At 66.1% G+C, this 55,861-nt stretch carries 57 protein-coding genes, 3 tRNA genes and 1 other RNA gene (1 of these 61 cut by a window edge); 35 read left to right on the top strand and 26 right to left on the bottom strand.

The features are described 5' to 3' along the window. Both ABIR17_RS03095 and ABIR17_RS03090 read left to right on the top strand, forming a co-directional pair. On the top strand, window positions 1-709 hold the 3' portion of the coding sequence (locus ABIR17_RS03095; protein ID WP_348002892.1) for a LacI family DNA-binding transcriptional regulator. It extends 341 nt beyond the left edge of the window; only the last 709 of its 1,050 coding nucleotides appear in the window; the start codon falls outside the window, past its left edge; its stop codon occupies window positions 707-709. A 74-nt stretch (window positions 710-783) separates the two neighbouring features. After that, window positions 784-2,223: a helicase HerA-like domain-containing protein gene (locus ABIR17_RS03090; protein ID WP_348002915.1), complete on the top strand. Its 1,440-nt coding sequence runs from the start codon at window positions 784-786 to the stop codon at window positions 2,221-2,223. Window positions 2,224-2,228: 5 nt separating this feature from the next. On the opposite strand, the gene ABIR17_RS03085 is transcribed toward ABIR17_RS03090, so the two are convergent. The 3 genes from ABIR17_RS03085 to ffs all read right to left on the bottom strand — a co-directional run bounded on the left by ABIR17_RS03085 (window position 2,229) and on the right by ffs (window position 3,130). Beyond that, window positions 2,229-2,855: a hypothetical protein gene (locus ABIR17_RS03085; RefSeq protein WP_348002891.1), complete on the bottom strand. Its 627-nt coding sequence runs from the start codon at window positions 2,853-2,855 to the stop codon at window positions 2,229-2,231. A gap of 90 nt (window positions 2,856-2,945) precedes the next feature. Continuing rightward, a tRNA-Ser gene (locus ABIR17_RS03080) sits at window positions 2,946-3,033 on the bottom strand. Then, window positions 3,034-3,130: signal recognition particle sRNA small type (ffs, locus tag ABIR17_RS03075), an RNA gene on the bottom strand. 51 nt (window positions 3,131-3,181) lie between these two features. Here ffs and ABIR17_RS03070 point away from each other — a divergent pair. The 3 genes from ABIR17_RS03070 to ABIR17_RS03060 are packed head-to-tail and all read left to right on the top strand — an operon-like array spanning window position 3,182 to window position 6,756. After that, window positions 3,182-5,302: a DNA polymerase III subunit gamma and tau gene (locus ABIR17_RS03070; protein ID WP_348002890.1), complete on the top strand. Its 2,121-nt coding sequence runs from the start codon at window positions 3,182-3,184 to the stop codon at window positions 5,300-5,302. 49 nt (window positions 5,303-5,351) lie between these two features. Continuing rightward, window positions 5,352-5,951 carry a recombination mediator RecR gene (gene recR / locus ABIR17_RS03065; RefSeq protein WP_348002889.1) on the top strand — a complete coding sequence of 200 codons (600 nt, stop codon included), beginning with the start codon at window positions 5,352-5,354 and terminating at the stop codon, window positions 5,949-5,951. Between the two features lie 37 nt (window positions 5,952-5,988). Then, entirely contained in the window at window positions 5,989-6,756 is a 768-nt protein-coding gene (locus ABIR17_RS03060) for an HAD-IIB family hydrolase (RefSeq protein WP_348002888.1), read from the top strand. Window positions 6,757-6,879: 123 nt separating this feature from the next. On the opposite strand, the gene ABIR17_RS03055 is transcribed toward ABIR17_RS03060, so the two are convergent. Both ABIR17_RS03055 and ABIR17_RS03050 read right to left on the bottom strand, forming a co-directional pair. Then, window positions 6,880-7,695 carry an endo alpha-1,4 polygalactosaminidase gene (locus tag ABIR17_RS03055; protein WP_348002887.1) on the bottom strand — a complete coding sequence of 272 codons (816 nt, stop codon included), beginning with the start codon at window positions 7,693-7,695 and terminating at the stop codon, window positions 6,880-6,882. Between the two features lie 68 nt (window positions 7,696-7,763). Next, window positions 7,764-8,060, bottom strand: a complete 297-nt coding sequence (locus ABIR17_RS03050) for an antibiotic biosynthesis monooxygenase (protein WP_348002886.1) — start codon at window positions 8,058-8,060, stop codon at window positions 7,764-7,766. A gap of 66 nt (window positions 8,061-8,126) precedes the next feature. On the opposite strand from ABIR17_RS03050, the gene ABIR17_RS03045 reads away from it, so the two are divergent. The 8 genes from ABIR17_RS03045 (at window position 8,127) to ABIR17_RS03010 (ending at window position 15,992) form a co-directional block, all read left to right on the top strand. Further along, window positions 8,127-8,768, top strand: coding sequence for a TetR/AcrR family transcriptional regulator C-terminal domain-containing protein (locus tag ABIR17_RS03045; protein WP_348002885.1), 642 nt, complete (start codon window positions 8,127-8,129; stop codon window positions 8,766-8,768). Window positions 8,769-8,838: 70 nt separating this feature from the next. Next, window positions 8,839-10,107, top strand: coding sequence for an aspartate kinase (locus ABIR17_RS03040; protein WP_348002884.1), 1,269 nt, complete (start codon window positions 8,839-8,841; stop codon window positions 10,105-10,107). A gap of 96 nt (window positions 10,108-10,203) precedes the next feature. After that, window positions 10,204-11,256 carry an aspartate-semialdehyde dehydrogenase gene (locus ABIR17_RS03035; RefSeq protein ID WP_348002883.1) on the top strand — a complete coding sequence of 351 codons (1,053 nt, stop codon included), beginning with the start codon at window positions 10,204-10,206 and terminating at the stop codon, window positions 11,254-11,256. Window positions 11,257-11,288: 32 nt separating this feature from the next. After that, window positions 11,289-11,993 carry an SGNH/GDSL hydrolase family protein gene (locus ABIR17_RS03030; RefSeq protein WP_348002882.1) on the top strand — a complete coding sequence of 235 codons (705 nt, stop codon included), beginning with the start codon at window positions 11,289-11,291 and terminating at the stop codon, window positions 11,991-11,993. Window positions 11,994-12,002: 9 nt separating this feature from the next. Beyond that, on the top strand, window positions 12,003-13,478 hold the full coding sequence (gene mqo, locus ABIR17_RS03025; RefSeq protein WP_348002881.1) for a malate dehydrogenase (quinone): 1,476 nt from the start codon (window positions 12,003-12,005) through the stop codon (window positions 13,476-13,478). A gap of 38 nt (window positions 13,479-13,516) precedes the next feature. After that, window positions 13,517-14,551: an Rv2578c family radical SAM protein gene (locus ABIR17_RS03020; protein WP_348002914.1), complete on the top strand. Its 1,035-nt coding sequence runs from the start codon at window positions 13,517-13,519 to the stop codon at window positions 14,549-14,551. A 46-nt stretch (window positions 14,552-14,597) separates the two neighbouring features. Next, window positions 14,598-15,296 carry a LuxR C-terminal-related transcriptional regulator gene (locus ABIR17_RS03015; RefSeq protein WP_348002913.1) on the top strand — a complete coding sequence of 233 codons (699 nt, stop codon included), beginning with the start codon at window positions 14,598-14,600 and terminating at the stop codon, window positions 15,294-15,296. 15 nt (window positions 15,297-15,311) lie between these two features. Then, window positions 15,312-15,992 (top strand): thymidine kinase, encoded by a 681-nt coding sequence (locus ABIR17_RS03010; RefSeq protein WP_348002880.1) that lies wholly within the window; start codon window positions 15,312-15,314, stop codon window positions 15,990-15,992. Between the two features lie 52 nt (window positions 15,993-16,044). On the opposite strand, the gene ABIR17_RS03005 is transcribed toward ABIR17_RS03010, so the two are convergent. The 4 genes from ABIR17_RS03005 to ABIR17_RS02990 form a co-directional block, all read right to left on the bottom strand. Then, on the bottom strand, window positions 16,045-16,377 hold the full coding sequence (locus ABIR17_RS03005; RefSeq protein WP_348002879.1) for an Lsr2 family protein: 333 nt from the start codon (window positions 16,375-16,377) through the stop codon (window positions 16,045-16,047). Between the two features lie 251 nt (window positions 16,378-16,628). Further along, window positions 16,629-16,702 (bottom strand) — tRNA-Pro (locus ABIR17_RS03000). 38 nt (window positions 16,703-16,740) lie between these two features. Beyond that, the gene (locus ABIR17_RS02995; protein WP_348002878.1) at window positions 16,741-17,685 is read right to left on the bottom strand and encodes a metallophosphoesterase; all 945 of its coding nucleotides are present in this window, start codon (window positions 17,683-17,685) and stop codon (window positions 16,741-16,743) included. Beyond that, window positions 17,682-20,315, bottom strand: a complete 2,634-nt coding sequence (locus ABIR17_RS02990) for a transglycosylase domain-containing protein (protein WP_348002877.1) — start codon at window positions 20,313-20,315, stop codon at window positions 17,682-17,684. Before ABIR17_RS02990 ends, ABIR17_RS02995 begins: the two co-directional genes overlap by 4 nt. Before the next feature lie 42 nt (window positions 20,316-20,357). Here ABIR17_RS02990 and ABIR17_RS02985 point away from each other — a divergent pair, with 42 nt between their 5' ends. Together ABIR17_RS02985 and ABIR17_RS02980 are read left to right on the top strand one after the other, a co-directional pair. Beyond that, window positions 20,358-20,528 carry a hypothetical protein gene (locus tag ABIR17_RS02985; protein ID WP_348002917.1) on the top strand — a complete coding sequence of 57 codons (171 nt, stop codon included), beginning with the start codon at window positions 20,358-20,360 and terminating at the stop codon, window positions 20,526-20,528. After that, window positions 20,525-20,986 carry a RidA family protein gene (locus ABIR17_RS02980; RefSeq protein ID WP_348002876.1) on the top strand — a complete coding sequence of 154 codons (462 nt, stop codon included), beginning with the start codon at window positions 20,525-20,527 and terminating at the stop codon, window positions 20,984-20,986. Before ABIR17_RS02985 ends, ABIR17_RS02980 begins: the two co-directional genes overlap by 4 nt. Before the next feature lie 25 nt (window positions 20,987-21,011). Here the strand turns inward: ABIR17_RS02980 and acs are convergent, their stop codons facing one another. Next, on the bottom strand, window positions 21,012-22,970 hold the full coding sequence (gene acs, locus ABIR17_RS02975) for an acetate--CoA ligase (RefSeq protein ID WP_348002875.1): 1,959 nt from the start codon (window positions 22,968-22,970) through the stop codon (window positions 21,012-21,014). A gap of 496 nt (window positions 22,971-23,466) precedes the next feature. On the opposite strand from acs, the gene ABIR17_RS02970 reads away from it, so the two are divergent. From ABIR17_RS02970 to ABIR17_RS02925, 10 genes are all read left to right on the top strand, one after another. Further along, window positions 23,467-24,456: a TadA family conjugal transfer-associated ATPase gene (locus tag ABIR17_RS02970; RefSeq protein ID WP_348002874.1), complete on the top strand. Its 990-nt coding sequence runs from the start codon at window positions 23,467-23,469 to the stop codon at window positions 24,454-24,456. Next, complete coding sequence (locus ABIR17_RS02965; RefSeq protein ID WP_348002873.1) at window positions 24,453-25,325, top strand: type II secretion system F family protein; 873 nt, start codon at window positions 24,453-24,455, stop codon at window positions 25,323-25,325. Before ABIR17_RS02970 ends, ABIR17_RS02965 begins: the two co-directional genes overlap by 4 nt. A gap of 134 nt (window positions 25,326-25,459) precedes the next feature. Continuing rightward, entirely contained in the window at window positions 25,460-25,660 is a 201-nt protein-coding gene (locus ABIR17_RS02960; protein ID WP_348002872.1) for a DUF4244 domain-containing protein, read from the top strand. Continuing rightward, window positions 25,657-25,998, top strand: a complete 342-nt coding sequence (locus tag ABIR17_RS02955; protein WP_348002871.1) for a TadE family type IV pilus minor pilin — start codon at window positions 25,657-25,659, stop codon at window positions 25,996-25,998. Before ABIR17_RS02960 ends, ABIR17_RS02955 begins: the two co-directional genes overlap by 4 nt. A gap of 9 nt (window positions 25,999-26,007) precedes the next feature. Beyond that, window positions 26,008-26,361, top strand: a complete 354-nt coding sequence (locus ABIR17_RS02950; protein WP_348002870.1) for an Rv3654c family TadE-like protein — start codon at window positions 26,008-26,010, stop codon at window positions 26,359-26,361. Between the two features lie 72 nt (window positions 26,362-26,433). Beyond that, entirely contained in the window at window positions 26,434-29,124 is a 2,691-nt protein-coding gene (gene topA / locus ABIR17_RS02945) for a type I DNA topoisomerase (RefSeq protein WP_348002869.1), read from the top strand. Window positions 29,125-29,149: 25 nt separating this feature from the next. Beyond that, the gene (locus ABIR17_RS02940; RefSeq protein ID WP_348002868.1) at window positions 29,150-30,286 is read left to right on the top strand and encodes a DNA polymerase III subunit delta'; all 1,137 of its coding nucleotides are present in this window, start codon (window positions 29,150-29,152) and stop codon (window positions 30,284-30,286) included. Window positions 30,287-30,308: 22 nt separating this feature from the next. After that, on the top strand, window positions 30,309-31,844 hold the full coding sequence (locus tag ABIR17_RS02935; RefSeq protein WP_348002867.1) for an alpha/beta hydrolase: 1,536 nt from the start codon (window positions 30,309-30,311) through the stop codon (window positions 31,842-31,844). Between the two features lie 56 nt (window positions 31,845-31,900). After that, window positions 31,901-32,560 carry a TetR family transcriptional regulator gene (locus ABIR17_RS02930; RefSeq protein WP_348002866.1) on the top strand — a complete coding sequence of 220 codons (660 nt, stop codon included), beginning with the start codon at window positions 31,901-31,903 and terminating at the stop codon, window positions 32,558-32,560. Between the two features lie 31 nt (window positions 32,561-32,591). Then, a tRNA-Thr gene (locus ABIR17_RS02925) sits at window positions 32,592-32,664 on the top strand. 4 nt (window positions 32,665-32,668) lie between these two features. Here the strand turns inward: ABIR17_RS02925 and ABIR17_RS02920 are convergent. Then, window positions 32,669-33,292: a TetR/AcrR family transcriptional regulator gene (locus tag ABIR17_RS02920; protein ID WP_348002865.1), complete on the bottom strand. Its 624-nt coding sequence runs from the start codon at window positions 33,290-33,292 to the stop codon at window positions 32,669-32,671. A gap of 67 nt (window positions 33,293-33,359) precedes the next feature. On the opposite strand from ABIR17_RS02920, the gene ABIR17_RS02915 reads away from it, so the two are divergent. The 5 genes from ABIR17_RS02915 to ABIR17_RS02895 all read left to right on the top strand — a co-directional run bounded on the left by ABIR17_RS02915 (window position 33,360) and on the right by ABIR17_RS02895 (window position 40,381). Continuing rightward, window positions 33,360-34,817, top strand: coding sequence for an MDR family MFS transporter (locus tag ABIR17_RS02915; protein ID WP_348002864.1), 1,458 nt, complete (start codon window positions 33,360-33,362; stop codon window positions 34,815-34,817). A 197-nt stretch (window positions 34,818-35,014) separates the two neighbouring features. After that, window positions 35,015-35,851 (top strand): hypothetical protein, encoded by an 837-nt coding sequence (locus ABIR17_RS02910; RefSeq protein WP_348002863.1) that lies wholly within the window; start codon window positions 35,015-35,017, stop codon window positions 35,849-35,851. Between the two features lie 205 nt (window positions 35,852-36,056). After that, the gene (locus tag ABIR17_RS02905; RefSeq protein ID WP_348002862.1) at window positions 36,057-37,634 is read left to right on the top strand and encodes a D-alanyl-D-alanine carboxypeptidase; all 1,578 of its coding nucleotides are present in this window, start codon (window positions 36,057-36,059) and stop codon (window positions 37,632-37,634) included. Between the two features lie 15 nt (window positions 37,635-37,649). Further along, the gene (locus ABIR17_RS02900) at window positions 37,650-38,234 is read left to right on the top strand and encodes an isochorismatase family protein (protein ID WP_348002861.1); all 585 of its coding nucleotides are present in this window, start codon (window positions 37,650-37,652) and stop codon (window positions 38,232-38,234) included. Between the two features lie 35 nt (window positions 38,235-38,269). Beyond that, window positions 38,270-40,381: an MMPL family transporter gene (locus ABIR17_RS02895; protein WP_348002912.1), complete on the top strand. Its 2,112-nt coding sequence runs from the start codon at window positions 38,270-38,272 to the stop codon at window positions 40,379-40,381. A 104-nt stretch (window positions 40,382-40,485) separates the two neighbouring features. Here ABIR17_RS02895 and ABIR17_RS02890 read toward each other — a convergent pair whose 3' ends face one another. Beyond that, window positions 40,486-41,028 carry a dihydrofolate reductase family protein gene (locus tag ABIR17_RS02890; RefSeq protein ID WP_348002860.1) on the bottom strand — a complete coding sequence of 181 codons (543 nt, stop codon included), beginning with the start codon at window positions 41,026-41,028 and terminating at the stop codon, window positions 40,486-40,488. 76 nt (window positions 41,029-41,104) lie between these two features. Continuing rightward, window positions 41,105-41,419 (bottom strand): hypothetical protein, encoded by a 315-nt coding sequence (locus tag ABIR17_RS02885; protein WP_348002859.1) that lies wholly within the window; start codon window positions 41,417-41,419, stop codon window positions 41,105-41,107. Between the two features lie 194 nt (window positions 41,420-41,613). On the opposite strand from ABIR17_RS02885, the gene ABIR17_RS02880 reads away from it, so the two are divergent. Continuing rightward, on the top strand, window positions 41,614-42,036 hold the full coding sequence (locus tag ABIR17_RS02880; protein WP_348002858.1) for a hypothetical protein: 423 nt from the start codon (window positions 41,614-41,616) through the stop codon (window positions 42,034-42,036). Here ABIR17_RS02880 and ABIR17_RS02875 read toward each other — a convergent pair. Genes ABIR17_RS02875 through ABIR17_RS02860 form a run of 4 tightly spaced genes read right to left on the bottom strand, consistent with a single transcriptional unit; the run spans window position 42,033 to window position 45,272 of the window. Continuing rightward, window positions 42,033-42,803, bottom strand: a complete 771-nt coding sequence (locus tag ABIR17_RS02875; protein ID WP_348002857.1) for an IclR family transcriptional regulator C-terminal domain-containing protein — start codon at window positions 42,801-42,803, stop codon at window positions 42,033-42,035. The two genes, ABIR17_RS02880 and ABIR17_RS02875, sit on opposite strands and share 4 nt — an antisense overlap. Further along, complete coding sequence (locus tag ABIR17_RS02870) at window positions 42,803-43,972, bottom strand: thiolase family protein (RefSeq protein ID WP_348002856.1); 1,170 nt, start codon at window positions 43,970-43,972, stop codon at window positions 42,803-42,805. Before ABIR17_RS02870 ends, ABIR17_RS02875 begins: the two co-directional genes overlap by 1 nt. After that, window positions 43,969-44,604, bottom strand: coding sequence for a 3-oxoacid CoA-transferase subunit B (locus ABIR17_RS02865; RefSeq protein WP_348002855.1), 636 nt, complete (start codon window positions 44,602-44,604; stop codon window positions 43,969-43,971). The genes ABIR17_RS02870 and ABIR17_RS02865 overlap by 4 nt, the downstream gene beginning before the upstream one ends. Next, window positions 44,592-45,272, bottom strand: a complete 681-nt coding sequence (locus ABIR17_RS02860; protein ID WP_348002854.1) for a 3-oxoacid CoA-transferase subunit A — start codon at window positions 45,270-45,272, stop codon at window positions 44,592-44,594. Before ABIR17_RS02860 ends, ABIR17_RS02865 begins: the two co-directional genes overlap by 13 nt. 133 nt (window positions 45,273-45,405) lie before the next feature. Here ABIR17_RS02860 and ABIR17_RS02855 point away from each other — a divergent pair, with 133 nt between their 5' ends. Then, entirely contained in the window at window positions 45,406-47,370 is a 1,965-nt protein-coding gene (locus ABIR17_RS02855; RefSeq protein WP_348002853.1) for an AAA family ATPase, read from the top strand. A 202-nt stretch (window positions 47,371-47,572) separates the two neighbouring features. Here the strand turns inward: ABIR17_RS02855 and ABIR17_RS02850 are convergent, their stop codons facing one another. Continuing rightward, entirely contained in the window at window positions 47,573-48,412 is an 840-nt protein-coding gene (locus ABIR17_RS02850) for an NAD(P)-dependent oxidoreductase (protein WP_348002852.1), read from the bottom strand. A gap of 96 nt (window positions 48,413-48,508) precedes the next feature. On the opposite strand from ABIR17_RS02850, the gene ABIR17_RS02845 reads away from it, so the two are divergent. The 3 genes from ABIR17_RS02845 (at window position 48,509) to ABIR17_RS02835 (ending at window position 50,042) form a co-directional block, all read left to right on the top strand. Next, window positions 48,509-48,859, top strand: a complete 351-nt coding sequence (locus ABIR17_RS02845; RefSeq protein ID WP_348002851.1) for a cytoplasmic protein — start codon at window positions 48,509-48,511, stop codon at window positions 48,857-48,859. A 26-nt stretch (window positions 48,860-48,885) separates the two neighbouring features. Beyond that, window positions 48,886-49,191, top strand: coding sequence for a HigA family addiction module antitoxin (locus tag ABIR17_RS02840; protein WP_348002850.1), 306 nt, complete (start codon window positions 48,886-48,888; stop codon window positions 49,189-49,191). Window positions 49,192-49,631: 440 nt separating this feature from the next. After that, window positions 49,632-50,042, top strand: a complete 411-nt coding sequence (locus ABIR17_RS02835; RefSeq protein ID WP_348002849.1) for a hypothetical protein — start codon at window positions 49,632-49,634, stop codon at window positions 50,040-50,042. Here the strand turns inward: ABIR17_RS02835 and ABIR17_RS02830 are convergent. The 8 genes from ABIR17_RS02830 to ABIR17_RS02795 form a co-directional block, all read right to left on the bottom strand. Beyond that, a complete protein-coding gene (locus tag ABIR17_RS02830; protein WP_348002848.1) occupies window positions 50,039-50,422 on the bottom strand; it encodes a carboxymuconolactone decarboxylase family protein in 384 nt (127 codons plus the stop codon). The two genes, ABIR17_RS02835 and ABIR17_RS02830, sit on opposite strands and share 4 nt — an antisense overlap. Then, window positions 50,422-51,192, bottom strand: a complete 771-nt coding sequence (locus ABIR17_RS02825) for an alpha/beta fold hydrolase (RefSeq protein ID WP_348002847.1) — start codon at window positions 51,190-51,192, stop codon at window positions 50,422-50,424. Before ABIR17_RS02825 ends, ABIR17_RS02830 begins: the two co-directional genes overlap by 1 nt. After that, entirely contained in the window at window positions 51,189-52,397 is a 1,209-nt protein-coding gene (locus ABIR17_RS02820; protein WP_348002846.1) for a lyase family protein, read from the bottom strand. The genes ABIR17_RS02825 and ABIR17_RS02820 overlap by 4 nt, the downstream gene beginning before the upstream one ends. Beyond that, on the bottom strand, window positions 52,384-52,938 hold the full coding sequence (pcaG, locus tag ABIR17_RS02815; RefSeq protein ID WP_348002845.1) for a protocatechuate 3,4-dioxygenase subunit alpha: 555 nt from the start codon (window positions 52,936-52,938) through the stop codon (window positions 52,384-52,386). Before pcaG ends, ABIR17_RS02820 begins: the two co-directional genes overlap by 14 nt. Next, window positions 52,935-53,753, bottom strand: coding sequence for a protocatechuate 3,4-dioxygenase subunit beta (gene pcaH / locus ABIR17_RS02810; protein WP_348002844.1), 819 nt, complete (start codon window positions 53,751-53,753; stop codon window positions 52,935-52,937). Before pcaH ends, pcaG begins: the two co-directional genes overlap by 4 nt. A 112-nt stretch (window positions 53,754-53,865) precedes the next feature. Continuing rightward, window positions 53,866-54,603, bottom strand: a complete 738-nt coding sequence (locus ABIR17_RS02805; RefSeq protein WP_348002843.1) for an IclR family transcriptional regulator — start codon at window positions 54,601-54,603, stop codon at window positions 53,866-53,868. A 26-nt stretch (window positions 54,604-54,629) separates the two neighbouring features. Further along, window positions 54,630-55,073 carry a hypothetical protein gene (locus ABIR17_RS02800; RefSeq protein ID WP_348002842.1) on the bottom strand — a complete coding sequence of 148 codons (444 nt, stop codon included), beginning with the start codon at window positions 55,071-55,073 and terminating at the stop codon, window positions 54,630-54,632. Between the two features lie 17 nt (window positions 55,074-55,090). Continuing rightward, window positions 55,091-55,861: ABC transporter ATP-binding protein (locus tag ABIR17_RS02795; RefSeq protein ID WP_348002841.1), on the bottom strand; the 771-nt coding region annotated here is incomplete at its 5' end.

Raw genomic sequence — 55,861 nt, 5'->3', positions numbered from 1 at the left:
TGACTGGATCGACGGTGTGCTCCAGCGCCGACCGGCCGGCGTCGTGCTGGTGTTCTCCGACATCCCCGAGCAATACCGCGAAGTGCTGCGCGCTCGGTCGATCCCGTTCGTGATCATCGACCCGGCCGGCGACCCGACCCCTGACGTGCCATCGGTCGGTTCCGCGAACTGGTCGGGCGGGCTGATGGCGACCCGGCACCTGATCGAACTCGGCCACACCCGGATCGCGGCGATCACCGGGCCCGACGACATGATGTGCTCGCACGCGCGCATCGATGGATTCCGGTCGGCGATGACGGCGGCGGGGCTGACGATCGATCCCGACTGGATCCGTTTCGGTGACTTCCACACTGCGGGTGGTCGGTTGCACGGGCAGCAGCTTCTTGACCGCCCCGTGCGCCCGACGGCGATCTTCGCGGGGAGCGATCTGCAGGCTCTCGGGGTGCTTGAGGCCATGCGGCAACTGGGCTTGCACGCACCCGACGACGTCTCGATCGTCGGGTACGACGACATCCCGCTCGCCACCTGGGTGAGTCCGCGTCTGACGACGGTGCACCAGCCGCTGCGCCGGATGGCGGAGGAGGCGACGCGTCTCGTGTTGCGCATCCGCGACGGCCGTGTCGACAGCGTCTCGCGCCTCGACCTCGCGACCAACCTCGTCGTGCGCGAGAGTACGGCGCCGCCGAAGCCCGACCGGAGTGACGAGTGAAGGCCGCACCGCTCAGCGCCGCGGAAGTCGCCGCGATCAAGGCCGGGTATGGCTTCGCCGCCCCCGCGCTCGAGATGGGAGCGCTCGTCAACGGGTCGGCCCTGCCCGACGTGCCCATCCGCATCCCGATCTCGATGGTGAATCGCCACGGCCTCGTCGCGGGAGCCACCGGCACCGGCAAGACCAAGACGCTGCAGGTGCTGGCCGAGCAATTGTCGGCGGCCGGGGTTCCGGTATTCGCCGCCGACATTAAGGGTGACCTCTCGGGGATCGCGTCAGCGGGTATCTCGAGCGACAAGCTGCTCGCTCGCACCCAGGGGATCGGCCAGCAGTGGACGGGGGTCGCGTCACCGACCGAGTACTTCAGCCTCGGCGGGCTGGGCGTCGGCATCCCGATTCGAGCCAGCGTCGAACGCTTCGGTCCGCTGCTGCTCGCGAAGGTGCTCGGCCTCAACCCGACTCAGGAATCGAGCCTGGGACTGGTGTTCCACTACGCCAAGAACGCTCAACTGCCCCTGATCGACCTGGCCGATCTGCGTTCGGTTCTGATGTACCTCGTGTCGGACGCCGGCAAGGGCGAGCTCGCTGACCTCGGCGGGTTGTCGAAGGCGACGACCGGCGTCATTTTGCGGGAACTGGTCATCTTCTCTGACCAGGGCGCTGACGTCTTCTTCGGCGATCCGGCGATTGACGTTGCCGAGTTCCTGCAGTCGACGGCAGAGGGCAAGGGTGTCGTGAGCCTGCTCGAAGTGCCGAGCGTCGTCGACAAGCCCGCCCTGTTCTCGACCTTCCTGATGTGGCTGCTGCACGAGCTGTACGCCGTGCTGCCCGAAGCCGGTGACCTTCCGCGGCCGAAGTTGGTGTTCTTCTTCGACGAAGCACATCTGCTGTTCAAGGGTGCTTCGCAGGACTTTCTGGATGTCGTCACCCAGACCGTGCGACTGATCAGGTCGAAGGGGGTCGGCATCTTCTTTGTCACGCAGACCCCGAAAGATGTCCCGGGCGACGTGCTCGCGCAACTCGGCAGCCGGGTGCAGCACCAGCTTCGAGCTCACACGCCGGATGACGCCCGCGCGCTGAAGGCGACAGTCTCGACCTATCCGACCTCGGGTTACGACCTCGGTGAGGTGTTGACGTCGCTCGCGACCGGCGAGGCGATCGTCACCGTGATGAACGAGGATGGCGCGCCGTCACCGGTGGCCTGGACGCGGCTGCGCGCACCGCAGGGGTCGATGTCGCCCACCCCGCCCGAGCAGATGATGGCGACAGTTGCCGCTTCGCCCCTGATGGCCCGTTACGGAACGCCGGCCGACACGGTGTCGGCCCACGAGCTACTCGGCCAGCGCGCGAAGGCGGCAGTCGCCCCAGCGGCGCAGCCGAAAGACCCCGCCGCGCAGCCGAAAGACCCGTCCGCGCAGTCGACCACGCCCACCAAGCGGGTCAGCCGCACCGGCACCCCGCGCGTTCGGCTGGTTCGCCTGATCGTCGACAAGCTCTTCGGCCGCGCTCGGTAGCGGGCTCAGCCCATGATGGGGATCTGCATCAGGTACATCGTCGCGACGGCGATGCTGATGCAGATGGCCACGACTCCGGCGAAGATCAGTGCGATCAGCGCGGGACGGTCTTCGAACCAGTACGACGCACCCGGGTAGGCCCGAAAGAACTCCTTGAGCGAGAGCGGCTCATTGATGATCGTCGGGGCAACGGGGAGCGCCGCTGCGATCGTTCGCAGGGCACCGGTGGGCCAGAAGTTTCCCCGCAGCCGGAACAACCGCTTGCCGTGGGCGTCGCGCACCAGCAGTTGGGTGACCGGATCGTGGGACTGGCCGAGGTAGGTCGGCACCAGATCGACCGAGGCGATGAGAGTCAGCGGCACGCGCACCATCGGGCTGAAAATGCCGTTGCCGCGCAACTCGGTGTCATCCACGACGGTTGTGACGGAGAGATCGCGCCACATAAACGCGAGAGAGAGGAGGACCACCACGCCCTGGACGATCGCGACCCACAGGCCCTGACCCCGCGGGATGGTGAACCAGTAGGCGAGGCCGAAGGTCGGGATCATCGCGAGCCCGATGGAAAGGAGCCCCGAAACGATCAGGGATCGCCGGGGAACGATGCGCACGACGTGTTCTTCGAGCACGGTCACGCGTAACTCCCCCAAGGATCTGCGTCCGCACGCTGGAACGGGTCGTGCGTAAATCGGGTACTTCAGATGCTGCGGTACTTCTTGAACTATTGGCGGAGGATGGGGGATTCGAACCCCCGAGGGCTTTCACCCAACACGCTTTCCAAGCGTGCGCCATAGGCCACTAGGCGAATCCTCCTGAAAGGACCCTCCGCGCACCCGACAGAGCCCGGTTACCCTTGCTACGTTTCCGTCCTGGGGGAGTTGGCCTGGATGGCGCCACGCGGAGAGCCGGGCTCAATTGTAGGGCCTCAGCCAGCGTCGGGTGCGGCGACTACTCTGGCACCGTGGTCACCGCTCTCTATCGGCGCTATCGGCCGGAGACATTCGCCGAGTTGATCGGCCAGTCTCAGGTGACCGATCCGCTCCGAACGGCACTGCGTTCCGATCGGGTTAATCACGCCTATCTGTTCTCGGGCCCGCGCGGCTGTGGCAAGACGACGAGTGCCCGCATCCTGGCCCGCTGCCTCAACTGTGCCGAGGGTCCGACCGACACCCCCTGTGGCGTGTGTGACTCGTGTATCGAGCTCGCTCGAGACGGCGGTGGATCACTGGATGTCGTCGAGATCGACGCGGCCAGCCACAACGGCGTTGACGACGCCCGCGATCTGCGCGAGCGGGCGGCCTTCGCCCCGGCCCGCGACCGGTACAAGATCTTCATCCTCGACGAGGCTCACATGGTGACGACGCAGGGCTTCAACGCCCTGCTCAAGCTGGTCGAAGAGCCGCCTGACCACGTGAAATTCATCTTCGCGACGACCGAACCTGAGAAGGTCATCGGCACGATCCGCAGCCGCACCCACCACTACCCGTTCCGTCTGGTGCCGCCCGCGCAGATGCTCGAGTACGTGCAGCAGATGTGCGTCTCCGAGAAGGTCGAGGTCGAGGGTGGGGTCCTCCCGCTGGTCGTGCGTGCCGGCGGCGGTTCGGTGCGCGACACCCTGTCGTTGCTCGACCAACTGATTGCCGGCTCCGAGGATGCAGCCGACGGCGTCGTGACAATCAAGTACGAACGAGCCGTTTCGCTGCTCGGCTACACCCACGGTGCCCTGCTCGACGAGGTCGTCGACGCCATCGGCGCTCGGGATGCCGGCGCCGTCTTTGGCGCTGTCGACCGGGTCATTCAGACCGGGCAAGACCCGCGCCGGTTTGTTGAAGACCTCCTCGAGCGTCTGCGCGACCTCATCGTCGTCGCAGCGACCCGGGACGGCGCGGCCGCCGTACTCCGCGGCGTGCCGCTTGATGAGATCGGTCGGATGTCGTCCCAAGCCAACGCGTTCGGGGCAGCCGAGCTGTCGCGCGCCGCCGACGTTGCAAACACGGCTCTCACCGAAATGACCGGCGCCACCTCGCCGCGACTGCACCTCGAACTGATGGTTGCGCGTCTGCTGGTGCCGGCCGCCGATGAGTCGGAGCGAGGAGCGCTCGCCCGTGTCGAGCGACTGGAGCGTCGCATCGGAATCGACGACCACCCGTCGATGCGTGCGGTGCCCGATCGTCCGGTCGTTGAGCCGGTCGACATCCGCAGCGTGCGTCGGGCGAAAGAGGATGCCGCGCCGATCGTTGCGGACGCGACTCCGGTCGTCGAGGCGCCCGCGTCTGACCAGCCCGCTCCGGAAGCTGTGGTTCCGGAAGCTGTGGCCACAGACGAGTTGGTGCCTGACGAGCTGGCACCTGACGAGCTGGCCGCTGACGAGCTGAGCACTGACGAGCCCGAGCCGGAAGAGCCAGCCGTCGAAGAGGCAGTCACCTCCGTGACGTTGCAGCAGGTTCGGGATGCCTGGCCCGAGGTTCTCGAAATCGTGAAGACGGCCAAGCGCGGCGCCTGGATGGCGATCGCTGCCTCGACGCCCCGCGCTTTCAACGGCGACGTATTGACGGTCGCGTTCGCCACCGAGGCTGACGTCGCGTCGTTCAAGCAGCCCCAAGGCCCCGGCGAGAGCGTGAGCGACCTGCTGCGCGGAGCGATTCACGGGGTGCTCGGAGTGCGCGTCAAGTTCCTCACCCGTCACGAGACCGGCTCAGCGGCACCCCCGGTTGAATCGCCACCCGCGGCCGTCGCCGAGAGCCCCGTCGCCGAGAACCCGCTGCCACCCGCCGCGGAGTGGAACGTCGTGGCGATCCCCTCGAGCCCGGAGAAGGCTGGCGCCGAAAAGCCCGGCCCCAAGAAATCTCCCACGCCGGCCCCCGCGACCGAAGCCCAGCCCGCGCCTGAGGCGGTTTCCGCCGCTGAGGTGACCCCGGCATCCACTCCCCAGCCTCAGCCCCAACCGCGCACGCCCGTATCGACGACCGCCGACGGCAAAGCGCGGTATGGCGAAGCGGTGGTTCGAGAAATCCTGGGCGCCGCGTTCATCGAAGAGCAGTCGTTGAGGCCGGTCGATCCGCCTGCGGCGTTGGACGACTGAGACTTTGGACGACTGAGACTTTGGACGACTGAGAAATTGGACCACTGAGGTGTACGAGGGAATCGTTCAAGAACTGATCGACGAGTTGGGCCGCCTGCCCGGCATCGGCCCGAAGTCCGCTCAGCGCATCGCGTTCCACATTTTGCAGACCGAGTCATTCGACACGAAGCGGCTCGCGCAGATTCTGATGGATGTGCGCGACAAGGTGCGGTTCTGCTCGATCTGCGGCAACGTCGCCGAACAAGACACCTGCTCGATCTGTCGCGACCCGCGCCGCAGCCCGGCGACCATCTGCGTCGTCGAGGAGGCAAAGGATGTCGTCGCGGTCGAGCGCACGCGGGAGTTCCGCGGTCTGTACCACGTGCTCGGCGGGGCGATCAGTCCGATCGACGGCATCGGTCCTGACGACCTGCGCATCGCATCCCTCGTGAAGCGGCTTGCGGACTCGACGGTGACCGAGGTCATCATCGCGACCGATCCGAACCTCGAGGGCGAAGCGACAGCGACCTACCTGACACGCCTGCTCGTGCAGCCCAACCTGCGCGTGTCGCGACTCGCGTCGGGGCTGCCGGTGGGTGGCGACCTGGAGTACGCCGACGAGGTCACCCTCGGACGAGCCTTCGAGGGCCGTCGCACGGTCGAGGCGTGACGACTGCCCGGGTCGCTTCTTCTGAGAAGCTGATGCGGTGACAGACCCGCATTCCGACGTCCGTCTCGTCGCGTTCGATCTCGACGACACGCTCGCGCCGTCGAAGTCTCCGGTCGACCCACGGATGGCGAATCTGCTCGTGCGCCTGCTCGAGGTCGTCGAGGTCTGCGTCATCTCGGGGGGGCAGTTCGGTCAGTTCCAGAGCCAGCTCATCGACAACCTCCCGGTCGATCATCCCGAGGCGCTGGGGCGCCTGCATCTGATGCCGACCTGCGGCACGCAGTACTTCTTGTTCCGGGACGGTGGCTGGCAGCAGCAGTACGCCGAGAACCTCACCGACGAACAGAAGGATGCCGCGCTCGCCGCCGTCGAGTCGGAGGCAAAGCGTCTCGGCTACTGGGAGGCCGACACCTGGGGACCGATTCTCGAGGATCGCGGCTCTCAGATCACTTTCTCTGCCCTCGGGCAGGCCGCACCGGTTGACGCGAAGAAGGCCTGGGACCCCACCGGCGAAAAGAAGAACGCGCTCCGCGCCGCGGTGCAGCGCCACCTTTCCGACCTCGAGGTGCGCTCCGGGGGCTCGACGAGCATCGACATCACGCGTCGCGGCATCGACAAGGCGTACGGGATGACGAGGCTGGCCGAGCTGACCGGCATCCCGTTGAACGAGATGCTGTTCGTCGGCGACCGCCTCGACCCTGACGGCAACGACTACCCGGTCAAGGTGCTCGGGGTGCCGTGCATCGCCGTCGAGGGTTGGCACGACACCGCGGTCGTCGTCGAGAGGTTCCTGGCCGCCCGCTGACGTTCCACTCCGCGTTTTCCATCGCACCGCGCACACTGCGGCGGCGCAATCCGCGGAACGAGACGGAAGACGTGGAATTCGGGGACAACCGGCACCCAGGGGCGCTCGGAAGCTCTCGAACGCTCAGCAGCTCTTGAACACGTAGTCCGCGTGATCGGGCGTTGTGAGGTCGAGGTCACGCAGGATGGCGCTGCCGACCGCTGTGCAGGCAGCCGCGAGGTGCGACGCCGAGTATTCGATGTCGAACACCAGAGCGCCGTAAGTATCCGTGTAGTCAGCGCACTCGTCGTAGCGCGCGCACTCTTCGGTCACCGCGAAGTCGAAGCCGACGGCATCCCGGAATTGCTGCGACGAGCCAGCCCCGTTCTTCTGGGCGATCGCCAGGTTGAGGTCGTGCGCCGCTGTGGCGTATGCGGTCGCGAGCGCGATGTTGTTCTCGAGCGTCAGGGCACCGTTTGACCGCGAGTAGGAGTCGAGGTTGTCGATTTCGACGGCGTCGTAGTCGGCGGAGGCACACGCGGCGATGCGCGCGGTCAGCAGGTCGGCGATCTGGCTGCGCTTCTGCGGCGACGAGGTGTCGAGCAGGTACTCGTCGGGCCAGTCGGGGTCGACGATCGGTTCGCCCGCCTCGTCGTGCAGCAGAAGGTCGGGATGCGGGGAGAGCCACAGCGCGGCCTCGCCCGGCTGGGTCTGGAACCCGTTGATGTAACAGATGTTGTAGGAGCCCGACGCGGGCTCGACGGTGCTGTCTCGCGCGACGACGACGACCCCGGCTGGCGGGTCGTAGGGGCCGCCGAGCTGGTAGTCGAACCCGACGCCGGCGGGCGGCAGCCGGATGCCGTTCTGGGGGTCGGCTGTCGGTGCAGATGTCGTCGCGCAGCCACCCAGGGCGAGCGCCAGGATCGCAGCGATCGTCAGAGGTCGAATCAGTGGTGTCACTCGTCCATTGTGACGTCGGTGATCTGGGCATCCGGCCTGTTCGCCCGCATCCGATTACCCACGAGCGGTCAAGGCTGACCGAACGCCGGAGCGGCGTGGTCGATGACGTACTTCTGGATGTCGCCACCCCGGAACTCGACGTTGACTTCCGGGGCATCGGAGACCGCGCGCCACGCGTCGAGCGCCTCCTCGCTTGCCCACCGTTCGAACAGATTCACCCGGTCGGGCCGGAGCGCATCGGCGGAGATGGCCAGGTCCAAGCAGCCGTCGGCCTGCCGTCCTCTAGCGATCAGGTCATTGTGGGCCGCGAGGTAGTCGGCACGCTGGCTCGGATCCAGCTCGAGGTGCCCGGCGATGATCAGCATTGGTGTCCATCCTTATCGATGCTAAGTGCTTCGTAACCTATCCTTAGCAGCGCTAAGGTGTCAACCGTGTCGCCCATCCCGAATCCGCCCCTCACCCGGGCGAGCATCGAGTCCGCAGCGCTCGACCTTCTTGACGAGGTCGGACTTGACGCCCTCAGCACCCGTCGCCTCGCCGACGCTCTCGGGGTGCAGTCGCCCGCGATCTATTGGCACTTCCGAAACAAGGCCGAGCTGCTCGAAGGCATGGCGGAACGCATCTATCTCGCCGGTGGCACGGGCGCCCCGCTCCCCGACGAACCCTGGCGCGCGTGGATCACCCGCCGTGCCCGGGAGTACCGGAAGGCGCTCACTTCGCGACGCGACGGCGCGCGCGTCGCGGCCGAGGTCAACGCAGGCAGTCCCGCCTTGTTCCGATTGTTTGACGACGAAATCACGGCCATGGTCGGCTTCGGGTTCACCCCCGGGCTCGCGATGCACACGATTTCGGTGATCACGCACTTCATCTCGGGTTTCGTGCTCAAGGAGCAGTCGGCCTCAGGTCAGACACCGCCGGCCGCCGCGCTCGAACCGTCGGCCATCCTTGAGGCCGCGTTCGAGCAGGGCGGCGGACCTGTCGACCCCGAGGTCTTCGAACACGGCATCCGGATGATCATCGCGGGTGTCGCGGTGGAATTGGCCGAGCTCCGACTGCGCCCATCCGTGGCATGAGCCGATTCGCCCGCGCCGCTAAACTTCGAGTCGGGCTGTTCGCCCTCATCCGATTCTCGGGAGCACCACCGTGAGCCTCATCGTGCAGAAGTACGGTGGCTCGAGCGTCGCCGACGCCGAGAGCATCAAACGCGTGGCGAAGCGCATCGTCGAGACCCGCAAGGCGGGCAACGACGTCGTCGTCGCGGTAAGCGCCATGGGAGACACGACCGACGAACTGCTCGACCTCGCCCACGAGGTGACGCCGCAACCGGATCCCCGCGAACTCGACATGTTGCTCACCACGGGCGAGCGCATCTCGATGGCGTTGCTCGCGATGGCGATCAAAAGCATGGGCTACGACGCCCGGTCGTACACGGGCAGCCAGGCGGGCATGATCACGGATGATCGCCACGGGTCGGCTCGGATCGTCGACGTCACGCCCGGGCGGGTTCGCGAGGCGCTGGATGCCGGAGCGATCGCGATCGTCGCCGGCTTCCAGGGCTTCAACCGCGACAGCAAAGACATCACCACCCTCGGGCGCGGCGGCTCAGACACCACAGCGGTGGCGCTCGCCGCAGCCCTCGGCGCCGACGTGTGCGAGATCTATACCGACGTGGATGGCGTGTTCACGGCCGATCCACGGATGGTGCCGATGGCACACAAGATCGACACGATTACCAGCGAAGAGATGCTCGAACTCGCGGCGGCCGGAGCGAAGGTGCTCTACATCCGCGCGGTGGAATATGCCCGCCGGCACGGAGTCACGCTGCACGTGCGATCCTCGTTCAACAACAACGAAGGCACCTGGGTTACCCCGGGGCCGCAGGAAGGGGAGTCGGTGGAAGAGCCGATCATCACCGGTGTCGCCGGCGACCTCAATGAGGCGAAGGTCACCGTCGTCGGTGTTCCCGACGTTCCCGGCAAGGCCGCCGAGATCTTCACGATCGTCGCCAAGACGGGCGCGAACATCGACATGATCGTGCAGAACGTCTCTGCCGCATCCACCGGGTTGACGGATATCTCGTTTACCCTCCCCAAGTCAGACGGCGAGAAGGTCGTCACGATTCTCACCAACGAGAAGGATGCGGTCGGCTTCCAGTCGCTTCAGTACGACGACCAGATCGGCAAGCTCGCGGTCGTCGGTGCCGGCATGCGTACCAGCGCCGGAGTTTCTGCCCAGTTGTTCACCGCGCTGTCCGAAGCCGGCATCAACATCGAGATGATTTCGACGTCCGAGATTCGCATCTCGGTCGTCACCCGCGCCGACATGTTGCAGCACGCGATGCAGGTCGTTCACGCCGCCTTCGGTCTGGATGCCGACGAGGTCGCCGTCGTCCACGGAGGAACTGGGCGTTAAGCAGCCCGGTCCCGGACGCCGTCTCGGCGTTCGGGGGCGTTAGCAGCCGAGTCGCCGGCGGCGGCGCACGACGCTGTCGCCGTAAGCTTCTCTGTCATGAGTAGCAATGGCATCCGCTTGGGCGTCGTCGGCGCCACCGGTCAGGTCGGCGCCGTCGTGCGTCGCCTTCTCGAAGAGCGCGACTTCCCCATCGCAGAGATTCGCTTTTTCGCGTCGAGCCGCAGTGCGGGCACGACCCTGCCGTTCCGCGGTCAGCAGATCACCGTCGAGGATGCCGAGACGGCCGACCCGAGCGGACTCGATGTCGCGATCTTCTCAGCCGGCGCGACCATGTCGAAGGTGCAGGCGCCGCGCTTCGCGGAAGCCGGAGTCCTGGTCATCGACAACTCCAGCGCCTGGCGGATGGACCCCGAGGTTCCGCTCGTCGTGAGCGAGGTCAACCCTCACGCGATCGACGAGGCACGCAAGGGAATCATCGCCAACCCGAACTGCACCACGATGGCCGCGATGCCGGTGCTCAAGGTTCTCGACGCCGAGGCGGGGCTGACGCGCCTCATCGTCAGCACCTACCAGGCCGTGTCGGGAGCTGGTCTCGCGGGCGGCGAAGAGCTGCTCGAACAGGCGAGCGCGGCGGTCGGTCAGGATGCCATCGGCCTGGTGCAAGACGGTCGCGCCGTGACGATGCCGGCACCACACAAGTTCAGCAAGAACATCGCCTTCAACGTGCTGCCGCTCGCCGGTTCGATCGTCGAGGATGGCCTGAACGAAACCGACGAAGAGAAGAAGCTGCGCAACGAGAGCCGCAAGATTCTTGAGTTGCCCGGCCTTTTGGTCAGCGGAACCTGCGTGCGCGTGCCGGTATTTACCGGGCACTCGCTGAGCATCAACGCCGAGTTTGCGCGCCCCATCACGCCGGAGCGCGCGTATGAGCTGCTCGCCGACGCCCCCGGAGTGCAGCTCATGGAGGTACCCACCCCCCTCGATGCAGCCGGAGTCGATCCGAGTCTGGTCGGGCGAATCCGGCAGGACGAAGGCGCCCCCGAGGGCCGCGGACTCGCGCTGTTCATCTCGAACGACAACCTGCGTAAGGGTGCGGCACTGAACGCCGTGCAGATCGCCGAGCTCGTGGCGGCCCGCATCCCGGCGTAGTCGCCCCAATCCGATCCGGCCGACCGCTCCGAATGCCCTCCATGTGGGTCGCGCGCGTTGCCATCTTTGCGCTCGTGGGTGCGCTCGCGACCGGATGTTCTGCTCACAACGCAGGGCACGGCGTGCCCGATCCCGATGCGCCGGTGGTCGCCTTCTATGGCGATTCCTACACGCTCGGGACGGGTGCGTCTGATCCGTCGAAGCGCTGGTCGACCGTCATCTGCGCTGAGCGCGGCTGGACCGAGGTCAACCCGAGCGTCAACGGCCTCGGCTTCGTGAATCACCGCAATTCCGATGGGCCTCTGCCCGGGCAGATCGTGGCAGGAGACCCCGATCTGCCGGGGCAGGTGATCGCGGCTGAGCCCGACATCGTCTTCGTAACGATGGGACTCAACGACAACTTCTCGTATGACGCGTTCGGCACTGCCATCCGCGACCAAATCGTCACCGACTTGACGCGGCTGAAGGATGCGCTGCCCCACGCGCGGTTCATCGTCGTCGAGCCGTTCTGGTACACCGACGAGCGCCCCGACTCTGTTGCAGTCATCATCGGCTGGGTTCACGATGCGGCCGACGCGATCGGTGCCGACTGGATTCCGGATGCTTCGCACTGGATCGAAGGACATCCCGAATGGATGGCCTCCGACGGGCTGCACCCGAACGACGCGGGCTACGCCGCGATGGCGACCCGGATGGACGACGCCCTGACCCAGGTCGGCCTCCCGGCAAATCACTAGACTGAACGGGTGACTGAACCCATCGACGTCGCCCTTATTGGCGGCGGGGTCATGAGCGCAACCCTCGGAACACTGCTCTCGCAACTCGAACCCACCTGGAAGATCGCGATCTTCGAACGCCTCGGCGGCGTTGCGCGCGAGAGTTCTTCTCCGTGGAATAACGCCGGCACCGGCCACTCGGCCCTGTGCGAGCTCAACTACACGCCCGAACGTGCGGACGGCACGATCGACATCACGAATGCGGTGAAGGTCAACGAGCAGTTCCAGGTCTCTCGGCAGTTCTGGTCGTACCTCGTCAACCGTGGCGTGCTGCCCGAACCCGACAACTTCATCAACCCCGTTCCGCACATGAGTTTCGTCTGGGGTGACGACAACGTCGCCTACCTGAAGAAGCGGTACGAGGCGCTCAAAGACCATCCGTTGTTCGAGGGCCTCGAGTTCTCCCAAGATGCGGCGGTGATCCGCTCCTGGGCGCCTCTGCTGATTCCCGGGCGTCGCAAGGACCAGCGCATCGCGGCCACGCGCATCGCGGCTGGGACGGATGTCGACTTCGGCTCACTCACCACTGTCTTGACCGACGGACTGGTCGCCGGGGGAGCCGACCTGAACCTCAATCATCGGGTGACCGCTCTCAAGCGTTCGCGCAAGACCGGGCTGTGGACCATCCGCGGCCGCAACGATGTCGGCTCGACTCCGTTCGAAGCCACCGCCCGCTTCGTGTTTGTCGGCGCCGGCGGCTACGCGCTCAACCTGCTGCAGAAGTCGGGTATCCCTGAGATCCGCGGCTACGGCGGCTTCCCGATCAGCGGAGAATTCCTGCGCACCGATGACCCGGCAATTGTCGCGAAGCATCAGGCGAAGGTTTACGGCAAAGCCGCCGTCGGGTCACCGCCGATGTCGGTACCGCACCTCGACACCCGCGTCGTTGACGGGCAGAAGAGTCTGCTCTTTGGCCCCTATGCCGGCTTCTCGCCGAAGTTTCTCAAGACCGGCTCGTGGTGGGACATCTTCGCCTCGATCCGCCCGCACAACATCGTCACGATCATTGGGGCCGGTCTCACCAACCTCTCGCTGGTCTGGTACCTCGTGACCGAGCTGCTGGCGAGCCGCACCAAGCGGTTCAGGCTGCTGCAAGAGTTCGCCCCGAGCGCGGAGATTCAGGACTGGTACCTGATCACGGCTGGCCAGCGCGTGCAGATCATGAAGCGTGACGATCACGGCAAGCCGATCATCCAGTTCGGCACCGAGGCTGTTGTGGGTGCCGACGGGACGATCGCCGGACTGCTCGGCGCCTCGCCCGGAGCATCGACGGCCGTGCCGATCATGCTCGAACTGATCGCGAAATGCTTTCCGCAGAAGATGGATGACTGGCGCCCGGCTCTCGACGAGATGATCCCGTCGTACGGTGCCAACCTTGCGGGCGACTCGGCAACCGCGAAGTCAACGATTTCTCGCACGGCGAAGGCGCTCGGCATCTCGGCTTAGCAGTTGACTGACATTCGAACATGTGTTCGAATGTCGACATGCGGTGGAGTGGGCAAGAGGTGCAGGCGGAGGCGTCGAATGCGCTGCCCGGTCTCGGCACCCTGAGCGGTCTCATTCGGTCGGTCACGACTCCCGAGTTCGCCGGCATGACCTTTCACGAGGTGATCGCGAAGTCGGCTCTCAACAGGGTTCCCGGCCCCGCGTCTGCCCTGCCGTTCGCGTGGACGATCAACCCCTACCGAGGCTGCAGTCACGCCTGCCTGTTTTGTTTCGCGCGGCAGACTCACACCTATCTCGACCTCGACGCGGGCAAAGACTTCGACTCCGAGATCGTGGTAAAGGTGAACGTTGCCGAGGTTCTCGCTCGGGAGCTGGCGCGCCCGAGCTGGAATCGGGATGCCGTGGCCCTCGGCACGAACACCGACCCGTACCAGCGGGCCGAGGGTCGCTACCGCTTGATGCCCGGCATCATCGCTGCGCTGGCCGCCGCTGACACGCCGTTCAGCATCCTCACCAAAGGCACTCTGCTGCGGCGCGACCTCACGCTGCTTCAGGTCGCCTCGAAGCGAGTGTCGGTGCACGTCGCGATGACGATCGACGTTTTCGATCCCGAGCTCCGTCACCAGGTCGAGCCGGGCGCACCGACGACCGAGGCCCGGCTGGCGACGGTGCGGGCGGTCCGTGACGCAGGCCTGCCGTGCTCGGTCTTTGTGATGCCGGTGTTGCCGCACCTGACCGACACGATTGCCCACCTCGACCGGGCCTTCGCGGCGATCGCCGCGGCCGGAGCGACGGACGTCGCCTACTCCGCGCTGCATCTGAAGCCCGGGTCGCGTGAGTGGTTCCTCGCCTGGTTGGGGCGCGCGCATCCCGAACTGGTTGAGAAGTATCGGGTGCTGTACCCCGGCGGTCGGGTGTACGCGCCAGCCGAGTACCGCAGCTGGCTGGCCGCCCGAGTGCGTCCCCTGTTGCGCGCGTACGGGCTCGACCGTAAGCCCGCACTGACCGATGCCGCGCATCCGCACGAGATTCCCGCGGTCGCCGCCGCCGGGCTGCAACCGACACTTTTCTGAACTCCGTGCCGTGACCGGGGTACAGACGTAGGGTTAGCTGGTGAGCATGCTGGGGGGTCCCGTCTCGACAATCCCGGGCGCATCGGGTGCTCTTGCAGCCCCCCGCACGAGCCCCGTGCGGCTCGCCATCTTGGACGACCACGAGGTGTTGCTCGACAGCATGAATAGCTGGGTGGCCGCGAACGCGCCCGATTTCACCGTCGTCGTGATGGCGCCAACCTGGCTACAACTCGTGCACAGCCCCGCGTTTCCGACCGAGCTGGTGTTCATCGACTTTCAGTTGAAAGAACCAGTCTCGATCGAGGCTCGAGTTCGCACGTGCCGTGCGGCCGGAGCGAAGGTCATCGTGCTCTCGAGTGTCGACACCTCAGAAGCACGGGAACGTGCCCTGGCCGCGGGAGCCGCAGCCTTTCTCGCAAAGTCCCTCTCCATGGAGAGCGTCATGGATGCGGCGCGGCGCGTGATGGGCATGCCGGCGGGATCAGCCGACCGCCCTCTGCGGCCCGTTTCTGTTGCCGAGGCTGCGGTATCCCGACCCAAACTCAGCCCCGGCGAAGCCGACGCGTTGCGCCTGTACACCGCCGGAATGAGTACGGTCGAAGTCGCCGAGAAGATGAACGTGCAATACGAGACCGCCAAAACCTACCTGCGACGGGTGCGCGAGAAGTACGCCCGAGTCAACCGTCCCGCGAGCAAGAAAGCGGATCTGATCCGCCGCGCCGCCGAAGACGGGTATCTCGAATAATGTGCTCCTAACGACATGGCAAAACTATATTTCCGCTACGGCGCGATGAACTCCGGCAAGAGCACGGCGCTCCTGCAAGCCGCCTACAACTACGAGGAGCGCGGCCAGCACGTGCTGCTCGCCAAGCCCGCCGTCGACTCGAAAGGCGAGGCGTCGATTGTCTCGCGGCTGGGCGTGCAACGTTCGGTGGATTTCACTGTCGCCCCGGATGAAGACGTGCTCGCGGCATTCATGGCACGTCGCGAGTCGGTGATTCGCGATACGGGACGCGACGTCGCGTGCCTCCTGATCGACGAAGCGCAGTTCTTCAGTGAGACCCAGGTCGACGACCTGTTCCGAATCGCCATCGACGAGGACGTGCCGGTGCTGGCTTACGGCATCCGCACCGACTTCCAGACCGTGGCCTTCCCGGGCAGTAGGCGACTGCTCGAGGTCGCCCATTCGCTCGAAGAACTCAAGACGATTTGTCGGTGCGGGCGCAAAGCGATTTTCAACGCCCGCACGATCGACGGTGTCTTCGTTTTCGACGGCGACCAGGTCGCGATCGATGCCAGCTCGGGCCGGCAGGGGCACGTCGGCTACGAGTCGCTGTGTGGTTCCTGCTACCTGGAGGAAAGCGGCGGAGTGCTCAACCGGGGACGCCGACCCAAGTATGACTTCAGCGCCAAGTCCGCGCCGGACGCCGACTTCACCTAACGGGCTGCACTACCTGAGGACCAGTACCTGAAGATCAGTGCGTACCTGAAGATCAGTGCGCGCGTTCGTAAGCGTCGCGGACCTCGGCCGAAATGCGACCACGGTCGCCGACGGTAAAGCCGTGCGACTGCGCCCAACTGCGGATCGCGGCGAGTTCGCCGCTCGCGTTGCGTGAGGGGCGGCGAACGCCTGACGTGGTGCGACCGGCAGTTGCGCGCCCGGCGGCGATGAACGGCGCCATGGCGCGGCGGAACTTGTCGGCGTTGTCCGACGACAGGTCGATCTCGTACGAGCGCCCCTCGAGGGAAAACCTGATGGTCGTGCCGCCGTGCTCGAGGACAGTGCCGTCGAGGTCATCGACCAGTTGTGTGATCTGCTTTTTCATTGATATTCCCCGTCTTTGGATTCCCCGACCTTGAGCCATTTTAGAGTCACAATGCTGAGAGGCAAAAACATTTTCCCCAAGTCGGGCTAACCGGTCGCGGAATCGCGGTTTGCGATTCCGCTGAGTTCGTGGGTACGCCCACCGAAGCGCCGACACAGCGCTTCGCGCTGCGTCGGAACGCGGCGGCGGGGCCTGGTTGATACACACGAGCAATGTAAAATGGCCGCCCAGGGCGGCCCTTTTACATTGCGTCGGGGTAACAGGATTTGAACCTGCGGCCTCGTCGTCCCGAACGACGCGCGCTACCAAACTGCGCCATACCCCGCTGTTCGCTGCCGTGAAATCGCGCGGCAGAACAACTTGTCAAGGATAGCCGACAGGAACCAGAGTGAGCACCACGGCTTCGGGCGGGCAGGCCACGCGAACGGGCGCGAAGATCGATGTACCCAGTCCCGCGGACACGTTGAGCAGCGCAGAATGACGGGCCGCCCGCCACACCGACAGACCCTGCGCTTGACTCCGTGGAATGTCGCAATTGGTCACCAGCGCAGATAGTCCGGGAAGACGAACCTGCCCGCCGTGCGTGTGGCCGGCGAGGATGAGGTCGGCCCCCTGAGTGGCGAAAGCGTCGAGCACCCGGCGGTACGGGGCATGGGTCACTCCGAGCCGCACGACGCTCTCGCCGTCCGCATCCACGCTCTCGCGCATCGCTTCGATCGCGCCGGGGAGCGCGTCCAATCGGTCCCAGCCGCGATGTGCGTCGGCGGTGCCGAACAGTTCGAGCAGATGCCCACGGGTCGCGAGAGCGCGAGCCGTGTGGGTCAGGTTGAGCCAGCCCAGATCGTTGACGAGAAACCGGTCGAGAGCTCCGGTGTCGAGTCGCTCCGCATGACCCGGGCGTTTCGATGGCCCGGTGAAGTACCGTAGCGGGTTCTTGAAAACCGGGCCGAAGTAGTCGTTCGATCCGTGAACGAAGACGCCCGGGATCCCGGCGAACGGCTCGTAGGCTCGCCGGATGCCGACCAGTCCGTCGCGATGGCCCAGGTCGTCACCGGTGTCGACGATCAGGTCGGGTTCGTAGCGCACCAGCGAACGCACGAAGTCTTGTTTCGATCGCTGCCACGGCGCCATGTGTAGGTCGCTGAGCTGGAGGATCGTCAGCGGCCGGGAACCGGGCCGCAAAATCGGCAACATCTCGTGCCGAACCGTGAATGCAGTTCGTTCGACCAGAACGCCCCAGGCGAGGACGCCCACGCCGACCGCGGCTGCCGCTCCGAAGGCGGTGGCCGCGGATCGGCCGGGGGTCACGGTGTACAGATGACCGGTTGGTACCACTTGATCGTTACCGTCGTGGTCGCCGGATTGCGGAAGGTACCTGCAGCGGGATCTTGAGACACCACCTGGCCTGGTGGCGGAGCCGGATTGCCGCCAAGGTCGGCATCACTGATGCAGATCTGCGTCACCGTGTAGTGGGCTGCTTCCAGGTTGGTCTTCGCCGCCGCGTGTTGCATCCCCACGACATTGGGCACCGGCACCGCGAGATGGTTGCTGGTGTAGACGCGAATCGTCGTGCCCCTCGGCACCGAGCTTCCGACCGCCGGGTCGGTCGACGCGACGACTCCGAGCGGAAGGTCGGAGTCGACCGTGCCGCCGTCTTCGTAGACGAGTTCGGAGACGGTCTCGATCGATTCCTTCGCGGCTTCGGGCGTCAACCCGACGACGTTGGGCACCTCGATGGGGTTGCCGATGAGCAGCGCCGGATCGGGGGCTGGGAAGGCGCCACCGGGATAGATTTTGTCGATCTCGATAGCAATCGGCTTGAAGATTCGGTGCCGCAACGTGCCCGCCTGCTGCCCGAGGACCTTGATATTGCGCAGTGCCTGGTTGCCGGTGATGTTTCCGACCCAGACCGCGGTGGCAACGCGGGTCGACGAACCCACCATCCAGGTGTGAACGGACTTGTCAGTTGTGCCGGTCTTGCCGATGTAGGGCGTGCCGTCACGAGGGTTCGACACGCTACCGGTGCCGCCGTTCATGACGCCTTCCATGGCGTACGCAGCCGTGTTTGCCACGCTCGGCGACACCATGGCGGACTGGGCGCAGTTGGGGCTCTCGCCAGGGAGTGGATCGCCGGTTTGGACGACGATCACCTGGGCAATCATGATCGGCGCGCAGTAGACGCCGCCGCCAGCGATTGCCGCGAACCCGGCCGCCTGGGTGAGGGGGGCGAGGTTGTTCTCACAACCACCGATGGCGCACGAGGGCCGAGTCGAGAGCTCGTCCGTGCCGTTCGCGTTGTGCACGCCAAGCGACTCCGCGACCTTTCGGATGTCGCACTGGTCGATCTCTTTGGCCATCTGGAGGAAGACCGAGTTGACCGAGCCGGCCGTGCCTCTCGTGACGGTGAACGAGCCCATCTCGTTAGCGTCGTTGTGGAAGGTGTACTTGCCACCCCAGGGCGGACCGATGACCTTGCCGTCGAAGGTCTCGGGAGCGCAGGAATCGCCGTATTCGGCCTGGTTGGTCTCAAGAATCCCGGCGTTGAACGCCTCCCCGAGACCGTGTCCGGCGGCGAGGAATGCCAGCAGGACGTACGGCTTGTAGGTCGATCCCGGCTGGAAACCCTGAGAACCACCGTGTGCGAAATCAACCGCGTAGTTGACGGCGGTGCTCGTGGTCGGCGGGTTAAGGGACTCGTTGAAGTCCTTATTCAGAGCCATCACGAGGATGTTGCCGGTGCCGACCTCGACGGACACCGCCGCGGCACCCAGCGAGAATCGGTCCTCGTCCTTCGGTGCCCATTCGCTGGCGGTACTCACGGCGGCGTCTTGCAACGTCGGGTTGATGGTCAGAACCAGCTTGTACCCGCCTCGGTCCCAGGCCGCAGAGCGCTCAGCAGGGGTGTTTCCGAGGGCAGCTAGCTGCGGCACAACTCGCTTGGCGTAGTCGCAGACAAAGCCGTAACCGGGGTCGGCATTCGTGCAGCCGACTGACGGGGGCGCGGGAACAACGAAGGCGGTATCCACCGGCGTCGCGATGGCTTCGTCGCGCTCGGCCTTGGTGATGCAGCCCGTGTCGCCGGTCGTCCCCCACTGCGCCATCGCCGTGAGAATGACATCCCGGCGTTCCGTGTTGGCCGCGTAGTGCGAGGGGTCGCTGAGGTCGCGGAGGTTCGGGTACTGCACGATCGCAATGAGGCTCGCGGCTTCGGCGATCGTCAAGTCCGCGGCACTCTTCGAGAAGTATTGCTGCGCCGCCGCCTGCACCCCGTAGGTGTTACCACCGAAGCCGGCGATGTTGAGGTAGCCCTGGAGGATCTCGTCTTTCGAGTAGTTCTTCTCAAGACCGATCGCGAGCTTCATCTCCTTGAGCTTGCGGTCGAGCGTCGGGGCCAGCGACTTGGCGATCTCCGCCTTCTTCGCGTCTTCGCTCATCGTGGGGTCGTTGAGAGCCTGCTGTTGCAGGATGTTGCGCACCGTTTGCATGCTCAGAGTGGAAGCGCCCGAGTCGCCGGAATGCGTAACCTGACCGACAGCCGCGCGAATCAGCGAGGGCACGTCGACGCCACCGTGTGAATAGAAGCGGCGGTCTTCTCCGGCGATCGCGGCGCACTGCAGGTACGGGCTGATCTGGTCGAGCGGAATCTCTTCACGGTTCTGCTTATAGATCACCGCGACGTCTCTGAAGTGTTCGGGGTCGGTGAGGTCGGGGTGGGCCGGATCGACAACCGCGATCGTGTTCTGCTGGCTGCCCGAGTCGAGCTTGATGTACTCGGGCAGGCTGTTGAAAATGCCGACAGTGTTATTGGCGGCGACGCCAGAGACGGCAATGGCGGGGGCGACCAAAACGGTGACCAGGAGACCGGCGAGGGCGCTAAAGCCGAGGGTCCCCAAGACGCCGAAGAACAGACTGGTGGCCGTTGATTTCTGCGCAGGCATAGGCTCAGGGTACGCGATGGGTCCCCGCCCGAACCTGAATGGATGCCTGCAATGCGCACCTGGGAGTACGTCACAACACCCCTTCTGATTCACAACACCACGGCGATCCTGAACACCTGGGGAGTGCAGGGCTGGGAACTCGTTCAGATCGTGACCGGACCCGAGGGCGGACTCGTCGCCTACCTCAAGAGGCCCATCGAGGCATCCGAATGAGTGCGATCGCCGCGCGGCTTGCTGAGCTAGGACTCGAGCTACCTGCGGTCGTAAAGGCCCTCGCCGCCTACGTTCCTGCGGTCGTGACCGGCAACCTGGTCTTCACGGCCGGCCAGCTTCCCTTCGTCGATGGCGTGTTGTCGGCGACCGGCAAGGTGGGAGCGACGGTCACCGTCGAGGATGCCGCGAAGCTCGCCCGCCAGTGTGCGTTGAACGCGCTCGCCGCGGCTGCCGAGGCGATTGGTTCGCTCGACCGCGTCACCCGGGTGGTCAAAGCGGTGGTGTTCGTGAACTCGGCACCCGGATTCACCGAACAGGCGAAGGTCGCCAACGGCGGCTCGGAACTTCTGGGTGAGATCTTCGGCGAGGCCGGGCGTCACGCCCGCAGTGCCGTTGGCGTCGCCGAGCTCCCCCTCGACTCGCCGGTCGAGATCGAGCTCATCCTCGAGTTCGCCTGACCTCCTTCAAGCCCGCTGCGACCACTCAGTCTTCGGTTGACGGGGCGGCGGCGTACTTGTCGGCGATCAGCGACATGACGGTGGCATCGGCGAGAGTCGTCGTGTCGCCAATGTCACGGCCTTCGGCAACATCCCGCAGCAGACGGCGCATGATCTTGCCCGACCGCGTCTTCGGCAATTCGGCGACCACGAACAGCTGTCGCGGCCGCGCGATCGCACCGATGCTCGCGGCGACGTGTGCACGCAGTTCGGCGGACGCGTTCTCAAGTTCGGCGTACTCCGCCCGCAGGATGACGAAGGCGACCACCGCTTGACCGGTGGTGTCGTCGTGGGCACCGACCACGGCCGCTTCGGCGACGGCAGGATGCCCGACCAGAGCCGACTCGATCTCAGCCGTCGAGAGCCGGTGGCCCGAGACGTTCATGACGTCGTCGACTCGGCCGAGCAGCCACAGGTCGCCGTCCTGGTCGAACCGCGCCCCGTCGCCCGCGAGGTAATACCCCTGCTCGGCGAATTTCGACCAGTACGTCTCGGCGTAACGATCCATGTCGCCCCAGATGCCGCGCAGCATCGCCGGCCACGGTTCGGTGACAACCAGCAGTCCGCCCTCGTCTTTGCCGACCGGGGTGCCGTCGTCATCCACGATTCCGATCGAGATGCCGGGCATCGCCACCTGCGCAGACCCGGGTTTGAGGGTCGTGATGCCGGGTAGCGCGCTGACCATGATGGCGCCGGTTTCGGTCTGCCACCAGGTGTCGACGATCGGGGTGGTGCCGCCGCCGATGATGTCGCGGTACCAGACCCAAGCCTCGGGATTGATCGGCTCCCCGACGCTGCCGAGGACGCGGAGTGAGGTGAGGTCGAATTTCGCCGGAATCGCGCCGCCCAGTTTCATGAACGACCGGATGGCGGTGGGCGCCGTGTAGAAGATCGAGACCCGATACTTCTCAATCAACTCCCACCAGCGACCGGGATGCGGGGTGTCGGGGGTTCCCTCGTACATGACCGAGGTCGCACCGTTCGCGAGTGGACCGTAAACGACGTAGCTGTGGCCCGTTACCCAGCCGACATCCGCCGTGCACCAGTAGACGTCGGTGTCGGCATGTAGGTCGAACACGTTCTCGTGGGTGAATGCAACCTGGGTCAGGTAGCCGCCGGAGGTGTGCAGAATGCCTTTCGGCTTGCCGGTGGTTCCCGAGGTATACAGGATGAAGAGTGGGTTCTCGGCGTCGAACCCTTCGGCCTCGTGCTCGGCGCTCGCCGCGGCGAGGGCGTCGTGCCACCAGACATCCCGGTCGGTCCATTCGACCTCGTTGTCGCCGCGCTTGACGACCAGCACGTGCTCGACGGGCGAGGTGCCGCTGACGGCGGCGTCGACGGTCGCCTTGAGTGGGAAGACCTTCCCTTTGCGCCAGCCCCCGTCGGCCGTGATGACAACTTTCGCCTGCGCATCATCGATGCGGGCGCGCAGCGAGTCGGCGCTGAATCCACCGAACACCACCGAGTGCACGGCGCCGAGGCGGGCGACAGCCAGCATCGCGACGACCGCTTCCGGGATGCCGGGCAGATAGATCGCGACCCGGTCACCCTGCCCGACTCCGAGGGCGGCGAGCACGTTGGCGGCACGCTTCACGTCGGCCGTCAACTGGGCATAGGTGATCGTGCGGGTGTCGCCGGGTTCACCCTCCCAGTGGAACGCGACTCGGTCGCCGTTGCCGGCGAGCACGTGTCGATCGAGGCAGTTGTAGGCGACGTTCAGCTTTCCGTCGCCGAACCACGACGCGACCGGCGCCTTCGACCAGTCGAGCGTCTGAGTGAACGGCGTGTGCCAGTGCAGCAGGCGGCGAGACTGGTCGGCCCAGAACTGGAGACGGTCAGCCGCTGCTTCGCGGTAGAGGGCCGGGGTCGCGACCGCGTTCGAGGTGAATGCCGCAGTCGGGGGAAAACGGCGATCTTCGTGCATCAGGTTGTCGATGGCGTTCATAACCAGATGCCCTCCGTCGGCCGAGACGGCCCGATCGATACGTGGTGTGCGTTGATCCTAGCCAGCACGTTGTGGCGTCCCCGGAGCGGGGTCATCATACAAGTTGGTGTGACTCTTAAAGGGGGTACCCATGCGCTTGCCCTCTCAGGGCAAGATGTGATCCAACTGGCCGTTGCGGTGTCCTCTTTTTGGAGTACACTCGGGACCATCCGAGCGCAAATCTCGGGTTTGTGGCGCCATCGATTCCCCCCAATCCGGCGTCACTGCGGCGGCGTCTTTTCCCCCCAAAAGGCGCCGCCCCTCTTCGTTTAACCCTCTCTTTCCTTGCTTCGCGCGACGGAGGGGTGCTCGTGGGGGTTCGACAGCGCGGCTGGCGGACCTTCGGGTGGGATCGGGGTACAAAATCTCGGTCCTTCACGGGGTGCGGGTCGGTGCGCTTGCCCCCGTTTCGGTTCAGATTTCTGGTGATGCCCCCCGAAGTGGGGAGGGTGGCGTCATGGCTGGATTCGTTGCGGGCGGTGACGTCGCGCGACGTGGGATCGCCCTGTCGGCGTTCGGTCCATTGGCGGGTGTCGTGGGCGATGAGGGGGTGACGGATGTCTTTCTCAACGGTGACGGAACGGTCTGGGCCGACCGCGGGAGGGGATCGGCGCTCATCGATGGAGTGCACCTCGCCGCGCCCGTCGCGCGGGATCTCGCGGTTCGGTTGGTGGCGTTAGGCGATCGGCACATCGATGAAGCGACGCCAGCGGTCGACGTTCGGCTCGGCGATGGCATCCGGGTTCATGCCGTCCTGCCTCCCGTTTCGCTCGGGGGAGCGCTGCTGTCGATCCGTCTGCCCTCGACCAGGATGCTGAGTCTCGACGATCTCGACGCGGCCGGATTCTTTGGTGCAGTGGCGCTTGAGTGCATCCGGGATCTGGTGGCGCGACGCGCGAACCTCCTAGTGACGGGAGCAGGGGGGAGCGGCAAGACGACTTTTCTCGCAGCACTGCTTGCCGCCGCACCCGCCCACGAACGGATCGTGGTGCTCGAAGATGTGGCCGAACTTCGGATCGCGCATCCACAGGTCGTTTCGCTGGAGGCACGTCAGGCAAACCTGGAGGGGGCCGGCGGCATCGGCCTCGACCGGCTGGTGCGTGAAGCGTTGCGGATGCGCCCCGACCGCCTCGTGGTTGGCGAATGCCGCGGAGCCGAAATCCGTGAACTGCTCGCCGCACTGAATACCGGTCATGACGGCGGCGCCGGCACGTTGCACGCGAATTCCCTCGACGACGTGCCGGCGCGACTGGAAGCGCTCGGAGCCCTCGCGGCGATGACGACGGATGCGGTGGCACGGCAAGCGGTCAGCGCATTAGACGTCGTGCTGCACGTTGAGCGCGCGCCGGAGGGACGACGGCTCGCGGCGGTGGGCGAGTTTGCGATGCGTCGAGGGCGACTCACGATTCGCGCACTCGGGCTGCAGCCACCGGGTGTGACGGGATGAGACCGGCAGCCGCGGTGTTGCGACTCGCGGTGCTGCTCGAGGCGGGACTCGCACCACTCGCCGCCTGGCGGTACCTCGGGGAACAGGACGCGGTCGCGGCGCAAATCGCCCAGGTCGACGGTGCCGATCGGATCGCCGATGCCATCTTTGAGGCGACGCGCGACAATCCCGATGAGGCCGAGTGGGCGTGCGTCGCCGCAGCCTGGCGTGTGGCGTCGGATTCCGGCGCACCTCTCGCGTCGACCCTCGCCCGTCTCGGCGAGGTGCTGACGGCGCTCGACGAGGCACGCCGGGAGGTCGACGTTGCGCTCGCGGGTCCGGTGGCGACAACTCGCGTCGTGCTCGCACTCCCGCCGCTCGGCCTCTTCGGCGGCGCGTTGCTCGGAGTAGACACTCTCGGGGTGCTGTTCACGACGCCGCCCGGGTGGCTCTGCCTCACCGCTGGAGGCGTCCTGCTCGTGATCGCCCGGCGTTGGATGAGGAGGATGGTGGGGCAGGCCAAGCAGAGTGATCCCACCCCCGGCCTCGGCGCGGAACTCGTCGCAATCGCGGTCGGCGGGGGCGGTGCCGCCGATGCCGCGCTCGAGCGAGTGGCCTCGGCACTGGCCGCGGCCGGGTTGCCGCCGGATGCGTCGCCGTCAGCAACTCTGGCCTTCGCCAACCGAGCCGGGGTGCCGGTAGCCACGCTTCTGCGAGCTGAGGCACGCGAAGCGCGACGTGAGTCACACGCAGCGGCGCGCCTGCGCATCGCTCGATTGGGAACACAGTTGCTGCTTCCCCTCGGTGCGTGCGTGCTCCCCGCGTTTGTGGCTCTGGGGGTCGCGCCCCTTCTGCTGGCGATGATCGCATCAACGGTTTCCGGGATGTGACCTCTCCTCCCCACCCGGGGTCCAGTCGTGCACTCCCGAGACCCACGCCGAGCGGCGGTGCCGCGAGTGGGCGGCTCGCAGACTGATCTCGCTCGTGCCCCTAACCCGCTTCGGCGGAGAGACAGAGGTGTGACATGAGCCGACTCACGGCACGTTGGCGCGAGGCGCTCCGGATCCTGAAAGACGATGACCGAGGCGCCGCAACCGCGGAGTACGCAATCGTGATCATGGCCGCAGTGGGGTTCGCTGGCCTCCTGGTCGTCATCCTGCGGTCGGGGGAGGTGCAGGCGATTCTCACCGATCTCGTGCAACGAGCCCTCAACTCCGCCGGATGACGCTGGGCGACGACCGCGGGAGCGTGACCGCCGAGTTTGCGGTCGCCTTCCCCGCGGTGCTCGTGATCGTGGCGCTGCTGTTGGGCGGCATCCAGATTGCGACACTGCAGGTGCGTGCTCAGGATGCCGCGGCCGACGCCGCACGGGGTCTCGCGCGCGGAGACGCTCAGGAGGTTATCGAGACGCGGCTGGCACGCCAGGTTTCGGGAGCCGCACTGTCGACCTGGCTCGACGGCGACCTGCGCTGCGTTCGGGTCGAGGTCGCTCCGATCGGCGCGGCTGCGGTGTTGGGGCTCCGGGCCGCGGCCTCTGCCTGCGCCCTTCGCGACGTCGGGTAGAGGCGCCCGGTGCGGCATCGGCTCGTCGAAAGCGGCGACGAACGCGGCTCGGGTGGCGTGCTGGCCCTCGCCGTGCTTGCTCTCGTGACGGTGCTGGCGCTCGCTGCGATCGGGCTGGGTGTTGCCCTCGCGGCGCGTCAGCGCGCGATCGCAGCCGCCGACTCGGGCGCGCTCGCTGCGGCCGATACGGCCCTCGGCATCCATCCAGGAGCGCCGTGCCTGCAGGCCGCCGCGGTGGTCGAAACCTACGACGCGCGCCTGGCCTCCTGCGACCTCGACGGGGTCATTGCGACGGTGACGGTCTCGGTGACGGTGGCCGGAATCGTCGTCAACGCACGGGCGCGGGCCGGTCCGCCGCGCTGAACTGCTCAGTGGCAGCGCTCGGCTGTTCGCGCTGGACTGTGTGTATGGTGTGCACCGGATAGAAGGAGAACAGTGCCCGAGCCCAAGGTCACCGGCCACAAACTGGTCATCGTCGAGTCGCCTGCCAAGGCGAAGACGATCGCCCAGTACCTCGGCGACGGCTACGAGGTGCTCGCTTCGGTCGGGCACATCCGCGACCTGGTCGAGCCCAAGAACCTCCCGCCGGAGCTCAAGAAGGGGTCACTGGGCAAGTTCTCGATCGACGTTGAAAACGGCTTCGCTCCTTATTACGTGGTGTCGGATGAGAAGAAGCGCACCGTCGCCGACCTCAAGCGGGCGCTCAAGGGCGCCGATGAGCTCTACCTCGCAACTGATGAGGACCGCGAAGGTGAGGCCATCGCCTGGCACCTGCTCGACGAGCTGAAGCCCAAGGTTCCGGTCAAGCGCATGGTGTTCCACGAGATCACCAAAGAGGCGATTCAGCGCGCCCAAGAGAACACTCGCGACATCGACACCGCCCTGGTCGATGCGCAGGAGACCCGCCGCATTCTCGACCGGCTGTACGGCTACGAGATCAGCCCGGTGCTCTGGCGCAAGGTCGGCCCCGGACTGTCTGCCGGCCGGGTGCAGTCCGCCGCGACGCGACTTGTCGTCGATCGCGAGCGCGAACGTCTCGCCTTCCTCTCGGCGTCCTACTGGGACCTGATCGCCGAGCTCGGCGCGGCAGGTCAGAGTTTCGAAGCCCGCCTCGCCCGTCTCGACGGCAAGCGCGTCGCTTCCGGTCGCGACTTCGATGACCGCGGGGCGATCAAGGGTGACGCTGTCGCGCTCGATGAGGCCGGGGCCGAGAAGCTTGCCACCGCGCTTCGGGCCGCGACCGCGACGTTCACGGTCAGCAACCTGGAGACCAAGCCCTACACGCGTCGCCCGGCCGCACCCTTCACGACAAGCACCCTGCAGCAGGAGGCCGCCCGCAAACTGCGGTTCTCGGCCCGCCAGACGATGTCGGTCGCTCAGGGGCTCTACGAAAACGGCCACATCACCTATATGCGAACCGACTCGCCGACGCTCTCGAAGCAGGCGATCGACGCCGCGCGCAGCCAGGCCGCGAAGCTCTACGGCGCCGAGACGGTTCCGGATGCGCCCCGCGTCTACACCGGCAAGAACAAGAACGCGCAAGAGGCCCACGAAGCCATCCGCCCGGCCGGCGATGTCTTCAAGACCCCGTCGGAACTCAGTACCGTCCTGCGCGGCAACGACTTCAAGCTGTACGACCTGATCTGGAAGCGCACCGTCGCCTCGCAGATGGCTGACGCGCGAGGCTCAACGGCATCCGTCACGATCGAAGGCAAGACGGTGGATGCCGGCACGGCCGAGTTCACGGCATCCGGCACCGTCATCACCTTCCGCGGCTTCCTCGCCGCCTATGAAGAAGGTAAAGACGAGGCTCGCGACCCGGAGTCGAAGACCGACGACGACGAGAAGCGCCTGCCGACTCTGACTGTCGGGCAGCAGTTAACGGCGCAGCAGATCGAGGCGAAGGGTCACGAGACCACGCCGCCGCCGCGCTACACCGAGGCGAGCCTGGTGAAGACCCTCGAAGAGCTCGGCATCGGCCGCCCGTCGACCTACGCGAGCATCATCTCGACGATCATCGACCGTGGCTATGTCACTCCGCGCGGGACGGCGCTGGTGCCGAACTGGATCGCGTTCAGCGTCGTGCGGTTGCTCGAAGACCACTTCCGCGACCTCGTGGAGTATGACTTCACCGCCGAGATGGAAGATGACCTCGACAAGATCGCCGACGGTCAGGCCGACCGCGTCGACTGGCTCAACGGCTTCTACTTCGGCAACGCCACGCACAAGGGTCTGCGCACCGTTGTCGACAACCTCGGCGAGATCGACGCTCGCGACATCAACTCCATCCCGATCGCCGGCGGCATCACTCTGCGCATCGGGCGCTACGGTCCGTATCTCGAGGTGCCCGATCCCGAATCCGACACCCCGCGGCGGGTCAACGTGCCGCCGGAGTTGGCACCTGACGAACTGACGGCGGACAAGGCCCGCGAACTGATCGACGCCCCGGTCATCGGCGACCGTCAGCTCGGCGAGAACCCGGCCAACGGCAAAATGGTCGTCGCGAAAGACGGCCGCTACGGCCCGTACGTGACCGAGGTCGACCCCGAGCCGACCGAAGTTCAGCCGCAGGCCGAAGAAGAACCCAAGCCCAAGAAGAAGGTTGCGAAAGCTGCCGCCGTGAAGCCGCGCACGGCATCCCTCTTCAAAGACATGGATCCGGCCACCGTCGACCTCGAGATGGCGCTCAAGCTGCTCGGCCTGCCGCGCATCGTCGGCGTTGACCCCGAGTCGGGCGCCGAGATCACGACGCAGAACGGCCGCTACGGTCCGTACTTGAAGAAGGGCACCGACTCGCGGTCGCTCGAGAGCGAAGCGCAGATCTTCGAGCTCGACCTCGCGAAGGCTCTCGAGATCCTCGCGCAGCCGAAGTACGGGGCCGCGCGCACCTCGAGTGCTCTCAAAGAGTTCGAGGCTGACCCGGTGTCGGGCAAGCCGATTCGCATCCGCGACGGACGATTCGGCGCCTACGTAACCGACAGCATCACCAACGTCACCATCCCGCGCGGCGAAGACATTGAGACGATCGACTTCGATCGAGCCGTCGAAATGCTTGCCGAGAAGCGTGCGAAGGGCCCGGCGCCTAAGCGTGCGCCGGCTCGTAGGGCTCCGGCAAAAAAGCGCTGACACTGCTGCACGCTAAGTTGTGCACATGGGCTGGGATGACCTGACAGGGCAGGCCGAGGCCATCGCTTCGGTGCGCGCCGCCGCAGCGGGCGACGGCATGGTGCACTCCTGGCTGATTACCGGTCCGCCCGGCTCAGGTCGCTCGCTGCTCGCCTACGCGTTCGCTGCCGCGCTGATTGCGCAGCCCGGGCGCGAGCACCAGACCGAGGTGCAGGTCGCCGCGCGCACGCATCCCGACTTGGGAGTGCTGTCGACGGATGCCGTGACGATTCGCATCGAAGACGTGCGAGCGCTCGTCGCCTCCAGTCAGTTCTCGCCGTCGGTCGGCCGCTACCGCGTCATGGTGATTGAGGATGCCGACCGCATGACCGAGCGCACCTCGAACGTGCTGCTCAAGGCCCTCGAAGAACCGCCGCCGCGCACCGTCTGGATTCTTTGCGCCCCGAGTGATGCCGACCTGATCCCGACGATCCGCTCGCGGGTTCGTACCGTGCGGCTGCGGGTGCCTGGGGTCGAAGAGGTCGCCGAACTGATTGCCCGACGCGACGGTGTCTCACTGCCGGACGCGACGCGGGCGGCCCGCGAAGCGCAGTCCCACATCGGGATGGCGCACCGGCTCGCGACCGATGAGGAAGCCCGCAGACGCCGGGCCAGAACCCTGCAACTTGCCCTCGGCATCCACAGCGTCGCGGGGGCGGTGCTCGCGGCGGCAGAACTGCTGGAGGTCGCCGGCGCCGACGCGAAGGCGATCACCGAGGAACGCGACGCCGAGGAGCGCGAGTCAGCACTGCGATCTCTGGGGATCGAGCCCGGCGGTACCGTTCCGCCCGCGCTGCGCAGCACCCTCAAGTCGCTCGAAGAGGATCAGAAGCGACGAGCCACCCGGTCGTTGCGTGACGGGTTGGACCGCATCCTGGTCGACCTGCTCTCGCTGTACCGCGACATCCTGTTGCTGCAGTTGCAGGTTGCCGTCGACCCGGTCAACCTCGCGATCTACTCTCAACTTGAGGTCGCGGCGCGAACCTCGACGCCGGTTCAGACCCTCGCGACTCTCGACGCGATTGCCGAAGCCCGCACCCGCATTGACGGTAATGTCGCTCCGGCGCTCGCTCTCGAAGCCATGCTGGTCAACGCGGTGCGCGACAGCACACCCGCGCCGTAGAACGTCGTAGAAAAGGAACCTCGTGATCCGTCCCGGTCGCCTCGCCGTCGTACTCGCTGTCGGTATCGCCGTCAGCGCTTCGCTGACCGGCTGCATCAGCTGGTTCCAACCGGCAGTCGCTCCGACGACCTCGAGCCCAACCGGGGAAACGGTTGCCGCCGACCTGCAACCGTTCTACAGCCAGGTGTTGACCTGGGCCTCGTGCGGCGGCGGCATGCAGTGTGCAACGGCGAAGGCGCCGATGGACTGGAAGAACCCGGCGACCGCTGAGATCGAGCTGGCGCTGATCCGTCACCCCGCGACCGGCACGCGCATCGGATCGCTGCTGATGAACCCGGGTGGCCCGGGTGGCTCCGGCTACGACTTCGTGCGCGACAGCCTCGACTACGGCGCCGACGCGCGCCTTCAGGCGAGCTACGACGTCGTCGGATTCGACCCTCGCGGGGTTGGCCACTCAACGGCGGTCTCGTGCTACGACGACCCGAAGTTTCTCGATGACTTCAACTACGGCATCATCCCCGGGGTGATCGGCTCCGACGAATGGCTCGCCGCGCTGACGGCATCGGATGCCGACTTCGCCAAGGCGTGCCTCGATCACACCGGTCCGTTGCTTCAGTTCGTCGACACGGTGAGCGCCGCGCGCGACCTCGACCTGTTGCGGGCCGTTCTGGGTGACAAGAAACTCAACTACCTCGGCTATTCGTACGGCACGTTCCTCGGAGCGACCTACGCCGACCTGTACCCGCAGAACACCGGTCGCATGGTGCTTGACGGCGCGCTCGACCCGGCGACGACCGATTTCGACGTCACGAAGACGCAAGCGGTCGGATTCGAGAGCGCCTTCCGCGCCTACCTCACCGACTGCGTCACCAAGCCGAGTTGCCCGTTCACCGGCACCGTGGATGAGGCGATGACCGAGACGGCCGGAATTCTGGCCCGTCTGGCGGCCGACCCCATCCCCGCACCCGACGGCCGGATGCTCGGGTCGAGCACGATGTTCGTCTCGATCATCCTGCCGCTCTACAACAAAGACAACTGGTCCTACCTCGACGACCTCTTCACCGAGGTGCGGCAGAACGAGACGGCAACGGCGTTCTTGCTCGCCGATGCCTACAACGGCCGCAACGCCGACGGTTCGTACTCCGACAACTCGACCGAGGCGTTCATCGCGATCAACTGTCTCGACTACGTCAGCGACTCCTCTCTCGACACGATGCGCACCGAGGCGGCCGAACTCGCGGTGGCGGCTCCGGTCTTTGGGCCGTTGATGTCGTACGGCGGGCCGCTGTGCCAGAACTGGCCGTTCGCGTCGACCCGTGCGCGCGTGGCGATCACGGCTCACGGCTCGTCGGACATTCTCGTCGTCGGCACCACGAACGACCCGGCAACCCCGTACGTCTGGGCGAAGGCACTCTCGGAAGAGCTCGAGAACGGCCACCTCATCACCTACAAGGGCGAGGGTCACACGGCGTACACCTCGGGCGACCCGTGTGTTCAGGGCGCAGTCGATGACTACTTCGTCAATGGAACGGTGCCGGCCTCCGACCCGAACTGCTGAGTCGACCCGCAGGATTGCGGGGTGCAATCTTGCAGTGCGTGCAATAAAATCTAGACATGGCCCCCGCCTCCGACGTTGCCGTCCCTGAACAGCTCGGCCTGCGCGAACGCAAACGCATCGCGACCCGGCAGTCGATTCTGAGGGCGGCGCTTGAGGTCGTACGCGAGCGCGGCCTCGACAACGCCACCGTGGATGAGATCAGCCGCGTCGCCGACATCTCACCTCGCACCTTCTTCAACTACTTCCCGTCGAAAGAGGAGGCGATTCTCGGTGAGACGCCGAGCCTCGCCGGTAACCCCGAAGTCGAATGGTTCGTCGCCGACCGGGGGCCGATTCTGCCCGGAATCGCCCGCGTGATCATCGATGGCTCCAACCGACTGCTCTCCGATCCCGAGTTGCTTGCCGAGCGCCGAGCCGTCACCAAGTTGTACCCCGAGCTCGGGGTGCGCCGCATGGCGAGCGTTCACAACTTCGAGAACGAGCTCGCCGAGGTGGCCGGCCGACGGCTGCGCGGCGAGTTTCCTGAGATGACGGATGCTGAGGCCGCCGATCGCGCGCGCCTCGTCGCGCTCACCTCGTTCGCGTTCGTGCGGCACGCCTGGTTCGCCTGGATCGACCACCCCGACGCGAACCGGTCACTCGGTCAACTGGTCGAGGAGGCGTTCACGCGAGGGGCCGAACTGGTGGCGTCGTCGTATCCGGCGCAGGTCGGCTAAACTTTCGGACGGTTCGGCTCTGCCGCACCCCGCCGCCTTAGCTCAGTTGGTAGAGCGATTCACTCGTAATGAATAGGTCGTCAGTTCGATTCTGACAGGTGGCTCAGTTCAGGCCTTCTCACGCAGCGCGCCCTTCGCGCGCAGCAGCGGCATCCAAATGTCGTCGACGATCTCCTCGATCACGCTGTCGGGCGAGCGCTTCAGATTCACCAGCAGTTCGTAGCGCATGAGGGTCGCCGGCAATTCGATCGTGCGGGTGTCGAGCACCGACGGGTCGATCTCACCTCGAGCGGCCGCGCGATCGAGGATCAGGTCCATGGTGCTGTCGCCGCCTTGCGGTCCGGTTTGCAGCAGTCGCTTGAGTTCGAAGAAGGTCGTGCCGGTCGCTCGGAAGTAGTCGTTGAGTTGCGCGCTCATCAGTGCCGCGAAGCCGGCGCGTGCCGCGCTGACGCGCTGCAACAGGATGACGATGTCGTCGCGCAGGTTGCCCGTGTCAGGCACCTGGATCGGGTTACGTGCGCGCTCGTGATCGATGGCGGCGAGCATGAGCTGGTCGCGATCGCTCCAGCGCCGGTACAGCACCGGGCGGCTGGTGCCGGCGCGCGCCGCAATCGACTCGAACGTGAAGGCGGCGTAGCCGTTCTCGGTCAGTTCTGCCCAGGCGGCTTCGAGGATGGCATCCTCAAGTTCCGCTCCGCGTCGGCGGGTGCCGGTCTCGCGCTTTAGGTCCACTGGCGTATCTTATCCCGACGGCGTAACGTACCCGAAGTTAGATACAACTTCGTACCCTAAGGCGATCATGTCGAACACGACGAGCACCACCACCACCACCACGTCAGCGAAGCTCGACCCAGCGGTCATCCGCATCGCCATCGCGCTGCTCACCGGCGCCATCGCGGTCATCTTCGACACGACCATCGTCGCGGTCGCCCTGCACCAGTTGGCCGCCGACCTCAACACCGACGTCGCCACCATCCAATGGGTGAGCACCGGGTACCTGCTGGCTCTCGGCGTCACGATCCCGCTGGTTGGCTGGCTCCAGAGCCGCCTGGGGGGCAAGCGGCTGTGGATGATGGCGCTCACCCTCTTCTTGATCGGATCGATACTGTGCGCCGCCGCGTGGAATGTTGAGAGTCTGATCGCGTTCCGGGTCGTCCAAGGTCTCGGCGGCGGCGCCATGCTGCCGCTGCTCACGACGATGATCATGCAGGCCGCCCGCGGTCAAAACATCAGTCGCCTGATGGCGACGGTCGCGCTGCCCACGGCCCTGGGCCCGATTCTCGGCCCGGTGATCGGCGGCCTCATCCTGGCCGTCGGCTCGTGGCAGTGGCTGTTTCTGGTGAACATCCCGCTCGGAGTGGTCGGCCTCATCCTGGCCTGGCGGATGCTGCCTGCCGATGGCCCCCGCAAGCCGATCCGATTGGATGTCGTCGGCTTCGTGCTGCTCGCGCCGGCGCTGGTCGCCCTGCTCTGGGGGCTGTCGAACGTCGCCGGGGACGGCGGTTTCGCCAACGTCGATGTCATCGCCCCGCTCGCCGCAGGCGTTGTGCTGCTCGTCGCCTTCGTGCTGTGGGCGCTGCGCAAGAAGCTGGACCCGCTGCTGGATCTTCGCGTGCTGCGTCACCGGGCGACCTGGTCGGCGACGGCCCTGATGTTTCTCAGCGGCGCCTCGTTGTACGGTTCCATGTTGCTGCTACCTCTCTACTGGCAGGAACTGCGGGGAGCAGATGCCCTGGGCGCCGGTTTGCTCCTCATCCCCCAGGGGGTTGGGTCACTTCTGAGTCGTTCGCTCGCCGCTCGGCTGATGGATCGCATCGGCGGCCGCGCTGTCGCCCTGCTGGGCTTCGCCCTCGTCGCTGTCGCCACAGTTCCCTTCGCTTTCGCGGATGGCACCACGTCGATCTGGCTGCTCGGCGCCATCCTGTTGGTGCGCGGACTGGGCATGGGCATCGTCTTCATCCCGCTGCTGGCGGTGGCGTTTCTCGGACTCGAGCACGACGAGGTGCCGCACGCGAGCGTTATCACCCGGATCGCACAGCAGATCGGTGGCTCGCTCGGAGTCGCGCTGCTGGCGGTCATCCTGGCCGTTTCGGCAACCGCGGCCGGCTCTCTTGTCGTCGGGTTCCAGATCGCGTTCTGGTGGGCTGTCGGCTTCAGCGTCGTCTCGGTCGGGCTCGCGTTCATCCTGCCCGGACGTCCTCGCACGGTCGTCGAACTCACTCCCGAAGAGGTGCCGAAAGCAGCCGAACTGGCCTGACCGCTGAGGGGGTCGCTACACGGCCCATTTCTGAGCGCATTTGCGGCGCGCCGGGCGATTCTTGCCCCCAGTGCGGGGGTCCAAACGCTCGTTTGGGGTCTTTTCGGCTTGATTCGGCCCGAAGCGGGGCATACCGTCAGTGAACCGACGCAACTCTGAGGGGGGATGCGTTCGGCTTGGTCCGGGGGGGCTAAGACATGAAACGAACATTGATTCTGTCGACCGTCTTCACGGCGGTTCTCGTTCTGGTGCTGCCGTTCATCGGCGGCGGCGGGCCTTCTCTCCTGTCGAGCGCACAAGCGGCTCCGGTTTCGGCCGGCCCCGCCATCGCATCGCTGCTCGTCGTGGAACCCTCGTCGTCGGCCATTTCGGCCGCAACCCAGACCATCGACTTCGCGACCGCCGCGGCGGCTCCGACCAACGTCGACGCTGAGCACCTGGCGCAAAAGCCGGTTCCCAAGCCGCTTCCGGTTGTGAGTTCTGCCGGTCGGGCAAGCGGCACCGTCGAACGTCGTGCCGCGCTCGAAGAAGCTGGCCAGTCCTGCCCCGGCAACGTCGGCGGCTCGACCGGCGGCGCGCCCGGCATCACCTCGGCTGGCGGAGTCGGGGGCACCACCTCGGATGACCTGGCCTCGTTCGCCGCGACCTACAACCAGATTCGCGTCGACAACTGCCTCAACCCGGTGCCGCTCGCGAACTTCCGTTACGACTCCTGCATGGAATCTCGTTTGTTCTGGATTGCGGAAGACCCGAGCGAAGACCCGGCCAGCGCCTGGGGCCACAAGCCCCAGACCCGCTCCGACGGCGTTCCCGACACGGGCTGCGACGGCAACCTCGCCGGCGGTTCCGGCAACTCGGGTGCGACTGTCGCCACCAAGTGGTGGAACTCCGCACCGCACCGCCTCTCGCTGTACCGCCCCTCGTACACCGGCGGCACGGGCGGGGTCTGCATCTACTTCGCAATGTCGCACGGCGGCATCCCGAACGAGGCCTACTCGTTCACGCGGGCCGCGGCTCGCTGGGGTGGCTGCTGATCGGCTAACGCCGTCGCCACGTCGGCCCCTTCTCACACGCGGCATCCCGAACGGGTCGGGATGCCGCGGGTGAGAAGGGGTCGACTGCATTTTTGGCTCGCCGCCGCTTCTGCGGCGCGCGTGGGTGGGCGCCAGCCGCGCGCGAGCGCCCGACGCCCACGCCCAGGCCCGCGGAGCTCCAGGGTGGGTCGCGTACCATTACGGGGTGACTGACGAGCAGCCGATGAGCCGCAGGGCGGCTCGGGAAGCTCAGGATGCGGTGTCGCGCCGCAGGCCGACGACATCCCGAGGCCGGGCGGCGTCTGCCCCCTCGAACGGAGCCCTGCCCGCGGAAGGCGGCGACCTCCCCCGGAAGGGCATCGGCGGCTTCTTCGCTCAGCATCCGACCGGGTGGCTGGTGGGCGCCCTCGCGATCGTGTTTGTCCTCCTCGGCACCGGCGCTGTGTTCGCCGGGGTCTCGGTCGGATCCGCTGCGGCCGTCGCGCCGTCGGCGACGCCGACACCCGAACCGCCCCGATCCGTGCCGGACGGGGACCTCACGGCCAGCAGGTTGCGCACCTGTTCGGTCGCGCTGCCGGCGGCTGACGGCCGTCTGATGGACTTCTCGGGTTCCGTCATGCGGGCCGACACGGGTGAGGTGCTGTTCGACCGCGGTGGCACAACGGCCTCTTCCACCGCGAGCGTGATGAAGGTGCTGACGGCGGCGGCAGCGCTCTCGGTGCTCGGGCCGGACTATCAAATCAAGACCTCGGTTTTCGCCGGCTCCACCCCCGGCTCGATCGTTCTCGTCGGCCGGGGCGACGCGACCCTGAGCGCTCTGCCCGCAGGGTCGGAGAGCGTCTACAAGGGCGCCCCGAAACTCGATGATCTCGCCGCCCAAGTGCTCGCCGCCTACCAAGGCCCGGCGCCGATCACGAGCATCGTGCTGGATGCCAGCTACTGGTCGAGCGCCGACAAGTGGGACCCGTCGTGGAAGCGTTCCGAGCAGACCACCGGCTACCACTCCGAGGTGACCGCACTTCAGGTGGATGGCGACCGCGCCGACCCGACGCGGCAAACCAGCCCGCGCAGTACCGACCCGATTGGCCGGGCGGGCCAAGAGTTTCTGGATGCTCTCCGCGCCGCCGACACCGCGCACATCATTGACCCGAACGTCACCTTCTCGACCGGGACAGCGCTCGGCGGCACGGCTCTGCTCGGCGAAGTGCAGTCGCAGCCGCTGAAAACGCTGATCAACTACATGCTTCAGGTGAGCGACAACACGCTCGCCGAGATGCTCGCCCGCATCACCTCAAAGCAGTCCTCGCTGAACGGCTCGGCGGCGTCGCTGCAGCAGGCCATCCCGAGCGCCCTCATCGACTATGTGATGCCGGACGGCGGCCCGGGGATCAACGGGGCCGGGCTCACGATCCGTGACGGCTCCGGATTGAGCGACCTCAACGCGGTGCCGCCTCAGGTCATTGCGCGTCTGATGACCGCAATCAACGCGGGTTCGCAGAATCTCGACGTGATCAGCTCAAGCCTTCCTATTGCGGGTAAGACCGGAACACTGGCGTCCCGCTACACCGGCGCCAATGCGGTTGCTCGCGGCCACGTGCAAGCCAAGACCGGGTGGATCGACACCGAATACTCCGAGGCCGGCATCATTCAGTCGGCCGACGGCACCGTGCTCACCTTCGCGTTCTACGCGATCGGCGGGGGCATCAAAGACAACGCTCGCGAAGCACTCGACACGGTCGCGACCGCTGTCTACACCTGCGGCGACAACCTCTCGAACAACTGACCGGGGACCAGCTCCATGCGCGCACTCTTCGTCATCGATGTGCAGAACGACTTCACCGAAGGGGGAGCGTTGGGTGTGGATGGCGGCGCCGCGGTGGCCGAGCACATCACCGAATACCTGCGTGCGCATCCCGATCGCTACGACCTGGTGATCGCCTCACGCGACTGGCACGACGGCGACAGCGATAACGGCGGGCACTTTGCGGCCGATGGAGTTACCCCGGATTTTGTGGAGACCTGGCCGCGGCACTGCGTCGCCGGCACACCCGGCGCGCAGTACCACCCGGCACTCGACACCTCGCTGATCGACGTGCATGTGAAGAAGGGGCAGGGCGTCCCCGCGTACTCGATCTTCGAGGGGACGACCGCGTCCGGCGAGGAGCTCATCGACGTGCTCGACTCCCGCGAGATCACTCAGGTCGACGTCGTCGGGATCGCGACCGACTACTGCGTGCTGGCTTCCGCCCGCGATGCTCTGGATGCCGGCCGCGAGGTCACCGTGCTCACCGACCTGGTGGCTGGGGTGGCTCCCGAGTCGTCGCGCGCGGCGCTCGCCGAACTCGAAGCCGCGGGCGCCGACCTCGCTACGGTGTTGATGTGAAGCGCGTACTGAGAGTCGTCATCCCGGCGTTCGTGATGATCGCCTGGCTCGCCGCGGCGAGCGTCGGCGGACCGACGTTCGGCAAGATTTCGAGCGTCTCGACGAACGACCAGGCGAGTTTCCTCCCAGCTTCCGCAGAGTCGACCGAGGTCTCGTCGCTGATTCCCGCATTCGCGGGGAGCGACAACATCCCGGCCATCGTCATCGCCGCGCGCGCGGGTGGCTTGACGGATGCCGACCTCGCGTTCCTCGACGACTACGCCGGGCGTGTTGCCAAGCAGCCGAGCATCGGCGACGGAGTCAGCCCCGTCATCCCGTCGGCTGATGGTGAGGCCGCGCAGATCTTCGTGCCGATCGCGGGGGGCGTGCGCGACAGTGTGGGCGCGCTCGACGGTCTACTACGCGATGCGCCCGCCGGACTCGAAACTCACGTGACCGGCCCGGCCGGATTCACCTCCGACCTGGTGACCGGCTTCACGGGGATCGACGGCGTCCTTCTGCTTGTCGCGGTCGCCGCCGTGCTCGTCATTTTGATCCTGGTGTACCGGTCGCCGCTGCTGCCGCTGATCGTGCTCGCGACCGCGATGTTCGCCCTCTGTGCCGCGATCCTCGTGGTGTATCTGCTGGCGGCCGCGAAGATCGTGACGATCAACGGGCAGGTGCAGGGCATCCTGTTCATTTTGGTGATCGGCGCCGCGACCGACTACGCGCTGCTCTACGTCTCGCGGTATCGCGAAGCGCTGCGCGACAACGCGACGCGGTGGGATGCGACCTGGGCGGCGCTGCGCGGAAGCGTCGAGCCGATTCTCGCCTCGGGGCTCACGGTGATCGCGGGGCTCCTCTGCCTGCTGTTCAGCGACCTCAACTCGAATAAGGCGCTGGGGCCGGTCGCGGCGATCGGTATCGCCTTCGCGATTCTCGCCGCCCTGACGTTCCTGCCAGCTCTGCTGCTCGCCGCCGGTCGCACCGCGTTCTGGCCGCGTCGACCGAGAGTCGGCACCGCGCACCCTGTCGTCACCGGTGCTTCCGCGAAGGGGCTGTGGGCGGGCGTCGCCCGGCTCATCGCCAAGCGGGCCCGCGTGGTGTGGGCGGTCTGCATCGTGGTGCTGCTCGCCGCGACCGGCGGGCTCGCGCTGTTCCACGCCGACGGCGTTCCGCAGAGCGACCTCGTGCTCGGCCCGTCCGACGCCCGCGACGGACAGGTGCTCATCGGCAAACACTTCGACGCCGGATCCGGCTCACCCGCCGTGATCGTCGGCGACCAGAAACTGCTCACCCAACTGGCGGATGCCGCGGCCGGCCTCGACGGGGTCGCGGGCGGAATCAACGCCCTCAGCGACAACTCGCCGACCGGTTACATGCCGGTGGGCACCGACGCCGAGCCGTTCCCGATCCCGACCTTCGCGCCGCTGGTACCCACCGTCGTCGACGGGCAGGTCATGCTGCAGGCGACCCTCACCGACGCCGCCGACTCGTTTGCTGCCGAACAGACCGTGCGACAGCTTCGGGATGCCGTGCACGCGGTCGACCCGTCAGCTCTCGTGGGCGGGGTCACGGCTCTCGCGCTCGACACCAACGACACCGCGATCCGCGACCGCACGGTCATCATCCCGATCGTGCTGCTCGTGATCCTGGTCATCCTGATTCTGTTGCTGCGCTCACTGATCGCGCCGCTGATCCTGATCGGCAGCGTCATCCTGTCGTTCGCCGCCTCGCTCGGGGTCGCTGGACTGGTGTTCCAGGGGGTGTTCCACTTCTCGGGCGCCGACCCGTCGGTGCCGCTGTTCGGGTTCGTGTTCCTCGTCGCGCTCGGGGTGGATTACAACATTTTCTTGATGACCCGGGTGCGCGAAGAGACCAAGCTGCACGGAGCCCGGGAGGGCATCCTGCGCGGTCTCGCCGTGACCGGCGGCGTCATCACCTCGGCCGGAGTCGTGCTGGCAGCGACCTTCGCGGCACTCGGGGTGATCCCCATCCTGTTCCTCGCCCAGATCGCGTTCATCGTCGCGTTCGGTGTGCTGCTCGACACGATCGTCGTGCGGTCGCTGCTCGTGCCCGCGGTCATCTACGACCTGGGGCGGTTCAGCTGGTGGCCGTCCCGGTTGTCGCGGCAGACTGAACCCGTACTGAACCGGAAGGATGCCTGATGGCAGCTCAACTCGTCATGGCCGCCGCGGTGGTGGTCGCGATTCTGCTCGCGGTCGGCCTCGTGTTGACCGTGTTCTTCAACTTCGGCTGAAGCCGTCGTTCGTCACCTGACGACGCGGAATCGCAGGTGGGTCACGCTGGCGTAGGCGGCCGTGTTCAGCCTTTCCAGCTTGATCGGGTTTTCGAGGCCGCTGAAAAGCGAGATCCCTTTGCCGAGCAGGACCGGCACCACGTGTAGCTGGATCTCGTCCACCAGGCCTCGCTCGAGACACTGTCGCGCGATGCTTCCGCCGAGGAGGGTAACGCTCTTGTCGCCGGCAGCATCCTGAGCCTCTCTGACTGCGAGCGCGATGTCGTCGATGACGAAGCGGTAGGTCGTGCCGTCCTTCTCGATCGGCGCGTGGGGTGTGTGCGTCATGAGGAACACCGGAACCTTGAGGGTTCCGCCGTAGGGCTCTTCGCCCTCATCGATCGTCTGGGTCTTGTTGGCGCCGCCCAGAACGGCACCAATCTCGGCCATGACGTCGTTCAACACCTCGCGGTCCTCTGCGGCTTCGGTGAAGCCGAACATCCAGTCGACCCCGCCGTCGCCGTCGGCCATGAAGCCGTCGAGGGTGACCGTTGAGTGAATCAGAACTTTGCCCATGAGATTCCTCCGTCGGTCGAGTCTGGCGAGCGAGCCTGACGGTCACCCGAGTGTCGCCCGACCGCAGAGGCTCAGGTCAGCCGGCGGCTTCCTCGGCTTCTTCGCCGTGCTTCACGATGTCGCCGTCCTGGAACAGAATCCCCTGGGCGATCGCGCGCCACTTCGGCTTCGCGCGCAACAGAAACTCCAGCTCCATGCTGAAGTGCTTGTACTCCTCACCGAGTGAGTCGATCATGATCGCGCGCGCGACTTTGTCTTTCTCGACGGCAATTCGCTGCTCGTACCAGCCGATCGCGTCGGCCTCCTCCGACAGGCTCGCGCACATCCGAGCAAAGGTGCGTACCTCTTCGGAAAGTTCCTGCGGCGGCTCGTGATACTGATCGGTGGACATAGCGGCTCCCGTTCGATTCGGATGTTTCGACAGCTCGCAGACTACGTTCTTCCCCTGCACCGCGGAGATCCTTGACTGTCATCCACATCGGTGTCTAGCGGTTGGGCATTGAAAGTGTCTAGTCGCTTTACTACGGTGGGTGCGAGCGCAAGATGTGGTGAGACGGATCCGTTCGTCGGGCGGGGGTGGTTGCGATGACATACGACGTCGAGGTGAGCCGTGAAGGCTCGCACTGGCTCGCGACGATCCGGGGCCTTGAGGGCGCCCACACGTACGCCGGCAACATGACCGCCTTGCACGCCAACATCCAAGAGGTCATCGCGCTCGTGAACGACGAACCAGCGGGCGCTGAGCCCGCGCCGATCCGACTTCATTTCGTTGACGGAATGGACGCCCTTCTCACGGAGGCCGTTAAGGTCGGTGAGGAACGTGAGCAGGCCGAGTCGGCGATTTCCGCGGTTCAGGAGGCGTCCCATGGGATGGCTGCGCGAATGGCAGCAGCCGGCTATTCAGTCCGCGATATCGCGGGGCTCCTTCGGGTTACTCCTGGGAGGGTGTCACAACTTCTCGCGGAACATCGCCCGCTGATCGCGGCCACTCGAGGCAGAGCCTCTTAGGCCATTCGACCCAGATCGACCGAGATTGCGGATGCCGCATCCAGCAACGCGGGACGCAGCGCCTCCGCCTGCTGCGCGGCAGGCGACCCGTCGGCTGTCATCGACACGTTGATCGCTGCGACGACTTCGGTTCCCCGCCGCACGGGTGCCGCGAGGGACCGAATGCCGTGCTCCAGTTCGCCATCGATGAGCGCCCAGCCCTGGCCGCGCACGCGGTCGAGCTCTTGCCGCAACGCCGACTCGGTGACGATCGTGCGAGGCGTGAAAGCCGTCGCGGTGAAACCCTCGAAGTAGGTGTCGAGTGCCTGTTCGTCTAAGGATGCGAGCAAAATGCGACCCATCGAGGTCACCGAGGCGGGAAACCGGGTGCCGATCGTGATCGCCACCGACATGATGCGGCGGGTGGGAACGCGGGCGACGTAAACGACATCCCGACCGTCGAGAACGGCGGTGGATGTCGACTCGCCGACCGCTCGGGATAGCGCCTCGAGGTGAGGTTGCGCGACCTCGGTGAGGCTCAGGGAGGAGAGGTACGAGAACCCGAGTTCGAGCACGCGTGGGGTGAGTTCGAACTTGCCGTCGTGCGACCGCACGTACCCTTCGGTTTCGAGAGTGAGCAGGAATCGGCGGGCGGTGGCACGAGTCATCCCGGTCGTGCGGGCGACGTCGGAGAGCGACTGCCGCGGTGTCTCGGCCCCGAACGCGCGGATGACCGCGAGCCCGCGCGCGAGCGACTGCACGTAGGTGCTGCCGTCGGGTTCGGGCACTAGCGCTCCAAGACGATGGCGAGACCCTGGCCGACGCCGATGCAGATCGTGACCACGGCTACGCCGCTGCCGCGGTGCTTCAACTCGTGCGCGGCGCGGGCGATGAGGCGCCCGCCCGAAGCCCCGAGTGGATGCCCGATCGCGATCGCGCCGCCGGTGACGTTGAGCTTTTCGGGATCCAGCTCGGGCCACAGCTTCAAGCAAGCGAGGGTCTGTGACGCGAAGGCTTCGTTGAGCTCGACGAAGTCGACATCCGCCCAGGTCTTGCCCGCTCGGGCTAGCGCACGGTTCGCCGCCTCGACCGGGGCGACCCCGAAGTACTGTGGTTCGTTGGCGGCCACCCCGCGCCCGGTGATGCGGGCGAGCGGTTCGGTGTCGAGCGCTCCTTCGGCACCCAGGAGCACCATCGAGGATCCGTCGTTGAGCGGTGACGAGTTGCCCGCCGTGACGCTTCCGGTCTCGGAGAAGGCCGGCTTGAGCCCGGCGAGGGCGTCGAGGGTGGTGTCGGCCCGGATGGCTTCGTCGCGCGCCAGGTCGCTGCCCGGTGCTGCGACGATCTCGTTCGCGAAGACCCCGGAATCCCACGCGGCGGCGGCACGTTGGTGCGAGCGCAGGGCGAAGGCATCCTGCTCCTCACGGGAGATGCCGTACTTCTCGGCGAGTAGTTCGGCGCTGCCGCCGAGGGAGATGGTCCACTCCGACGGCATCTTCGGGTTCACCAGTCGCCACCCCAAGGTCGTCGAGACGAGGGTCTCGTTGCCGGCCGGGTAGGGCTTCTCGGGCTTCTGCAGCACGTAGGGCGCGCGGCTCATCGACTCCACCCCGCCCGCGATGACGACCGCGGCATCCCCAACCTCGATGGCCCGCGATGCCTGGATCGCAGCGTCGACCCCTGACCCGCACAGTCGGTTCGTCGTGCTTCCCGGGACGGTGACCGGCAGTCCGGCGAGCAGCACGGCCATGCGCGCGACGTCGCGGTTGTCTTCGCCGGCCTGGTTGGCATCCCCGAGGATGACGTCATCGATCCGCGCGGGGTCGAAGTCGGGATGCCGCTCGAGCAGCGCTTTCAGAGTGGATGCCGCGAGGTCATCCGGTCGGATGCCGGCGAGGGCTTTGCCGTAGCGCCCGAACGGGGTGCGCACGGCGTCGTAGACGAACGCGGCGGTCATGCCATCTCCAAGCTGAGGCCGGTCAACTCGTTGAGTTCAACGAGGGTGGTGCCGAAGAGTTCGATCACGTGGGCGCCGTCGCGGCCGACCGCGATCACCGCGTGGTCGGTGTAGACGCGGCTGACGCATCCGATGCCGGTGAGCGGGTAGGTGCAGGCCTCGACGAGTTTGCTCGACCCATCCTTGGTGAGCAGGTCGGTCATCACCCAGACCTGTTTGGCGCCGATCGCGAGATCCATCGCGCCACCCACCGCCGGGATCGCGTCGGGCTCACCGGTGTGCCAGTTGGCGAGGTCACCCTGTGTGCTCACTTGAAAGGCTCCGAGCACGCACACGTCGAGGTGCCCGCCGCGCATCATCGCGAACGAGTCGGCATGGTGGAAGTACGCGGCCCCCGGCTCGGCGATCACCGGAATCTTGCCGGCGTTGATCAGGTCGGGGTCGATCTCGTCGCCGACGGCGGCGCGGCCCATTCCGAGCAGCCCGTTCTCGGTGTGCAGCGTCACATCGCGCTCGGGGTCGAGATGGTCGGCGACGAGGGTCGGCGCGCCGATTCCGAGGTTCACATAGGCGCCATACGGGATGTCGTCGGCCACCCGTTTCGCGAGATCATCCCTGCTCAACGGAGCCATTCGCGCATCCCCACTTCCACAATGCGGTCGGTGTACAGCGCCGGGGTGACGATGCTCTCGGGGTCGAGGTCGCCGACCTCGACGATCTGGTCGACCTGCGCGATCGTCACGGTCGCGGCGGTCGCCATCACCGGGTTGAAGTTGCGGCTCGTCTCGCGGTACACGAGGTTGCCGAGGCGGTCGCCCTTGAACGCGCCGATGAGGGCGTAGTCGCCCCGGATCGGGGACTCGAGCACGTACGTTCTGCCGTCGATGACGCGTTCCTCTTTGCCTTCGGCGAGCAGCGTGCCGACGCCGGTGGGGGAGAAGAAGCCACCGATCCCGGCGCCCGCTGCTCTGATGCGCTCAGCCAGGTTTCCTTGAGGCACGACTTCGAGCTCGATCTTGCCCGCGCGGTATAGCTCGTCAAACACGTAGGAGTCGATCTGCCTGGGGAATGAGCAGATGACCTTGCAGACGCGGCCGGCTTTGAGTAGCGATGCGAGGCCGGTGTCGCCGTTGCCCGCGTTGTTCGCCACGATGGTCAGGTCTTTCGCGCCCTGCTCGAGGAGTCCGTCGATCAGTGCGATCGGCTGGCCGGCGAGGCCGAAGCCGCCCACGAGTACCGTCGCGCCGTCTTGGATGCCTTCGAGCGCGGCCGCGATATTCGGGACGATCTTTGTCCGCATGTCGTGTCCTCACTCGCTCGTTCGGGATGCGTACGAACGTTCTCGTTAAGAACAGATTATCGGACGTCGGCAGCGGTAGGCGAAGGATGCCGTCTACTTCTCGTTTCGTCGGTAGCCATCGCTAGGCTCACCGATGAGCAATCGCTCGTCGCCGAGGGAGCCCAATATGCAGTTGATTACATTTACGCTGCAGGGCTATCGACGTTTCGTTGCGCCGACGTCGGTAAAGCTGCACAGCGACCTGATCGCTTTTGTGGGGCCGAACGAAGCCGGTAAGAGTTCGATTCTGAAGGCACTGACTCATCTCAACTCGGACCTCCCCTTTGCACGCAATGAGCTACCGCGACGTTCGCCAGGTGCGACGCCGAATCTCAAGTGGCAACTGCAGCTCGAGGCACCTGATAAGGACGCGCTCAAGTCAATACCCGAAGCGGTAGACGTCGAGCGGGTATCAATCGAAAAGGGGGCCGACGGCAAACGGGTTTGGACGCTTCATCCGGAGGTGTTCAGGGATCGAACTCATCGAGCCCAAGCGCATACGCGCGCTCTGTTGAGTTCACCCCGAATCGAGGCGGCCCTCAAGGCCTTCGTGGTCGAAGGTGCAATGGGAGCGATCGTCGACCTTCTGAGTTTCGATGGCGAGTTGGATGACACCCAGGTGTCGCAGCTCGGAAAGCTCGCATCGGACTTGGACTTGGCTCTTGACGCCATTCCTGCGGCGGAGATCGACGTTACAACCGAAAAGATGGCCAGGGATCTCGCAGGCAGCTTGCGGGCGCTCGAGACACTTGAGCGGGGCACCCATCCACGAGAAAGAATCCGCGCGGCGCTCGAGCCTCTAGTGCCCGCCCTACGCCTCTTCGATGTCGCGGATCGAGACCTCAAAACGGAGTACGACCTCAATGAGGAAGCCGACAAACCGTCGCCAGCGCTCCGACATCTCGCAGAGCTCTGCGACCTTGATCTTGTGGCCCTTCGCGACGAAATCGCGATCGGGGAAGTTGCGGACGCATCTACCCGCAGAAACAGGGCAAATGACGCTCTTCGTGCTGCCTTCAGCGCGTGGAATCAGGAGGCGATTGCGCTCCAGCTCGAGTTCCAGGGCTCGCTTCTTCACGTTCAAGTAATAACCCCTGGTGACGAAGGTCTTTCGAGCATCGAGGACCGAAGCGAAGGCATGCGGTGGTTTGCGACATTGCTGGCCTTCACGCAAGGAGCAGGCAATAGACCTATCTTGCTCGCCGACGAGATTGAAACGCATCTTCACTACGACGCACAGGCTGACCTCGTCGAGGTGCTTTCAAAGCAGAATCTGGCGTCGAAGGTCATCTACACGACTCACTCATTTGGGTGCCTCCCGAATGATCTCGGAAACGGGGTCCGGGTTGTTAAACAGATCGATGGATCGACCTCCCAAGTGAAGAATGGGTTCTGGGAAGGCGGTTCCGGCTTTTCGCCGCTCTTGGTAAGCATGGGGGCTGCAGCCGTCACTTTTACCCCCACTAGGCGTGCAGTGATCGGCGAAGGCGCAACCGAGGCAATCATCCTCCCGACGCTGCTTCGGCAAGCCGCGAAAGTAGCGCGACTCAGCTTCCAAGTAGCTCCTGGCCTTTCGAGCGTCGCGGCCGCCAGCGTTTCCGACCTTGAGCTTGAAGCGGGGAGAGTCGCCTACCTAGTCGATGGCGACGAAGGTGGTTTGAAGATCAAGGAGAAGCTCCTTCGCACGGTGGCACCGGACCGCATCGTGGTGCTCGCGTTGCCCGGTACCGATGAAGCGCTAGAAACGGAGGACCTCATCGATAAGGAGGTCTATGCCCGCTCGGTGAACGAAGAACTCCGGATGTGGAACACGATGAAGAGTGAGATCACTGTCGGCGAGTTGCCAAACACGATGAGAACCAAAGCCGTCGAGGCCTGGTGCAAGAGGAGGCGCATCTCGGCACCTGACAAGGCCGCAGTAGCTCAGCGAATTGCAAATGAGAGCTCCGGCCGCAACGTTGTTGCGCCTGAATGTGTCGACCTGGTCATCGGGCTTCTTGGCCGTCTCGAGATGGCGCTCGCTTTCACCCCCGAGGGCACCTCGGCCAGTGCGCGTTGACTCGACACCGGCTCCGCCGGGTCGCCCTGCCATAAATCAGCTTGCGGTGTGCTTACTGGTGCCGCAATTCGTGCACCCTGGCGATGCGAACCGCCAGCGCATTCCCCGATGCGCGACTCTGCACCAGTCGCTCGAGCCTTGCGAGCATCCCGTCAGTGTCGACTCCAGCGAGAGGCGCCCTAGCCGCAACCGTCGGGAAGCCTCAGTCGCGCCATGAGTGCTTCGGCTCGTACCCGAGCACTTCGCGAGCGTGAGCGATCCCCAACAGCGTCTCGTGCTCCCCAAGCTCCCCCCGAACTTCCACGGAGGGAAGGAACGCCTCCAGCAACGACGCACTCGACCGCTCCATGACGGTGTCGGCCGCCGCGATGATGAACCGGTCGAAGCCGGGGCGGCCGGCATCCAGTGCGAGCACGACCGCCTGCGCGGCGTCGCGGGCGTCGATGTAGCCCCAGAGGTTCCACTTGCGGCTGGCCGGATCATCCTGAAACGCCGCGAAGCTCGGGTAGTCGTCGGGGGTCATCACGTTCGAGAAGCGGAGTGCGGTGATCGAGAGGTCGGCATCCCAGCGCACCACCTTGCGGGCGAGTTCCTCTTCGAGGTGCTTGCCGAGCGAGTAGACGCTCTCGGGGCGGGTGTCGTACTCCTCGTCGACCGGCACGTAGGGCGGCGCAATGTCGAACGGCAGGCCGAGCACGGTCTCGCTCGAGGCCAAGACGACGCGGTGGATGCCGGCCTTGCGTGCACCGTGGATGACGTTGAACGCCGCGAGCATGTTGTTGCGGAAGGTGGCGACATCCGTTTCGACCCCGGGGGCGGGAATGGCGCCCAGGTGCACGACCGCGTCGAGTCCGCGGTGCCGTCCGTCGATGCTGGTCAGCGCGTCGAAGACGGAACCCGAGTCGGTGAGGTCGATGCGCGTGAAGCCCGCACGCCGGGGGCCGACCTGGTCGAGGGCGATGACGTCGTGCCCGGCCGCCCGCAGTTCGCGTTCGACGACGGTGCCGAGCTTTCCGTTCGAGCCAGTGAGTGCGATCCTCATGTGTTACTCCTCGTGTGCCTGCGACTTGCCTCGGTCAGGTTACCCGCGCCCGACTCAGGGTTTGCTGGAGTTGACGCGGGTCCTAGTCTTCGACACATGACGATGGATCCGGCCGAGACCAACGGCGACCACTACAAGGTGATCTTCGAGAACGATTCCGTGCGGGTGCTCTCGTACAAAGATGCGCCGGGCGAGAAGACCACGCCGCACGAGCATCCCAACAGCGTGATGTACACGCTCGGCCCGTTCAGCCGGCGGCTGATCTCCGGCGATCAGCAACGGGATGTCGACATGCCCGGCGGCGTCGCGGTCTGGCTTGCCGCGCAGGAGCATTCGGGCGAGAACATCGGAACCACCAACACCGAGGTCGTTTTCGTCGAGCTCAAGGATGGGTCGCTCGGCGGGCGCACCGCCGGAGCGCTCGGCCCGCAAGCTTCCAGTAAGTAAGCAGCAGAAGCTGAGGACTATCACTGATGGACGAGCTGAAGCCCATGCATAACCCGCCGCACCCCGGCGAGTTCATCTCTGGGGTCTACCTCGAGCCCTTCGGCGTCAGTGGTCGCGCCCTCGCCAAACAGCTCGACGTGTCGCCGTCGACTCTCAGCCGAGTGCTGAACGGCGCGAGCAAGGTGACTCCCGAGATGGCGCTGCGCCTGTCCAAGGCGCTGGGGCGACGTGCGGAAAGCTGGCTAGCGATGCAGGATGCCCATGACTTGTGGATCGCGCGCCAGAGCCTCAACCTTGATCGGGTGCGGTCGCTCGACTTCACTGCTGACTGAAAGCTCCTGAGGGCCACAAGACGATCTCTTGGCTCACGCCGCGCACCTGTGGATTGTTGACGCGACAGCCTCAGCTCTCCATATACTCGATTCATTGCTCCCCGCCGTCTCCGGATTGGCGGGGATTTTTCTACCCGCAGGGACGTAGATGGTTCTTCGAGCTTCGGTTGTCATTGACTACCAGAATGTGCACCTCACTGCCCGCCAGGTTTTCGAGCCGACTGCGGAAAAGCACGATTGCCTGATCAACCCCATGCAGTTCGCGCGTCGCGCGATCTTGCAGCGCAACTCAGGGCAGCGAGAGGGCCATCCCGTCGCAGAACTAGCGACAGTGACGGTCTATCGAGGACTTCCTCACGTCGACCATGACTGGGCATGACTGGGAGCAAAACCGTCGCTGTCTTGACCAGGCAGCCCAGTGGCGCAGAGACGGCGCCGATGTGGATCTGAGAGATCTCAAGTATCGGTACCAATACGGCGCAAACGGACTACCCCTCAGCGACGTCAACGGTAAGAAGGTCCCGGTTGGTCGACCTGAAGAAAAGGGCATCGACGTTCTCTGCGCGCTCGCCTGCATGCGCGAAGCCTCTCGGCCTGACATCGACGTTGTGATCCTGGCATCGCGTGACACCGACCTCGTCCCGGTGCTTGACGAATCATTTGATTTCCACGGTGCCGACCCGGCGCGCTACGCGCGAATTGAGACAGTGTCCTGGTTCAACCCGAGGTGGCGGGAAGAGGGAACTCGGAGCTACGGATCGCTGGTGCCCACCGCACCGCGACGCATCTGGAACACCAACCTTGATCGGTCGTGTTTCGAGGCATCGATCGATCGCACCGACTACCGCTAGTCGGCCTCGCCCAGCGTTTCCCTGAGCAGGGCCGTCCCGTGATTTGCAACAGGCACTCCGCGGTACAGACCGACCTGCAGGATCACCTCACGGATCTCTTCCCGCGTCAGCCCGTTCGTGATCGCGGCACGAAAGTGCATCGGCACTTCCTCCCAGTAGCCCGCGGTCATCAGCACCGAGAGCACGACGATCGACCGCGCTCGGCGATCCAACCCGGGCCGCGACCAAATGTCGCCCCACGCGACGCGCGTGATGTAGTCCTGAAAGTCAGCATTGTCGGGATGCGTTCCCGCCACAGCACGGTCGACGTGCTCGTCGCCCAGCACCTCACGCCGCACTTTCATCCCGGCCGAATGCCGCGCATCATCCGAATGAGTCATCAGTCCACCTCCGACAGCAGTATCGACGCAACCTCGTCAGGCTTCTCGACCGCCGCGAGGTGCGACGCCCGGCCGATCACGTGCAGCGAGCCGTGGCGGGCTGAGGCGACGGAGGCTTCGGCATCGACGATCGGGATGATCGGATCCTCCGCCCCGGCGATGATCGAGTACGGCATCGGGAGGTCGCGCACGGAGCTCCGCAGGTCAGTTGCGCCGAGCGCCTCGACGCACAGCGCGTAACTTTCGTCGTCGACATCCATCAGGTCTTTCAGCAGACCGCCGACCACGGACGGCTCCTCGGCCGAGAAACCGGGGACGAACCAGCGCTTTGACGTCGCGTCGACCAGCGACGGGGTGCCCGAGGCACGAACCTGGGCGGCGCGTTCGATCCAGGTTTCCGGCGTCGCGATTTTCGGTAGCGAGCAGACCAGGGTGAGCGCGGTCACGCGTTCGGGAGCGAGCAACGCGAACGCCAGCCCGACGATGCCGCCGAGTGAGATGCCGGCGTAGGCGACGCGGCTCAGCCCGGCGGCATCCACCGCCCGCAGCAGTCCTTCGGCGACCTCATCCACCGAGAACGGTGTCGTCGTCGCGGGCGAAACGCCGTGGCCGGGCAGGTCCCACCCGAAGAGTGGATGCCGTTCCGCCAACAACGGACGCGCACGATCCCAGACAGCTGCGACGCGAGTGCCCAGCGATGGTCCGAGCAGCAGCGGAATGCCGCTCCCGCCCGATGCGAGGGGGACCAGTCGGATGTCGGGGACGCTCATGACAGCTCCTCTTCGACGGCCGCCAGCATCCGGGTCGTCAGCTCGTCGGCCGAGCCGAGGTAGTCGGCAGGAGTCGCTGCGCCGCCAAACTTCGCGCTCTCGGCCAGAAGATCGTCGGCGGCGGCAGCGACATTCGCCGCGATCACCGAGGTGTGCACCCGCAGTCCGTCGGCCAACTCGAGTCCGGTCGCCGCGGCCCCACCCGCGAGACGCAGCAGATCGCGCAGGGTCGACCACTCGGAGTGCCAGGCCCCATCCGGACGCTCATCGACTGTGACGGCCGCCGCGTGCAGCGCGGCCCCGAGGAACGGGGCACGCGTCGCGGCCGAGACGAGCAGCACGGCGCGGACGGGGTTCGACTTGTGCGGCATCGTCGATGAACCGCCGTCGGCTCCGTCGTCGAGTTCGCCGACCCGGGCGAGGGCGGCGACGTTGCGGCCGATCGTGCCGAGACTGTCGACGAGTTCCACCAGCGCGTCGGCCAGGCGGGTGATCGGGGAGCGCAGCACGTGCCAGGGCGCGACCGGCTCGGCGAGGCGCAGCGTGCTCGCGAGACGAGTCGCGACCGAGACCCCATCGACGCCGGAGGCGGTGAAGGCAGCGAGGGTTCCCGAGGCGCCGCCGAGTTGCACGGGCAACGCGGCCGCGGCGGCGCGGAGTGCGGCGATCGATCGAGCGAGCGACCACGCCCAGCCCGCGAGCTTCAGTCCGAGGGTCGTCGGGGTCGCGGTCTGCGTGAGGGTGCGACCCGTGATCACCGTGGCGCGGTGCGTCTCGGCCTGCGCGGCCAGTTTGCGCGCGGCGACGGTGGCGTCGATGAGCAGCACGGCGACGGCATCCCGAGCGATCATCACGAGCGCGGTGTCGAGTGCGTCTTGCGAGGTCGCCCCCCGGTGCAGCCAGTGAGCGGCGTCGGGGTCGAGGCGCGATCGCAGGGCGGCCAGGAACGGGATGACGGGGTTGCCCCCCGCGCGAGCCTCGGCCGCGATCGCCGCCGGGTCGAGGTCGCCGTCGAGCTGGGCGCCCACTTGTGCGATCGAGGTGGCCACGCCATCCGGAGCCGTGACGGTGGCCAGCGCTACCTCGAAACGCAGCAGGGCGGCGAGCACGGCAGCATCCGAGGTCATCGACGCAATCGACCGGCCCGCCCAGAGGGGGTCGAGCAGGCCGAAGTCACCGGCGTCGTCGCGCTCAGTTGAAGGCAAGAAAGACGGTCTCCTTCTCGCCCTGAAGGTGGATGTCGTGGCGGAGTCCGCCGTCGACCGGCGTCGCGATCAGGGTCGCGCGCCTCTCCGGGGTGAGCGACGCGAGGAACGGGTCGCTGTCGGAAGCGGGCGAGGGCACGTAGATGCGGGTGTGCAGCCGCGCGAGCAGACCACGCGCGAACACCACGGTCGCGAAGAACGCAGCCTTGCCCTCGGCAGTCGGAGCGGGCAGCACCGTCGTGAACTGGAAGTAGCCGTCATCGTCCGAACCCGAGCGCCCAAACCCGCCGAACGAGCCGGATTTGCGCACCAGGTTGCCGGAGTCCGTCGGGATGTTGCCCGCGGCATCCGCCTGCCAGATCTCGATCACAGCATCCGGAACCGGGTTGCCCTTCGCGTCGAACACATGACCGCTGAGCACGATCGAGCCCACGCTTCCGGCCGGCACGAGTTCTTCGCCGGCGGCGTACTGCATTCCGATCGCGTAATACGGTCCGACGGTCTGGTCGGCGGTGGGATAGAGCTTCTCGGTGACGCTCAACTCTCCTCCTCCGGGCCGTCTTCGCTTTCGAACCAGGTGCGGTTGGTGCCGCTCAGCACGATGTCCCAACGGTATCCGAGAGCCCAGTCCGGCACGCTGACATCGTGCGCGTAATCGGCGATCAGCGACTTCTGCCCGCGCTTCGAGGTGATGGACTGAAAGATCGGGTCGAGCGGCATCAACTGGTCCCCGGGAAAGTACATCTGCGTCACCACGCGTTGCGTGAACTCGCTGCCGAAGACCGAGAAGTGGATGTGCGCGGGCCGCCACGCGTTCTGATGGTTGGGCCACGGGTAGGCGCCGGGCTTGATCGTGACGAACGTGTAGCTGCCGTCGTCATCGGTGAGCACGCGGCCGACGCCGTTGAAGTTCGGGTCGAGCGGCGCAGGATGCCGTTCCTTCTTCTGCCGGTAGCGGCCCCCCGCGTTCGCCTGCCAGATCTCGACCAGCTGGCGCTTCGCTGGGCGCCCCTCGGTATCCGTCACTTTGCCGGTCACGATGATGCGTTCGCCCTGCGGTTCGCCGTTCACCTGACTCGTGAGGTCGTACTCGGTCCAGTGCACGTCGCGGTTGCCGAACGCGGGGCTGGCCAACTCGATCGTCTCGGGGTCGACCAGTTCGAGGTTCGCGCTGGGATGCCGCAGGATGCTCGAGCGGTACGGCGGGTAGTCGACGAGGGTGCGGTGCGCCCCCCAGTTCGGGTCGCTGCTGGTCGGCCGGTTCTTCGCGATGTCGGCGATCTCGGCGCTGATGTCATCCTGCGTGGGATGGCCGGGCGGATAACTCGCGCCCTTCGGGATGTCGGTCTGCTGCATCGTCACTCCTCTGTGTCGGTGTCAGGTCTGTGTCGAGTCAGGTCGGTGTCGGTGTCACGGTGTCACCGCTTCCGGCTCGACGCCATCATCGCATCCCACTCAGTGGGACGCACTAGCCGCCGAGATCGTCGAGGGTCGACTCGATCGCTGCGGCGGCTCGGCGCAACAGCGGCAGCATCCTCGTCTCGTCGTAACTCGCGGTATGGCAGACGATGCCGATCGCGGCGGGCGGGATGCCGGGCCGCTCGCGCAGGCAGATCGCGATCGAGACGTTGCCGAGGGTCATCTCTTGATGCGTGAGTGCCCACCCGCGGGCGGCCTCGGTCGCGATCACCTCGCGCAGCCGTGTCGGGTCGGTGATCGTGTGATGCGTTTCGCGTTCCAACGGGTGCGACAGGTAGTCGTCGAGCCACTCGGCCGGTCGGGTTGAGAGGAGCGCGCGGCCGACCCCGGTCGGATGCAGCGGATGCCGCTCGCCGACCTGGCTCAGCGTCGGGATGGCGCGCTTGCCGCTCGCCTTCGCGATGTACAACACCTCGCGCCCGGTCAGCACGCCGAGATGCACGTTCTCGCCCGTGCGGTCGTACAGCTCGATGAGTTCGGGAAGCGCCGCCTCGCGCAACCTCCGCAGCACCGCGGAGCGTTCGCCGAGTTCCCAGAGGCCGAGGCCCATCACGACCGCGCCGTCGGCGGTGCGTTCAACCGCGCCGAGTCTGGTCAACTCAGCGGCCAAGCGATGGGTTGTCGAGAGGGGCAGGTCGGCCGCGCGGGCGAGGTCGGCGACCGTGATCGGTTCGCCGTCCGCGGGGAGTGCGCGCAGCATCCGGCCCGCTCGTTCGAGCAGCGACACCCCGGGTTCTGACGACCGACCGGCCATCAGGTAGGCGGCGGGATTCTGCGCAGCTCGTCGGCGAGCGACTCATCGTCGAGAAGCGGAGTCGCGAGAACCTCGACAGCTCGCGGAACGTCGCGCACCGCCGTCGAACGCTGCCATCGACCGTCCTCGAACCAGACGAGATCGCCGAGCGGCCAACTGGGCACGATCGGCGTGCGCGGCACCCAGGGCGGCGCGTCGGCGAAGAAGTCGAATGGATGTCGTGGTGCCGGATCGGTCAGCTCACGATCGAACGCCGTCAACACCGCCCACGACGGGTTGAACTGCACGAGATCCATGCGGCTGCCCGCGGGGTCGACGTACGAGTCTGCGGTGTCGCCCGACATCCAGATGTGGTCGATCCCGCGGCTGTGGAACGCCCCGGCGAGGGTGCGCCACCGCATTCGAAGCGTGGCGAGGTCGGGCAACTTCACGGCGTCGCTCATACGCGCGAGTCTAGAGATCAGACCAGCAACTGGTGTTTGGCGAGGTCGCGGTAGAGCGGGGTACTCTTCACCAACTCAGAGTGGGTGCCGATGCCGATCACCTCGCCGTGCTCAAGTACGACGATCTGGTCGGAGTCAACGACGGTCGACAGTCGGTGGGCGATGACCAGAAGCGTGCGGTGTTCGGCGACCGCGTCGATCGCTTCGCGCAGCAACTGCTCGTTGAGTCCGTCGAGGCTCGAGGTCGATTCGTCGAGCAACAGGATGGGCGGAGCCGCCAGCAGCGCCCGCGCGATCGCGAGACGTTGGCGCTCGCCGCCGGAGAGCATGATGCCGTCCTCGCCGACCGGCGCGTCGAGCCCGGCCGGATCGCGGTCGAGCACCTCGCCGAGGTTCACGTCACGCAGCACCCGGATGCACGCTTCATCGGTCGCCTCGGGGGATCCGAGTTTCAGGTTGTCGCGCAGCGTGCCGGCGAGCACCGGGGCATCCTGTTCGACATACCCGATCTGTGCGCGGAGGTCATCCCGTGCCAGCCCCCGGATGTCGATCCCGCCGAGTCGCACGACACCGGAGTCGGGATCGTAGAACCGCTCGATGAGCGCGAACACCGTGCTCTTGCCGGCGCCCGACGGTCCGACCAGCGCGACCCGTGACCCGCGTTGCACCTCGAAGGTGACGCCCTTGAGTACCTCGCGGCTCTCAGGTGTTGACGGGTGCTCGGGTGCGGCGCCGGTCGCGGGGTCGGGGCCTTCCTGAGGTTCGCGCGTCGCAATCGGTCCACCCGA

The sequence above is a fragment of the Pseudolysinimonas sp. genome, assembly GCF_039912695.1.
Lineage (GTDB): Bacteria > Actinomycetota > Actinomycetes > Actinomycetales > Microbacteriaceae > Pseudolysinimonas_A.
The sequence above is the reverse complement of the archived record's forward strand: the minus strand, read 5'-3'. Positions and strand labels throughout refer to the sequence as shown.

Bases quoted from the DNA above. Each gene is read 5' to 3' on its own strand.
- ABIR17_RS03090 (WP_348002915.1), top strand. From the start codon at position 784: ATGGGAGCGCTCGTCAACGGGTCGGCCCTGCCCGACGTGCCCATCCGC.
- ABIR17_RS03050 (WP_348002886.1), bottom strand. From the start codon at position 8,060: ATGCTGATCATCGCCGGGCACCTCGAGCTGGATCCGAGCCAGCGTGCC.
- ABIR17_RS03035 (WP_348002883.1), top strand. From the start codon at position 10,204: ATGAGTAGCAATGGCATCCGCTTGGGCGTCGTCGGCGCCACCGGTCAG.
- ABIR17_RS03030 (WP_348002882.1), top strand. From the start codon at position 11,289: ATGCCCTCCATGTGGGTCGCGCGCGTTGCCATCTTTGCGCTCGTGGGT.
- ABIR17_RS03020 (WP_348002914.1), top strand. From the start codon at position 13,517: ATGCGGTGGAGTGGGCAAGAGGTGCAGGCGGAGGCGTCGAATGCGCTG.
- ABIR17_RS03015 (WP_348002913.1), top strand. From the start codon at position 14,598: ATGCTGGGGGGTCCCGTCTCGACAATCCCGGGCGCATCGGGTGCTCTT.
- ABIR17_RS03010 (WP_348002880.1), top strand. From the start codon at position 15,312: ATGGCAAAACTATATTTCCGCTACGGCGCGATGAACTCCGGCAAGAGC.
- ABIR17_RS03005 (WP_348002879.1), bottom strand. From the start codon at position 16,377: ATGAAAAAGCAGATCACACAACTGGTCGATGACCTCGACGGCACTGTC.
- ABIR17_RS02990 (WP_348002877.1), bottom strand. From the start codon at position 20,315: ATGCCTGCGCAGAAATCAACGGCCACCAGTCTGTTCTTCGGCGTCTTG.
- ABIR17_RS02985 (WP_348002917.1), top strand. From the start codon at position 20,358: ATGCCTGCAATGCGCACCTGGGAGTACGTCACAACACCCCTTCTGATT.
- ABIR17_RS02980 (WP_348002876.1), top strand. From the start codon at position 20,525: ATGAGTGCGATCGCCGCGCGGCTTGCTGAGCTAGGACTCGAGCTACCT.
- acs (WP_348002875.1), bottom strand. From the start codon at position 22,970: ATGAACGCCATCGACAACCTGATGCACGAAGATCGCCGTTTTCCCCCG.
- ABIR17_RS02970 (WP_348002874.1), top strand. From the start codon at position 23,467: ATGGCTGGATTCGTTGCGGGCGGTGACGTCGCGCGACGTGGGATCGCC.
- ABIR17_RS02965 (WP_348002873.1), top strand. From the start codon at position 24,453: ATGAGACCGGCAGCCGCGGTGTTGCGACTCGCGGTGCTGCTCGAGGCG.
- ABIR17_RS02960 (WP_348002872.1), top strand. From the start codon at position 25,460: ATGAGCCGACTCACGGCACGTTGGCGCGAGGCGCTCCGGATCCTGAAA.
- ABIR17_RS02955 (WP_348002871.1), top strand. From the start codon at position 25,657: ATGACGCTGGGCGACGACCGCGGGAGCGTGACCGCCGAGTTTGCGGTC.
- ABIR17_RS02940 (WP_348002868.1), top strand. From the start codon at position 29,150: ATGGGCTGGGATGACCTGACAGGGCAGGCCGAGGCCATCGCTTCGGTG.
- ABIR17_RS02930 (WP_348002866.1), top strand. From the start codon at position 31,901: ATGGCCCCCGCCTCCGACGTTGCCGTCCCTGAACAGCTCGGCCTGCGC.
- ABIR17_RS02915 (WP_348002864.1), top strand. From the start codon at position 33,360: ATGTCGAACACGACGAGCACCACCACCACCACCACGTCAGCGAAGCTC.
- ABIR17_RS02910 (WP_348002863.1), top strand. From the start codon at position 35,015: ATGAAACGAACATTGATTCTGTCGACCGTCTTCACGGCGGTTCTCGTT.
- ABIR17_RS02900 (WP_348002861.1), top strand. From the start codon at position 37,650: ATGCGCGCACTCTTCGTCATCGATGTGCAGAACGACTTCACCGAAGGG.
- ABIR17_RS02895 (WP_348002912.1), top strand. From the start codon at position 38,270: ATGATCGCCTGGCTCGCCGCGGCGAGCGTCGGCGGACCGACGTTCGGC.
- ABIR17_RS02890 (WP_348002860.1), bottom strand. From the start codon at position 41,028: ATGGGCAAAGTTCTGATTCACTCAACGGTCACCCTCGACGGCTTCATG.
- ABIR17_RS02885 (WP_348002859.1), bottom strand. From the start codon at position 41,419: ATGTCCACCGATCAGTATCACGAGCCGCCGCAGGAACTTTCCGAAGAG.
- ABIR17_RS02880 (WP_348002858.1), top strand. From the start codon at position 41,614: ATGACATACGACGTCGAGGTGAGCCGTGAAGGCTCGCACTGGCTCGCG.
- ABIR17_RS02870 (WP_348002856.1), bottom strand. From the start codon at position 43,972: ATGACCGCCGCGTTCGTCTACGACGCCGTGCGCACCCCGTTCGGGCGC.
- ABIR17_RS02865 (WP_348002855.1), bottom strand. From the start codon at position 44,604: ATGGCTCCGTTGAGCAGGGATGATCTCGCGAAACGGGTGGCCGACGAC.
- ABIR17_RS02860 (WP_348002854.1), bottom strand. From the start codon at position 45,272: ATGCGGACAAAGATCGTCCCGAATATCGCGGCCGCGCTCGAAGGCATC.
- ABIR17_RS02855 (WP_348002853.1), top strand. From the start codon at position 45,406: ATGAGCAATCGCTCGTCGCCGAGGGAGCCCAATATGCAGTTGATTACA.
- ABIR17_RS02850 (WP_348002852.1), bottom strand. From the start codon at position 48,412: ATGAGGATCGCACTCACTGGCTCGAACGGAAAGCTCGGCACCGTCGTC.
- ABIR17_RS02845 (WP_348002851.1), top strand. From the start codon at position 48,509: ATGACGATGGATCCGGCCGAGACCAACGGCGACCACTACAAGGTGATC.
- ABIR17_RS02840 (WP_348002850.1), top strand. From the start codon at position 48,886: ATGGACGAGCTGAAGCCCATGCATAACCCGCCGCACCCCGGCGAGTTC.
- ABIR17_RS02830 (WP_348002848.1), bottom strand. From the start codon at position 50,422: ATGACTCATTCGGATGATGCGCGGCATTCGGCCGGGATGAAAGTGCGG.
- ABIR17_RS02825 (WP_348002847.1), bottom strand. From the start codon at position 51,192: ATGAGCGTCCCCGACATCCGACTGGTCCCCCTCGCATCGGGCGGGAGC.
- pcaH (WP_348002844.1), bottom strand. From the start codon at position 53,753: ATGCAGCAGACCGACATCCCGAAGGGCGCGAGTTATCCGCCCGGCCAT.
- ABIR17_RS02800 (WP_348002842.1), bottom strand. From the start codon at position 55,073: ATGAGCGACGCCGTGAAGTTGCCCGACCTCGCCACGCTTCGAATGCGG.